60 protein-coding genes (2 of these 60 only partly in view) are annotated in these 54,382 nt (G+C 66.2%); 12 read left to right on the top strand and 48 right to left on the bottom strand.

Features of this window, described 5'->3' with window-relative positions:
- From rplR to GSQ76_RS29100, 29 genes are all read right to left on the bottom strand, one after another.
- On the bottom strand, positions 1-252 hold the 5' portion of the coding sequence (rplR, locus tag GSQ76_RS28960; RefSeq protein WP_158747545.1) for a 50S ribosomal protein L18. 111 nt of this gene lie to the left of the window's left edge; 252 of the gene's 363 nt are visible here — the first part of the coding sequence; the start codon lies at positions 250-252; the stop codon falls past the left edge of the window.
- Positions 249-782, bottom strand: a complete 534-nt coding sequence (gene rplF / locus GSQ76_RS28965; protein WP_158747658.1) for a 50S ribosomal protein L6 — start codon at positions 780-782, stop codon at positions 249-251. The genes rplR and rplF overlap by 4 nt, the downstream gene beginning before the upstream one ends.
- Before the next feature lie 10 nt (positions 783-792).
- Positions 793-1,191 carry a 30S ribosomal protein S8 gene (gene rpsH, locus GSQ76_RS28970; protein WP_158747546.1) on the bottom strand — a complete coding sequence of 133 codons (399 nt, stop codon included), beginning with the start codon at positions 1,189-1,191 and terminating at the stop codon, positions 793-795.
- 12 nt (positions 1,192-1,203) lie between these two features.
- Complete coding sequence (rpsN, locus tag GSQ76_RS28975) at positions 1,204-1,509, bottom strand: 30S ribosomal protein S14 (protein ID WP_158747547.1); 306 nt, start codon at positions 1,507-1,509, stop codon at positions 1,204-1,206.
- Between the two features lie 77 nt (positions 1,510-1,586).
- The gene (gene rplE, locus GSQ76_RS28980) at positions 1,587-2,174 is read right to left on the bottom strand and encodes a 50S ribosomal protein L5 (RefSeq protein WP_158747548.1); all 588 of its coding nucleotides are present in this window, start codon (positions 2,172-2,174) and stop codon (positions 1,587-1,589) included.
- Between the two features lies 1 nt (position 2,175).
- Positions 2,176-2,496 (bottom strand): 50S ribosomal protein L24, encoded by a 321-nt coding sequence (gene rplX / locus GSQ76_RS28985; RefSeq protein WP_158747549.1) that lies wholly within the window; start codon positions 2,494-2,496, stop codon positions 2,176-2,178.
- A 2-nt stretch (positions 2,497-2,498) separates the two neighbouring features.
- Positions 2,499-2,867, bottom strand: coding sequence for a 50S ribosomal protein L14 (rplN, locus tag GSQ76_RS28990; RefSeq protein WP_158747550.1), 369 nt, complete (start codon positions 2,865-2,867; stop codon positions 2,499-2,501).
- A gap of 10 nt (positions 2,868-2,877) precedes the next feature.
- On the bottom strand, positions 2,878-3,186 hold the full coding sequence (gene rpsQ / locus GSQ76_RS28995) for a 30S ribosomal protein S17 (RefSeq protein ID WP_158747551.1): 309 nt from the start codon (positions 3,184-3,186) through the stop codon (positions 2,878-2,880).
- A 12-nt stretch (positions 3,187-3,198) separates the two neighbouring features.
- Entirely contained in the window at positions 3,199-3,405 is a 207-nt protein-coding gene (gene rpmC / locus GSQ76_RS29000; RefSeq protein ID WP_158747552.1) for a 50S ribosomal protein L29, read from the bottom strand.
- A gap of 2 nt (positions 3,406-3,407) precedes the next feature.
- Positions 3,408-3,824 (bottom strand): 50S ribosomal protein L16, encoded by a 417-nt coding sequence (gene rplP, locus GSQ76_RS29005; RefSeq protein WP_158747553.1) that lies wholly within the window; start codon positions 3,822-3,824, stop codon positions 3,408-3,410.
- A gap of 12 nt (positions 3,825-3,836) precedes the next feature.
- Positions 3,837-4,514 carry a 30S ribosomal protein S3 gene (gene rpsC / locus GSQ76_RS29010; RefSeq protein WP_158747554.1) on the bottom strand — a complete coding sequence of 226 codons (678 nt, stop codon included), beginning with the start codon at positions 4,512-4,514 and terminating at the stop codon, positions 3,837-3,839.
- On the bottom strand, positions 4,514-4,912 hold the full coding sequence (rplV, locus tag GSQ76_RS29015; RefSeq protein WP_158747555.1) for a 50S ribosomal protein L22: 399 nt from the start codon (positions 4,910-4,912) through the stop codon (positions 4,514-4,516). Before rplV ends, rpsC begins: the two co-directional genes overlap by 1 nt.
- The gene (rpsS, locus tag GSQ76_RS29020; RefSeq protein ID WP_158747556.1) at positions 4,909-5,187 is read right to left on the bottom strand and encodes a 30S ribosomal protein S19; all 279 of its coding nucleotides are present in this window, start codon (positions 5,185-5,187) and stop codon (positions 4,909-4,911) included. The genes rplV and rpsS overlap by 4 nt, the downstream gene beginning before the upstream one ends.
- A gap of 1 nt (position 5,188) precedes the next feature.
- Entirely contained in the window at positions 5,189-6,022 is an 834-nt protein-coding gene (rplB, locus tag GSQ76_RS29025) for a 50S ribosomal protein L2 (protein ID WP_158747557.1), read from the bottom strand.
- A 10-nt stretch (positions 6,023-6,032) separates the two neighbouring features.
- Positions 6,033-6,329: a 50S ribosomal protein L23 gene (locus GSQ76_RS29030; protein WP_158747659.1), complete on the bottom strand. Its 297-nt coding sequence runs from the start codon at positions 6,327-6,329 to the stop codon at positions 6,033-6,035.
- Between the two features lie 41 nt (positions 6,330-6,370).
- Positions 6,371-7,021: a 50S ribosomal protein L4 gene (gene rplD / locus GSQ76_RS29035; protein WP_158747558.1), complete on the bottom strand. Its 651-nt coding sequence runs from the start codon at positions 7,019-7,021 to the stop codon at positions 6,371-6,373.
- Complete coding sequence (gene rplC, locus GSQ76_RS29040) at positions 7,011-7,721, bottom strand: 50S ribosomal protein L3 (RefSeq protein WP_158747559.1); 711 nt, start codon at positions 7,719-7,721, stop codon at positions 7,011-7,013. Before rplC ends, rplD begins: the two co-directional genes overlap by 11 nt.
- A 12-nt stretch (positions 7,722-7,733) precedes the next feature.
- Complete coding sequence (rpsJ, locus tag GSQ76_RS29045; protein WP_158747560.1) at positions 7,734-8,042, bottom strand: 30S ribosomal protein S10; 309 nt, start codon at positions 8,040-8,042, stop codon at positions 7,734-7,736.
- A 38-nt stretch (positions 8,043-8,080) separates the two neighbouring features.
- Positions 8,081-9,271 (bottom strand): elongation factor Tu, encoded by a 1,191-nt coding sequence (tuf, locus tag GSQ76_RS29050; RefSeq protein ID WP_158747561.1) that lies wholly within the window; start codon positions 9,269-9,271, stop codon positions 8,081-8,083.
- Between the two features lie 72 nt (positions 9,272-9,343).
- Positions 9,344-9,820 carry a 30S ribosomal protein S7 gene (rpsG, locus tag GSQ76_RS29055; RefSeq protein ID WP_158747562.1) on the bottom strand — a complete coding sequence of 159 codons (477 nt, stop codon included), beginning with the start codon at positions 9,818-9,820 and terminating at the stop codon, positions 9,344-9,346.
- A 10-nt stretch (positions 9,821-9,830) separates the two neighbouring features.
- Positions 9,831-10,202 carry a 30S ribosomal protein S12 gene (rpsL, locus tag GSQ76_RS29060; RefSeq protein WP_158747563.1) on the bottom strand — a complete coding sequence of 124 codons (372 nt, stop codon included), beginning with the start codon at positions 10,200-10,202 and terminating at the stop codon, positions 9,831-9,833.
- A gap of 443 nt (positions 10,203-10,645) precedes the next feature.
- Positions 10,646-14,806: a DNA-directed RNA polymerase subunit beta' gene (gene rpoC / locus GSQ76_RS29065; protein WP_158747564.1), complete on the bottom strand. Its 4,161-nt coding sequence runs from the start codon at positions 14,804-14,806 to the stop codon at positions 10,646-10,648.
- A 148-nt stretch (positions 14,807-14,954) separates the two neighbouring features.
- Positions 14,955-19,121, bottom strand: a complete 4,167-nt coding sequence (gene rpoB / locus GSQ76_RS29070; protein ID WP_158747565.1) for a DNA-directed RNA polymerase subunit beta — start codon at positions 19,119-19,121, stop codon at positions 14,955-14,957.
- A 187-nt stretch (positions 19,122-19,308) separates the two neighbouring features.
- Positions 19,309-19,689 (bottom strand): 50S ribosomal protein L7/L12, encoded by a 381-nt coding sequence (gene rplL, locus GSQ76_RS29075; protein WP_158747566.1) that lies wholly within the window; start codon positions 19,687-19,689, stop codon positions 19,309-19,311.
- 95 nt (positions 19,690-19,784) lie between these two features.
- Complete coding sequence (gene rplJ, locus GSQ76_RS29080; RefSeq protein ID WP_158747567.1) at positions 19,785-20,333, bottom strand: 50S ribosomal protein L10; 549 nt, start codon at positions 20,331-20,333, stop codon at positions 19,785-19,787.
- Positions 20,334-20,627: 294 nt separating this feature from the next.
- Positions 20,628-21,320 (bottom strand): 50S ribosomal protein L1, encoded by a 693-nt coding sequence (gene rplA / locus GSQ76_RS29085; RefSeq protein WP_158747568.1) that lies wholly within the window; start codon positions 21,318-21,320, stop codon positions 20,628-20,630.
- Between the two features lie 4 nt (positions 21,321-21,324).
- Positions 21,325-21,759 carry a 50S ribosomal protein L11 gene (gene rplK, locus GSQ76_RS29090; protein WP_158747569.1) on the bottom strand — a complete coding sequence of 145 codons (435 nt, stop codon included), beginning with the start codon at positions 21,757-21,759 and terminating at the stop codon, positions 21,325-21,327.
- 163 nt (positions 21,760-21,922) lie between these two features.
- Positions 21,923-22,231, bottom strand: a complete 309-nt coding sequence (locus GSQ76_RS29095; RefSeq protein WP_158747570.1) for a hypothetical protein — start codon at positions 22,229-22,231, stop codon at positions 21,923-21,925.
- Between the two features lie 102 nt (positions 22,232-22,333).
- A complete protein-coding gene (locus tag GSQ76_RS29100) occupies positions 22,334-23,869 on the bottom strand; it encodes an acetolactate synthase large subunit (RefSeq protein WP_158747571.1) in 1,536 nt (511 codons plus the stop codon).
- A 116-nt stretch (positions 23,870-23,985) separates the two neighbouring features.
- Between GSQ76_RS29100 and GSQ76_RS29105 the strand changes: the two genes are divergently transcribed.
- The 5 genes from GSQ76_RS29105 to GSQ76_RS29125 all read left to right on the top strand — a co-directional run bounded on the left by GSQ76_RS29105 (position 23,986) and on the right by GSQ76_RS29125 (position 29,996).
- The gene (locus GSQ76_RS29105) at positions 23,986-24,984 is read left to right on the top strand and encodes a C-terminal binding protein (protein WP_158747572.1); all 999 of its coding nucleotides are present in this window, start codon (positions 23,986-23,988) and stop codon (positions 24,982-24,984) included.
- A gap of 69 nt (positions 24,985-25,053) precedes the next feature.
- Complete coding sequence (locus GSQ76_RS29110) at positions 25,054-26,856, top strand: IlvD/Edd family dehydratase (RefSeq protein WP_158747573.1); 1,803 nt, start codon at positions 25,054-25,056, stop codon at positions 26,854-26,856.
- Between the two features lie 30 nt (positions 26,857-26,886).
- A complete protein-coding gene (locus GSQ76_RS29115) occupies positions 26,887-27,633 on the top strand; it encodes an SDR family oxidoreductase (protein WP_158747574.1) in 747 nt (248 codons plus the stop codon).
- 30 nt (positions 27,634-27,663) lie between these two features.
- Positions 27,664-28,509 (top strand): fumarylacetoacetate hydrolase family protein, encoded by an 846-nt coding sequence (locus tag GSQ76_RS29120; protein ID WP_158747575.1) that lies wholly within the window; start codon positions 27,664-27,666, stop codon positions 28,507-28,509.
- Between the two features lie 62 nt (positions 28,510-28,571).
- Positions 28,572-29,996, top strand: coding sequence for a phospholipase D-like domain-containing protein (locus GSQ76_RS29125; RefSeq protein ID WP_158747576.1), 1,425 nt, complete (start codon positions 28,572-28,574; stop codon positions 29,994-29,996).
- Here GSQ76_RS29125 and GSQ76_RS29130 read toward each other — a convergent pair.
- The 5 genes from GSQ76_RS29130 to GSQ76_RS29150 are packed head-to-tail and all read right to left on the bottom strand — an operon-like array spanning position 29,955 to position 33,572.
- Entirely contained in the window at positions 29,955-30,593 is a 639-nt protein-coding gene (locus tag GSQ76_RS29130) for an endonuclease/exonuclease/phosphatase family protein (RefSeq protein WP_158747577.1), read from the bottom strand. The two genes, GSQ76_RS29125 and GSQ76_RS29130, sit on opposite strands and share 42 nt — an antisense overlap.
- A gap of 24 nt (positions 30,594-30,617) precedes the next feature.
- Entirely contained in the window at positions 30,618-30,788 is a 171-nt protein-coding gene (locus GSQ76_RS29135; RefSeq protein ID WP_158747578.1) for a hypothetical protein, read from the bottom strand.
- Between the two features lie 30 nt (positions 30,789-30,818).
- Positions 30,819-31,292, bottom strand: coding sequence for a GNAT family N-acetyltransferase (locus GSQ76_RS29140; protein WP_158747579.1), 474 nt, complete (start codon positions 31,290-31,292; stop codon positions 30,819-30,821).
- Between the two features lies 1 nt (position 31,293).
- Complete coding sequence (locus GSQ76_RS29145; protein WP_158747580.1) at positions 31,294-32,811, bottom strand: UxaA family hydrolase; 1,518 nt, start codon at positions 32,809-32,811, stop codon at positions 31,294-31,296.
- Positions 32,808-33,572 (bottom strand): HpcH/HpaI aldolase/citrate lyase family protein, encoded by a 765-nt coding sequence (locus GSQ76_RS29150; protein ID WP_158747581.1) that lies wholly within the window; start codon positions 33,570-33,572, stop codon positions 32,808-32,810. The genes GSQ76_RS29145 and GSQ76_RS29150 overlap by 4 nt, the downstream gene beginning before the upstream one ends.
- A gap of 155 nt (positions 33,573-33,727) precedes the next feature.
- Here GSQ76_RS29150 and GSQ76_RS29155 point away from each other — a divergent pair, with 155 nt between their 5' ends.
- The gene (locus tag GSQ76_RS29155; protein WP_158747582.1) at positions 33,728-35,107 is read left to right on the top strand and encodes an FAD-binding oxidoreductase; all 1,380 of its coding nucleotides are present in this window, start codon (positions 33,728-33,730) and stop codon (positions 35,105-35,107) included.
- Positions 35,107-35,742 carry a chloramphenicol acetyltransferase gene (locus GSQ76_RS29160; RefSeq protein WP_158747583.1) on the top strand — a complete coding sequence of 212 codons (636 nt, stop codon included), beginning with the start codon at positions 35,107-35,109 and terminating at the stop codon, positions 35,740-35,742. Before GSQ76_RS29155 ends, GSQ76_RS29160 begins: the two co-directional genes overlap by 1 nt.
- On the opposite strand, the gene GSQ76_RS29165 is transcribed toward GSQ76_RS29160, so the two are convergent.
- Positions 35,739-36,674 (bottom strand): ring-cleaving dioxygenase, encoded by a 936-nt coding sequence (locus tag GSQ76_RS29165; protein ID WP_158747584.1) that lies wholly within the window; start codon positions 36,672-36,674, stop codon positions 35,739-35,741. The two genes, GSQ76_RS29160 and GSQ76_RS29165, sit on opposite strands and share 4 nt — an antisense overlap.
- A 135-nt stretch (positions 36,675-36,809) precedes the next feature.
- On the opposite strand from GSQ76_RS29165, the gene GSQ76_RS29170 reads away from it, so the two are divergent.
- Positions 36,810-38,414: an EAL domain-containing protein gene (locus GSQ76_RS29170; protein ID WP_158747585.1), complete on the top strand. Its 1,605-nt coding sequence runs from the start codon at positions 36,810-36,812 to the stop codon at positions 38,412-38,414.
- A 40-nt stretch (positions 38,415-38,454) separates the two neighbouring features.
- On the opposite strand, the gene GSQ76_RS29175 is transcribed toward GSQ76_RS29170, so the two are convergent.
- Genes GSQ76_RS29175 through glgC form a run of 4 tightly spaced genes read right to left on the bottom strand, consistent with a single transcriptional unit; the run spans position 38,455 to position 42,724 of the window.
- Complete coding sequence (locus tag GSQ76_RS29175) at positions 38,455-39,117, bottom strand: MarC family protein (protein WP_158747586.1); 663 nt, start codon at positions 39,115-39,117, stop codon at positions 38,455-38,457.
- A gap of 22 nt (positions 39,118-39,139) precedes the next feature.
- Entirely contained in the window at positions 39,140-39,964 is an 825-nt protein-coding gene (locus tag GSQ76_RS29180; protein ID WP_158747587.1) for a ferredoxin--NADP reductase, read from the bottom strand.
- A gap of 58 nt (positions 39,965-40,022) precedes the next feature.
- A complete protein-coding gene (gene glgA, locus GSQ76_RS29185) occupies positions 40,023-41,447 on the bottom strand; it encodes a glycogen synthase GlgA (protein WP_158747588.1) in 1,425 nt (474 codons plus the stop codon).
- 8 nt (positions 41,448-41,455) lie between these two features.
- Positions 41,456-42,724: a glucose-1-phosphate adenylyltransferase gene (glgC, locus tag GSQ76_RS29190; RefSeq protein WP_158747589.1), complete on the bottom strand. Its 1,269-nt coding sequence runs from the start codon at positions 42,722-42,724 to the stop codon at positions 41,456-41,458.
- 124 nt (positions 42,725-42,848) lie between these two features.
- Between glgC and GSQ76_RS32975 the strand changes: the two genes are divergently transcribed.
- Together GSQ76_RS32975 and GSQ76_RS32980 are read left to right on the top strand one after the other, a co-directional pair.
- Complete coding sequence (locus GSQ76_RS32975) at positions 42,849-43,055, top strand: GCG_CRPN prefix-to-repeats domain-containing protein (RefSeq protein ID WP_408837463.1); 207 nt, start codon at positions 42,849-42,851, stop codon at positions 43,053-43,055.
- 168 nt (positions 43,056-43,223) lie between these two features.
- Positions 43,224-43,394, top strand: coding sequence for a GCG_CRPN prefix-to-repeats domain-containing protein (locus GSQ76_RS32980; protein WP_408837481.1), 171 nt, complete (start codon positions 43,224-43,226; stop codon positions 43,392-43,394).
- A gap of 48 nt (positions 43,395-43,442) precedes the next feature.
- On the opposite strand, the gene GSQ76_RS29200 is transcribed toward GSQ76_RS32980, so the two are convergent.
- Complete coding sequence (locus GSQ76_RS29200) at positions 43,443-44,399, bottom strand: GlxA family transcriptional regulator (RefSeq protein ID WP_158747591.1); 957 nt, start codon at positions 44,397-44,399, stop codon at positions 43,443-43,445.
- 150 nt (positions 44,400-44,549) lie between these two features.
- Here GSQ76_RS29200 and GSQ76_RS29205 point away from each other — a divergent pair, with 150 nt between their 5' ends.
- Together GSQ76_RS29205 and GSQ76_RS29210 are read left to right on the top strand one after the other, a co-directional pair.
- Complete coding sequence (locus tag GSQ76_RS29205) at positions 44,550-45,353, top strand: SDR family oxidoreductase (protein ID WP_158747592.1); 804 nt, start codon at positions 44,550-44,552, stop codon at positions 45,351-45,353.
- A gap of 116 nt (positions 45,354-45,469) precedes the next feature.
- Positions 45,470-46,231, top strand: a complete 762-nt coding sequence (locus tag GSQ76_RS29210; RefSeq protein ID WP_158747593.1) for a hypothetical protein — start codon at positions 45,470-45,472, stop codon at positions 46,229-46,231.
- Here the strand turns inward: GSQ76_RS29210 and GSQ76_RS29215 are convergent.
- The 8 genes from GSQ76_RS29215 to GSQ76_RS29250 all read right to left on the bottom strand — a co-directional run.
- Positions 46,140-47,438: a TldD/PmbA family protein gene (locus GSQ76_RS29215; RefSeq protein WP_158747594.1), complete on the bottom strand. Its 1,299-nt coding sequence runs from the start codon at positions 47,436-47,438 to the stop codon at positions 46,140-46,142. The two genes, GSQ76_RS29210 and GSQ76_RS29215, sit on opposite strands and share 92 nt — an antisense overlap.
- A complete protein-coding gene (locus GSQ76_RS29220; RefSeq protein WP_158747595.1) occupies positions 47,435-48,694 on the bottom strand; it encodes a pitrilysin family protein in 1,260 nt (419 codons plus the stop codon). The genes GSQ76_RS29215 and GSQ76_RS29220 overlap by 4 nt, the downstream gene beginning before the upstream one ends.
- On the bottom strand, positions 48,691-50,094 hold the full coding sequence (gene thrC, locus GSQ76_RS29225; protein ID WP_158747596.1) for a threonine synthase: 1,404 nt from the start codon (positions 50,092-50,094) through the stop codon (positions 48,691-48,693). Before thrC ends, GSQ76_RS29220 begins: the two co-directional genes overlap by 4 nt.
- A 117-nt stretch (positions 50,095-50,211) precedes the next feature.
- Entirely contained in the window at positions 50,212-51,516 is a 1,305-nt protein-coding gene (locus GSQ76_RS29230; RefSeq protein ID WP_158747597.1) for a pilus assembly protein TadG-related protein, read from the bottom strand.
- Positions 51,516-52,181 carry a TadE/TadG family type IV pilus assembly protein gene (locus tag GSQ76_RS29235; RefSeq protein WP_158747598.1) on the bottom strand — a complete coding sequence of 222 codons (666 nt, stop codon included), beginning with the start codon at positions 52,179-52,181 and terminating at the stop codon, positions 51,516-51,518. The genes GSQ76_RS29230 and GSQ76_RS29235 overlap by 1 nt, the downstream gene beginning before the upstream one ends.
- Positions 52,175-52,705: a TadE/TadG family type IV pilus assembly protein gene (locus tag GSQ76_RS29240; protein ID WP_158747599.1), complete on the bottom strand. Its 531-nt coding sequence runs from the start codon at positions 52,703-52,705 to the stop codon at positions 52,175-52,177. The genes GSQ76_RS29235 and GSQ76_RS29240 overlap by 7 nt, the downstream gene beginning before the upstream one ends.
- A 113-nt stretch (positions 52,706-52,818) precedes the next feature.
- Positions 52,819-54,318: a carboxypeptidase M32 gene (locus tag GSQ76_RS29245; RefSeq protein WP_158747600.1), complete on the bottom strand. Its 1,500-nt coding sequence runs from the start codon at positions 54,316-54,318 to the stop codon at positions 52,819-52,821.
- Positions 54,315-54,382, bottom strand: the 3' portion of a protein-coding gene (locus GSQ76_RS29250; RefSeq protein ID WP_158747601.1) for an SURF1 family protein. Its footprint extends 628 nt past the window's final position; 68 of the gene's 696 nt are visible here — the last part of the coding sequence; the start codon falls outside the window, past its right edge; it ends in the stop codon at positions 54,315-54,317. The genes GSQ76_RS29245 and GSQ76_RS29250 overlap by 4 nt, the downstream gene beginning before the upstream one ends.

Genomic DNA, 54,382 nt, shown 5'->3' on the forward strand with positions numbered 1-54,382 from the left:
ACGCTCGGCCACCAGCTTGCCAACCGCGGCAGCGGCGGCCTTGTCGGCGCCGGTGCGCAGCGACTCGCGCAGATCCTTGTCCAGGCTGCCGGCCGCGGCCAGGGTCCGGCCCTGCGCGTCGTCGATGACCTGGGCGTAAATGTGCTTGCCGGAACGGAAGACCGACAGGCGCGGGCGCCCAGCCGACTTCTTCTTGAGCTGGTAGCGCAGCCGCTCGCGACGACGCTCCCGAAGATCGCGTGGGGAGCTCATTTCTTCTTGCCTTCCTTACGGCGAATCGTCTCGGTCTCGTAGCGGACGCCCTTGCCCTTATAGGGCTCCGGCGGGCGATACGCGCGAATTTCAGCGGCCACCTGGCCAACCAGGCGCTTGTCGACGCCGGTCACCGTGATAGCGGTCGGGCGCGGCGTCGTGATCGTGATGCCCTCGGGCACCGGGTAGACCACGTCGTGGCTGAAGCCGAGGTTGATTACCAGATTGGGGCCGGTCACCGCAGCGCGGAAGCCCGTGCCCTGGATCTCCATCGTCTTGGCGTAGCCTGCGGACACGCCCTTGACCATGTTGGCGACCAGCGCGCGCGTGGTGCCCCACATCATGCGGGCCTCCCGCGTCGGGCCGTTCGGCGCGACGGAGAACTTGCCGTCCTCCACCTTCGCCAACACGTTGTCGCGCAGCTGGAGCGACAGCTCGCCGAGCTTGCCCTTGGCCGTCAAAACGTTGTCGACGATCGCTATCTGAACACCGGCCGGGATCTCGACCGGATATTTACCTACCCGTGACATACCAGCCTCCTCAGAACACGCGGCACAGGACTTCGCCGCCAACATTGGCAGCGCGGGCCTCGGCATCGCTCAGCACGCCACGCGGCGTGGAGAGGATGGAGACGCCCAGCCCGGCATACACGCGCGGCAGCTCCTTGATCTTGGAGTAGACGCGGCGGCCCGGCTTGGACACGCGCGTGATCTCCTTGATGACGGGCTCGCCCTCGTTGTACTTCAGCTCGATCCGCAGCTGGCCAACGCCGGGACGCAGCTCCTCGGCGGAGAAGCCACGGATGAACCCCTCCCGCTTCAGCGCATCCAGAACATTCGCCCGCAGCTTGGACGCGGGCGCAACACAGCCAGCGTGACGAGCACGCTGCGCGTTGCGAATTCGGGTGAGCATATCACCCAACGGATCCGACATGGACATCGCAGCGCTCCCTTACCAGCTCGCCTTGACCATGCCGGGGATCTGCCCGGCACTGGCGAGGTCACGCAGCGCGATACGGCACAGCTTGAACTTGCGATAATTAGCCCGCGCGCGGCCGGTCAGCTCGCAACGCAAACGGACGCGAACCTTGGCGCCATTACGCGGCAGTTGCGCCAGCTTCATCGAGGCGTCGAACCGCTCCTCCACCGGAGCCTCGCGGTCCATCAGTACCGATTTGAGCACGGCACGCTTCGTCTTGTCGCGCGCTGCCATGCGCTCACGCTTGGCATTGCGGTTGACTTGGGAGACTTTCGCCATCGTCCACTCACTCCTTGGAACCTGCCGGACCGTGTCCAGGCGGTTTTCCTAAAACTCTGTTTAGGCCGAAGGCCCTGTTAGGCTGCCTTGGCCTGCGCACCCGTCTCGCCAGCGAACGGCACGTCGAAGGTCTTCAGCAGGGCCTTCGCCTCCGCATCCGTCTTCGCCGTCGTCACGAAGATGATGTCCATCCCGCGCACCGCGTCGATCTTGTCGTAGGCGATTTCCGGGAAAATGATCTGCTCCTTCAGGCCCATGGCGAAGTTGCCATTGCCGTCGAAGCCCTTATTCCCCGGGATGCCCCGGAAGTCACGCACGCGCGGCAGGGCGATGGTCACCAACCGGTCGAGAAACTCATACATACGCCGCTTGCGCAGCGTCACCTTGCAGCCGATCGCCAGGCCTTCGCGGATCTTGAAGCCCGCGATCGCCTTCTTGGCCAACGTCTTCACCGGCTTCTGGCCGCTGATCAGCATCATCTCGGCCACGGCGGCGTCGAGCTTCTTCTGATCGCCGGCGGCTTCGCCAACGCCCATGTTGATGACGATCTTCTCCAGGCGCGGCACCTGCATCGGATTCTTATACCCGAACTGTTCCTGCAGGGTGGCACGACCGGTCTCGTAATAGCGGGCTTGCAGCCGCGCGATGTCCTTGGTCTCACTCATATCAGCTCTCGATCACTTCGCCGGTCGCCTTGGCGACACGAACCTTGCGGCCACCGTCCAGCACGCGGAAGCCAACCTTGGTCGGCTTGTCGCTCTTGGGATCGACAAGCATCAGGTTGGACAGATGGATCGGCCCTTCCTTCTCGATGATCCCGCTCGGCGCGCCCATGCCAGTCGCCTTGGTGTGGCGCTTGACGATGCGAACGCCACGCACGACGGCGCGCTCGTCCTTCGGCATCACCTGCAGCACTTCACCACGGCGGCCCTTATCGGAGCCGGTGATGACGACGACCTGGTCGCCCTTCTTGATCCTTGCGGCCATGATCAGAGCACCTCCGGCGCCAGGGAGATGATCTTCATGAACTTGCGGCCGCGCAGTTCGCGCACCACTGGCCCAAAGATGCGGGTGCCGATCGGCTCCTGCTGCTTGTTGATGAGCACCGCAGCGTTGCGGTCGAAGCGGATCGCGCTGCCATCGTTGCGGCGCACCGGGAACGCCGTGCGCACGATGACGGCCTGGTGCACGTCGCCCTTCTTCACCTTACCACGCGGAATTGCTTCCTTGATGGACACGACGATAACGTCGCCGACCGAAGCCGTCTTACGCTTGGAACCGCCGAGCACCTTGATGCACTGCACCCGGCGAGCCCCGGAGTTGTCCGCAACGTCGAGATTGGATTCAACCTGAATCATCTACCGGCTCCTAGACCTGGACGGGGGCATCGTGATGCGCCCCTGCCACGGCCGCGATTTCTGCCGGAACGCCGCCGACGAGCTCACCATTACGCTCGAGCAGGATCCACGTCTTGCGCTTGCTGATCGGCGGGCATTCGACGATGCGCACGGTGTCACCCTCGACGCAGAGATTGGTCTCGTCGTGGGCGGCGTACTTCTTCGAGCGCCGAATGAACTTCTTGTACAGCGGATGCATCACGCGACGGCTGACCAGGACCGTGATGGTCTTGTCCATCTTGTCGCTGGTTACCCGCCCGGTTAGGACGCGCCTTGGCATCGTCCGACTCCCTTACTTCGCAGCGGCGGAGCGCTTGTGCTCCGCCATGATGGTCTTCACGCGCGCGATGTCGCGGCGCACTTTCTTAACCTGGCCGATGCCCTCATTCTGCCCGGTCGCCCGCTGGAAGCGCAGGTTGAACTGCTCCTTCCGAAGGTCGAGCAGCATGGTGCCCAGCTCGTCCGCAGACTTCGCGCGGATGTCGGTCGCCTTTGCCATATTCAGCCCTCCCCAAGCCGGGTGATGAACTTGGTCTTGATCGGCAGCTTCGCAGCACCCAGCGCCAGCGACGCCCGTGCCAGCTCGTTGGACACGCCGTCGATCTCGAACATGATGCGGCCGGGCTTGACGCGAGCGACCCAGAATTCCGGGCTACCCTTACCAGATCCCATCCGAACCTCGGCGGGCTTCTGCGACACCGGCACGTCCGGGAAAATCCGGATCCAGACGCGGCCAGCGCGTTTCATCGACCGCGTGATCGCACGGCGAGCCGCCTCGATCTGGCGGGCGGTGACACGCTCCGGCTCAAGGGCCTTCAGGCCGAACGCGCCGAAATTGAGGGCTGTGCCGCCTTTGGCCAGCCCGTGGATCCGGCCCTTATGGGCTTTGCGGAACTTAGTCCGCTTGGGGGAAAGCATGCTCGTCCGTCCTTAACGCTGCGGCGCCTGCTCGGCCGCGCGGCGATCCTGCGCCGAGGGGTCGTTCGCCAAGATCTCGCCCTTGAAGATCCAGACCTTCACGCCGCAAGTGCCGTATGTGGTCTTCGCGGTTGCCGTGCCGAAATCGATATCGGCGCGGAGCGTGTGCAACGGCACCCGACCCTCACGATACCACTCGGTCCGTGCAATTTCGGCTCCGCCCAGGCGGCCGCCGCAGTTGATCCGGATGCCCTGCGCGCCGAGACGCATGGCGGATTGCACCGCACGCTTCATGGCACGACGGAACGCCACGCGACGCTCAAGCTGCTGGGCAATGTTCTCGGCCACCAGCACGGCATCGATCTCGGGCTTGCGGATTTCGACCAGGTTGAGGTTGACCTCGACCTTGGTCATCTTCTGCAACTCCTTGCGGAGAACCTCGATGTCCTGGCCCTTCTTGCCGATGACGACGCCGGGTCGAGCGGCGTAGATCGTGACGCGGGGCTTCTTGGCCGGACGTTCGATCACCACACGCGACACGCCGGCGCCAGCGAGGCGCTTGCGTAGATGGGCGCGGAGCTTCAGGTCGTCATGCAGCAGCCGAGCGTAATCGCTGCCGGCGTACCAACGGCTGTCCCAGGTCCGGTTGATGCCGAGGCGCAGACCGATCGGGTTTACCTTGTGACCCATTATGCGGCTTCCTTCTCGGCTGCGGGCGCCTGGCGCTCGGCGACCACGATCTTCAGATGGCTGAAGAATTTCTCGATGCGGGACGAGCGACCACGGCCGCGGGCCATGAAGCGCTTCATCACGATCGACTTGCCGACCTCGGCCCGGGTGACGACCAACTGGTCGACATCGAGCTGATGGTTGTTCTCGGCATTGGCGATCGCGCTTTCCAAGGTCTTCTTCACCTGCTGGGCGATGCGGCGCTTGCTGAAGGTCAACGTTGCCACAGCCTGCCCGGCGGGCAGATTGCGGATCATGCCGGCGACCAGGTTCAGTTTGCGTGGGCTGACGCGGATGTTGCTCAGAACCGCCTGAGCCTCCGTCTCTGCCAGCGAACGCGGATGCTTGGGCTTGCTCATCCCCGCTTCGCCTTCTTGTCCGACGAGTGGCTGGAGAAGGTCCGGGTCGGCGAGAACTCGCCGAACTTGTGACCCACCATGTTCTCGTTCACCTGCACGGGCAGGAATTTGTGCCCGTTATAGACCCCGAAGACGAGGCCTACGAACTGCGGCAGGATCGTGGAGCGACGCGACCAGATCTTGATGATCTCGTTGCGACCCGACGCGCGTGACGCCTCGGCCTTGCCCAGGAGGTACCCGTCGACGAACGGGCCTTTCCAGACGGAGCGTGCCATATCAGTGCTTCCCCTTCGGACGGCGACGAATAATCAGCTTGTCGGTCCGCTTGTTCTCACGTGTCTTGTAGCCCTTGGTCGGCTTGCCCCACGGCGTGACCGGATGACGGCCACCGGAGGTCCGACCCTCACCACCACCATGCGGATGGTCGACCGGGTTCATCACGACGCCTCGGTTATGCGGGCGGCGGCCGAGCCAACGGGCGCGACCGGCCTTGCCCAGCGACTGGTTCTGGTTGTCCGGGTTGGACACCGCACCCACCGTCGCCATGCACTCGGCCCGCACGATCCGCAGCTCACCGGAGGTGAGCTTGATCTGCGCGTAACCGGAGTCCTTGCCGACAAGCTGGGCAAAGGTTCCGGCGGCGCGCGCCATCTTGCCGCCAGCGCCCTGCTTCATCTCGATGTTGTGGATGATCGTCCCGACCGGGATCGCACCCATCGGCATCGCGTTGCCGGGCTTGATGTCGACCTTCGGCCCGGCGATCACCGCGTCGCCGATCTTCAGGCGCTGCGGGGCCAGGATATAGGCCAGCTCGTTATCCGTGTACCGGATCAGCGCAATGAAGGCCGAACGGTTCGGGTCGTATTCCAGGCGTTCCACCGTGCCGAGCACGCCGAACTTGCGGCGCTTGAAATCGACGTAGCGGTATGACTGCTTGTGTCCGCCACCGCGGAAGAAGCTGGTCGTGCGGCCGTGGTTGTTACGGCCGCCGGTCTTGTTCTTGCCCTCGGTCAGCGTCTTGACCGGCTTGCCCTTCCAGAGCTCGCTGCGGTCGATCAGCACCGTGCCGCGAAGGCTCGCAGTGACCGGATTGTAATTCTTCAATGCCATCGCTAGCGCCTCACGCGAGCCGCGCGGAGAAGTCGATCGACTGCCCCGGCGTCAGTTGCACGATCGCCTTCTTCACGTCCGAGCGGACGCCGGGCCGACCCTTGAAACGCTTCGTCTTGCCCTTCTGGACAAGCGTGTTCACGCCCAGGACGGTCACGCCGAACAGCGCTTCGACCGCCGCCTTGATCTCGGGCTTGGTCGATTCGAGCGAGACACGGAACACGACCTGGTTCTTGTCACCCAGCATCGTCGCCTTCTCGGTGATAACGGGAGCGCGGATGATGTTGAACATCGTCTCCTTCGACATCGTGGCCGCCTTCTTACGGGCGACCAAAACCTGAGCGGCGCTCATGCTGCGATCTCCTCCGGCTCGGCCTTGGTCGGCGACAGACGCTCCATCAGCGCGGCAACGCCGGCCGTGGTGATCGCCAGCACGTCGTGGCCGAGGATGTCATACACATTGGCGCCTGCGGTTGGCAGGATGTCGATGCGGTGCAGGTTGGCGGCGGAGCGCAGGAACATCTGGTCGACGGCGGCATCCACCACCAGAACCGAGGTCCAGCCCAGGCCGGCCAGCTTGGCCTTCAGCGACTTGGTCTTGCCGTCGCTGCCGATGGCGGCGTCCAGCACGACCAGCTTGCCCTCGGCCTGCTTCTGCGACAGCGCGCTGATCAGCCCGAGACGACGAACCTTCTTCGGCAGGTCGTATTCGTGGCTGCGAACGACCGGGCCATGCACGCGACCACCGGTACGATACTGCGGCGCGCGCAAGCTGCCCTGACGGGCGTTGCCGGTGCCCTTTTGCTTGTAGGGCTTCTTCGTCGTGCCGGAGACTTCGCCCATGCCCTTGGTGGAATGGTTACCAGAGCGGCGCTTGGCGAGCTGCCAATGGACGACGCGAGCCATGATGTCGGCCCGCGGCGCCTGCGCGAAGATCGCGTCCGGCAGTTCGTGCTGGCCGGCGCTACCGCCGTCCAGCGTCTTGATCTCAACTTGCATCCGTCGTCTCCGCGGGCGTTGCCGCACTCTGCAACAGGCCGGCCGGGAACGGCGCGTCGGCATGACGTGCCTTCTTGATGGCGTCGCGCACCGTCACGAACTCACCCTTGCTGCCCGGCACCGCGCCACGCACCATCAGCAGGCCCTTGTCCGCATCGATGGCCGCAACCTGAAGGTTCAGGGTGGTGACACGCTCGACGCCGAGATGGCCGGCCATCTTCTTGTTCTTGAAGGTCTTGCCCGGATCCTGACGGTTGCCGGTCGAACCATGCGAACGATGGCTGACGGACACGCCGTGGGAGGCCTCCAAACCACGGAAGTTCCAGCGCTTCATGCCACCGGCGAAGCCCTTGCCCTTTGTGATGCCGCAGACGTCGATCCATTGGCCGACGACGAAATGCGCGGCAGACAGCGTTTGACCGCTCTCCAGCACTGCGTCGGCATCGACGCGGAATTCGCGCACGCGCTGCTTCGGCTCGACCTTCACACGGGCGTAGTGGCCCTTGTTCGGCTCGCTTACGTTCTTCACCTTGGCGCGGCCCCAGCCGAGCTGAAGGGCCGTATAGCCGTCCCGCTCCTGGGTGCGCACGTCGATAACCTGCACCTGGTCCAGGTGCAGCACGGTGACGGGCACGTGAGTGCCGTCTTCCTTGAAGACCCGGGTCATGCCCAGCTTCTTCGCAATCAGACCGGTTCGCATTATCCCGATCCCTTACAGCTTGATCTCGACGTCCACGCCGCTGGCGAGGTCGAGCTTCATCAGCGCGTCCACCGTCTGCGGTGTGGGCTCCACGATGTCCAGAAGACGACGATGGGTCCGAATTTCGAACTGCTCGCGGCTCTTCTTGTCCACGTGGGGAGAGCGGTTCACGGTGAACCGTTCGATATGCGTCGGCAGCGGAATCGGACCGCGAACCCGCGCACCCGTACGCTTCGCCGTATTCACGATCTCCCGCGTGCTGTTATCCAGCACGCGGTGATCGTACGCCTTCAGGCGAATGCGGATGTTCTGGCTATCCATGACTTCTTCTCAGTTCGCGATCCGACCCAAAACGGGTCTTACTTCTGGATGCTGGCAACGACACCGGCGCCAACGGTCCGGCCACCCTCGCGGATAGCGAAACGCAGGCCGTCATCCATGGCGATCGGCGCGATCAGCTCCACATCCATCGACACATTGTCGCCCGGCATCACCATTTCGGTGCCTTCGGGCAGCTTCACCACGCCGGTGACGTCTGTCGTGCGGAAGTAGAACTGCGGACGATAGTTGGTGAAGAACGGCGTGTGACGGCCACCCTCTTCCTTCGTCAGAATATAGGCCTCGGCCTTGAACTGGGTGTGCGGGGTGATCGAACCCGGCTTTGCCAGAACCTGGCCGCGCTCGACGTCCTCACGCTTGGTGCCACGCAGCAGGGCGCCGATGTTGTCACCGGCTTGTCCGCTGTCCAGCAGCTTGCGGAACATCTCAACGCCCGTGACGATGGTCTTCACGGTGTCCTTCAGGCCGACGATCTCGACCTCCTCGCCAACCTTGACGATGCCGCGCTCGACACGGCCGGTCACCACGGTGCCGCGGCCGGAGATGGAGAACACGTCTTCCACCGGCATCAGGAACGGACGATCCATCGCACGCTCGGGCTGCGGGATGTAGGCGTCGACGGCGGCCATCAGCTCGAGCACGGCGTTCTCGCCCTGCTCGGGGTTCTTGTCGTTCAGGGCCATGACGGCCGAACCCTTGATGATGGGGATATCGTCGCCGGGGAACTGGTAGGAGGACAGCAGCTCGCGGACCTCCATCTCGACCAGTTCCAGCAGCTCGGGGTCATCCACGAGGTCGACCTTGTTCATGAACACGACCAGCGCCGGCACACCAACCTGGCGGGCCAGAAGGATGTGCTCGCGGGTCTGCGGCATCGGGCCGTCGGCGGCGGACACCACCAGGATCGCGCCGTCCATCTGCGCCGCACCCGTGATCATGTTCTTCACGTAGTCGGCGTGGCCCGGGCAGTCCACGTGAGCGTAATGGCGGTTCGCGGTCTCATACTCGACGTGGGCGGTCGAGATCGTGATGCCACGAGCCCGCTCCTCAGGTGCCTTGTCGATCTGGTCATAGGCGGTAAATGTCGCGCCGCCACTCTTCGCCAAAATCTTGGTGATAGCTGCCGTCAACGAGGTCTTGCCATGGTCCACATGGCCGATCGTGCCGATGTTGCAGTGCGGCTTGTTCCGCTCAAATTTCGCCTTGGCCATCGTCTTGCTCCGTCGCCCCGCCCTGAGATCAGACTAGATGAGGGGTGGGTTCAGTTGGGGTGGTGGGGTTCGTTACCAGCGGTAGTGGCTGAAGGCCTTGTTCGCCTCGGCCATCCGATGGGTATCTTCGCGCTTCTTTACCGCGGACCCGCGGTTGTTCACGGCATCGTTCAACTCGTTAGACAGCCGCTCTTCCATCGTGTGCTCGCCGCGCTTGCGGGCAGAGTCGATCAGCCAGCGGATGGCCAGCGCCTGACGACGCTCGGTCCGAACTTCGACCGGCACCTGGTAGGTGGCGCCGCCGACCCGGCGGGAGCGCACTTCGACGGCCGGCTTCACGTTGTCCAGCGCCGAATGGAACATCTGCACCGGGTCGGCCGCAGGGCCGCCCCGACGCTTCAGCACATCCAGGGCGCCGTAGACGATGCCTTCGGCGTTGGACTTCTTGCCGTCATACATCAGCGCGTTCATGAAACGCGTGATGACGGTGTCGCCGAACTTGGCGTCCGGCAGGATATCGCGCTTGACCGCGCGGCGGCGTCTGCTCATCGCTCTACCCTCACTTCGGCCGCTTGGCGCCGTACAGCGAACGACGCTGACGACGCTTGGCGATACCCTGCGTGTCGAGCACGCCGCGCAGGATGTGGTAACGCACGCCCGGCAAGTCCTTCACGCGCCCGCCGCGGATCAGCACGACGCTGTGCTCCTGCAGGTTATGACCCTCGCCAGGGATGTAGCTGACGACTTCGAACCCGTTCGTCAGGCGCACCTTGGCGACCTTACGAAGGGCAGAGTTCGGCTTCTTCGGCGTGGTCGTGTAGACGCGAGTGCAGACGCCGCGCTTCTGCGGGCAGGACTGCAGCGCCGGAACCTTGTTACGCTTCGGAGCCGGCTCACGGCCGTTCGCGATGAGCTGGTTGATGGTCGGCATACGGCCTCTCGTTCCTCATCCACCGACGAGCCCACGCTCGTCGTCAAACCAAAACCGCACGGAGTGAGGCGATGCCCACCCGCGCGGTGTCCATACTGCATCCGGCCTTGGCTTCCCTGGTTTGGGAGGCGGCACCGCACACTCTGGTGCAAACTTTCAGCGGACCCAGGGGTCTGCCGAGGGGCGCGTTGTATGAGGCGGGAGAGGCGGAGTCAAGCGCAACAGCCGCGAACTTAACTTTCCATGCGGCGGCGAATGCCTGCCATGTCTTGCCGGGGACTCAGCAGAGCGGGGGCGTACAGGTCCCACGCTGGTACTCGCAAGTACTCGCTAGTACAAGTGGCTGCGTCAAGGTTACAGAGGCGCCCAACGGGGCTGTAAGGGCTTCAAAACGCAACGAGGGGGCCGAAGCCCCCTCGCCGATCTCGTCTGGTGTAGCGGCGTTACTCGGCCGCCTGGCGCCCGGTGATCTGGGGTGTCTCCTGGGTCGGCAGTGCCCGGCCCTGGTCGCGGTTCATCGCCACCTGACGCAGGCGGTTCATCACGCTGCCGGTGCCCGCCGGGATCAGACGCCCAACGATCACGTTCTCCTTCAACCCGTTCAGCGTATCGACCTTGCCCGCTGTCGCGGCCTCGGTCAGCACCCGCGTCGTCTCCTGGAAGGAGGCGGCGCTGATGAAGCTGTGGGTCTGCAGGCTGGCCTTGGTGATGCCCTGCAGCACCGGGGTCGCATGCGCCACCCGGTCGTCCTTCTGCAGTTTGCCGTTCTCCGCATCGAACTCGACGCGGTCCACCTGCTCACCGGTCAGGAAGGTCGTGTCGCCCGGATCCGTGATCTCGACCTTCTGCAGCATCTGGCGAACGATCACCTCGATGTGCTTGTCGTTGATCTTCACCCCCTGGAGTCGATAGACGTCCTGGATTTCGTTGACCAGATAGTCGGACAGCGCCTCGACACCCAGCACCTTGAGGATGTCGTGCGGCACGCGCGGGCCGTCGACGAGCGGGTCGCCGCGGCGGACGAAGTCGCCCTCCTGCACCGAGACGTGCTTGCCCTTGGTGATGAGGTACTCGGTTTCCTCACCGGTCTCGTCGTTCTTGACGATGATGCGGCGCTTCGCCTTGTAGTCCTTGCCGAACTCGACCCGGCCATCGGTCTCGGCGATGACCGCGTTGTCCTTCGGACGCCGGGCTTCGAACAGCTCGGCCACGCGCGGCAGACCGCCGGTGATGTCACGTGTCTTGCTGCCCTCACGCGGAATACGCGCCAGCACGTCGCCGGCATGCACCACGGCACCGTTCTCGACCGACAGAATGGAGTCCGGGTTGAGGAAGTAGCGTGCCTCGGTGCCGTTCGGCAGCTTCAGCACATCGCCCTTCTCGTCCTTCAGTTGCAGGCGGGGACGCAGGTCGACGCCTTTGGTCATCTGCTTGTAGTCGACCACCACGCGCGATGTCAGGCCGGTGACTTCGTCCACCTTCTCGATCAGCGTCACGCCGTCCAGCAGGTCGAGGTATTCGACGGTGCCGGCACGTTCGGTGATGATCGGCAGGGTGTACGGGTCCCACTCGGCCAGCTTCATGCCGCGGGTGACGGCCTGGCCGTCGTCCGATAGCAGGCGCGCACCGTAGGGCACGCGGAAGCGAGCGCGCTCGCGGCCCTTGTCGTCGGCCAGCACGATCTCGCAGTTACGCGACATCACGACCTGGATCTTCGAGCTGTTCTCCACCACCACGCGGTTTTTCACCACGATGGTGCCGTCATGGCTGGCCTCGACGTTGGAGACCTCGGCGCCACGCTGGGCGGCACCGCCAATGTGGAAGGTGCGCATGGTCAACTGGGTGCCGGGTTCGCCGATCGACTGGGCGGCAATGACGCCCACCGCTTCGCCGATGTTGACGGGCGTGCCACGGGCCAGGTCGCGGCCGTAGCAATGGGCGCAGACGCCGGTTGCCGCCTCGCAGGTCAGCACGGAGCGGATCTTTACCTGCTCCACGCCGGCCTTTTCGATCAGCTCGGCCTCCGTCTCCTCGATGAGGGAGTTGTTGGCCAGCAGCATGGTGCCCGCGATCGGGTCCATCACGTCCTCGGCCGTGGTGCGGCCCAGGATACGCTCGGACAGGCTGGCGACGACCTCACCGCCATCCATCACTGGCTTCACGGTCAGACCGCGCTCGGTGCCGCAATCTTCCTCGTGGATGATGCAGTCCTGGGCGACGTCGACGAGACGCCGGGTGAGGTAGCCGGAGTTGGCGGTCTTCAGCGCGGTGTCGGCCAGGCCCTTCCGGGCGCCGTGGGTGGAGTTGAAATACTCCAGCACGGTCAGGCCTTCCTTGAAGTTCGCGATGATCGGTTGCTCGATGATCTCGCCGGACGGCTTGGCCATCAGGCCGCGCATGCCGGCAAGCTGGCGCATCTGGGCCGGCGAGCCACGGGCGCCAGAGTGGGACATCATCCAGACGCTGTTGGTGGGCTTGCCCACCTCCTGCTTGCTGATCTCCTTCATCATGGCGGCGGCCACTTCGTCGGTGCAGCGCGACCAGCTGTCGACGACCTTGTTATAGCGCTCGCCAGCGGTAATCAGGCCGTCCTGATACTGCTGCTCGAACTCCTTTACCTCGTCCTTGGTCTTGCCGATCAGCTCCCACTTGTTGTCGGGGATGATCAGGTCGTCCTTGCCGAAGGACAAGCCGGCCTTGGCGGCCTGGCCGAAGCCCAGCCCCATGAGCCGGTCGGCGAAGATCACGCATTCCTTCTGGCCGCAATGGCGATACACGGCGTCGATCACGTCCGAGACGTTCTTCTTGGTCAACTGGCGGTTGAGCAGGGAGAACGGCACATTCGGATGCTTCGGCAGGATCTGCGCAATCAGCATACGACCCGGCGTGGTGACGACGATGCTGCGCGACAGATTGCCATCTGCATCGACCGTGTCGTAGCGGGCGCGGATCTTGTCGTGCAGATGCACGGCCTTGGCGGCGAGCGCGAACTCGATCTCGCCGATGGTGCCGAACGCCGTCGTCTTCTTGTCGTCGGTCTCGCGGAACGCCGCGGTTTCGAGGCTGAGATAATACAGCCCGAGCACGATGTCCTGGGACGGCACGATGATCGGCTTGCCGTTCGCCGGGCTGAGGATGTTGTTGGTCGACATCATCAACACGCGGGCTTCGAGCTGGGCTTCGAGGCTGAGCGGCACGTGGACGGCCATCTGGTCGCCGTCGAAATCGGCGTTGAAGGCGGTGCAGACGAGCGGGTGAAGCTGGATCGCCTTACCCTCGATCAGCACCGGCTCGAACGCCTGGATGCCGAGGCGATGCAGAGTCGGGGCGCGGTTCAGCATCACGGGATGCTCGCGGATCACCTCCTCGAGGATGTCCCAAACCTCCGGGCGCTCCTTCTCCACCATCCGCTTGGCGGCCTTGATGGTGGTGGCGTGGCCGTATTTCTCCAGCTTGGAGTAGATGAACGGCTTGAACAGTTCGAGCGCCATCTTCTTCGGCAGGCCGCACTGGTGCAGCTTCAGCTCCGGACCCACGACGATGACCGAGCGGCCGGAATAGTCGACGCGCTTGCCGAGCAGGTTCTGGCGGAAGCGGCCCTGCTTGCCCTTCAGCATGTCGGACAGCGACTTCAGCGGACGCTTGTTGGCGCCAGTGATGGCGCGGCCACGGCGGCCGTTGTCGAACAGCGCGTCCACCGATTCCTGCAGCATGCGCTTCTCGTTGCGCACGATGATGTCCGGCGCGCGCAGCTCGATCAGGCGCTTCAGGCGGTTATTGCGGTTGATGACCCGGCGATACAGATCGTTCAGGTCGGAGGTCGCGAACCGGCCGCCGTCCAATGGCACGAGCGGACGTAGCTCCGGCGGGATGACCGGGACGACGTCCAGGATCATCCAGGCCGGCTGGGCGCCGCTCTCACCGAAGGCTTCGATCAGCTTCAGGCGCTTGACCAGCTTCTTGCGCTTGGCCTCGGAGGTGGTCTCCTTCAACTCGGCGCGCAGGCGGACCTTGTCGGCCTGGATGTCGATGCCCAGCAGGATCTGCTTGATGGCTTCGGCGCCGATGCCGAAGCGGAACTCGTCACCATACTCGTCCTGCTTGGCCTCCAGCATGTCCTCGGACAGGAGCTGGTGCATTTTCAGGTCGGTGGTGCCGGGGTCGAGAACGACGTAGCTCTCGAAATACAGGATCTTCTCCAGCTCCTTCAGCGTCAGGTCGACCATGAGGCCGATCCGGCTGGGCAGGGACTTGAGGAACCAGATGTGGGCGACGGGCGAGGCCAGCTCGATATGGCCCATGCGCTCGCGGCGCACCTTCTGCAGTGTGACTTCGACGCCGCACTTCTCGCAGATGATGCCGCGGAACTTCATGCGCTTATACTTGCCGCACAGGCACTCGTAGTCCTTGATCGGCCCGAAGATGCGGGCGCAGAACAGGCCGTCCCGCTCCGGCTTGAAGGTGCGGTAGTTGATGGTCTCCGGCTTCTTGATCTCGCCGTAGGACCAGGAGCGGATCTGCTCCGGGGAGGCCATCTGGATCTTGATCTGGTCGAAGGTGGCGGCAGTGCCGGCCTGGCCCAGGATCTTCATCAGTTCGTTCATATCGACCTCCTAAGAGACGAGAATAGGGGAGGCCAGGGCGCTGCCCTGGACCCGGAAGGGGACCGTCGTCCCCTTCACCCCTTCATACAGGTGTCCAGAGGACGACTGTCCTCTGGCGGGGTCGAGGGGCAGAGCCCCTCGCCTATTCTTATGCAAAGCTATCCAGGTCGACGTTCAGGCCCAGGCTCTTCAATTCCTTGACCAGCACGTTGAAGCTTTCGGGGATGCCGGCCTCGAAATTGTCCTGCTCGCGCACGATCGCCTCGTAGACCTTGGTCCGTCCGGACACGTCGTCGGACTTCACCGTCAGCATTTCTTGCAAGGTGTATGCCGCGCCGTAAGCCTCGAGCGCCCAGACCTCCATCTCGCCGAAGCGCTGGCCGCCGAACTGCGCCTTGCCGCCCAACGGCTGCTGGGTGACCAGCGAGTAGGGACCGATGGACCGGGCGTGGATCTTGTCGTCGACCAAGTGATGCAGCTTCAGCATGTAGATGTAGCCGACGGTGACCTTGCGCTCGAACACTTCGCCGCTGCGGCCGTCGGTCAGATACACCTGGCCGGAGGTATTGAGGCCGGCCAGCGTCAGCATGTTTTCGATGTCGGTCTGGCGGGCGCCGTCGAACACCGGGGTGGCGATGGGGATGCCCTTCTTGAGGTTGTCGCACAGCTCCAGCAACTGATCGTTGCTCATTGGCTCGATCTGCTCCGCAAACTCCTTGGGACCGTAAATGTCCGTCAGGCGATTGAGCAGCGCCTGGCGCTGCCCAGTGCGGCGATATTCCTCCACCAGCTCACCGACCTGGCGGCCGAGATTGGCGCAGGCCCAGCCGAGATGGGTCTCCAGGATCTGCCCCACGTTCATCCGGCTCGGCACGCCGAGCGGGTTGAGCACGAGGTCGACCGGGGTCCCGTCCTCCAGGAACGGCATGTCCTCCAGCGGGGTGACGCGAGAGACCACGCCCTTGTTGCCGTGGCGGCCGGCCATCTTGTCGCCGGGCTGCAGCTTGCGCTTCACCGCGACGAAGACCTTGACCATCTTCATCACGCCGGGCGGCAGCTCGTCGCCACGCTGCAGCTTCTCGACCTTGCTGTCGAAGCGGGCGGTGATCTTGCCCACGGCGACGTCGAACTCGCGCTTCAGCGTCTCGATCTCGGCCATGACGGCGTCGTCCTGGACGCCGATGTGACGCCAGGCGCCACGTGGGTGTTCCGCCAGGAGTTCGGTCGTGACGTCGGTGCCGGCCTTGATGCCCTTGAATCCACCGGCGGCCTTGCGGCCCAGCAGCTTCTCCTGCAGGCGGTTCAGGAACGAGCGTTCCTGGATCGCGCGCTCGTCGTCGCGGTCCTTGGCCAGACGCTCGATTTCCGAGCGCTCGATCGCCATCGCACGCTCGTCCTTGTCGACGCCGCGGCGGCTGAAGACGCGGACGTCGACGATGGTGCCGGTGACGCCGGGCGGCAGCTTCAGCGAGGTGTCGCGAACGTCGGACGCCTTTTCGCCGAAGATGGCGCGGAGCAGCTTCTCCTCGGGCGTCATCGGGCTCTCACCCTTCGGCGTGACCTTGCCGACCAGAATGTCGCCGGGGTTCACCTCGGCGCCGACGTAGACGATGCCCGCTTCGTCCAGGTTCTTCAGCGATTCCTCGCCGACGTTCGGGATGTCACGGGTGATCTCCTCCTGGCCCAGCTTGGTGTCGCGGGCCATGACCTCGAACTCCTCGATATGGATCGAGGTGAAGACGTCGTCGCGCGCAATACGCTCGCTGATGAGGATGGAGTCCTCGAAGTTGTAACCATTCCACGGCATGAACGCGACGAGCACGTTGCGGCCCAAGGCCAACTCGCCCAGTTCCGTGCTCGGGCCGTCGGCGATGATGTCGCCATTGGCCACCCGGTCACCGACGCGAACCAGCGGGCGCTGGTTGATGCAGGTGGACTGGTTGGAGCGCATGTACTTCCGCAGACGATAGATATCGACGCCGGAGGTGGTGCCGTCCTCGCCGGAGGCGCGCACCACGATGCGGGCGCCGTCGATCTGGTCGACGATGCCAGCCCGCTTGGCCACGATGGTAGCGCCGGAGTCGCGGGCGACCGCGGCCTCCATCCCGGTGCCCACCAGCGGGGCATCGGCGCGGATCAACGGCACGGCCTGGCGCTGCATGTTCGAGCCCATGAGCGCCCGGTTCGCGTCGTCGTTCTCGAGGAACGGGATCAGCGCGGCGGCAACCGAGACGAGCTGGCGCGGGGACACGTCCACCGCGGTCACGTCCTCGGGCTTGACCAGGCGGAAATCGCCGCGGTTACGGACCGAGACCAGTTCCTGGCTGAAATGCCCGACCTCGTCGGTCGGGGCATCGGCCTGCGCCACGACGAGTCGCTCCTCCTCCATGGCGGAGAGGTATTTCCAGCCGTCCTGCACCACGCCGTCCTTCACCAGGCGGTATGGCGTCTCGATGAAGCCGTACTTGTTCACCTTGGCGTAGGTGGCCAGCGAGTTGATGAGGCCGATGTTCGGCCCCTCCGGCGTCTCGATCGGGCAGATGCGGCCGTAATGCGTCGGATGCACGTCGCGCACCTCGAAGCCGGCGCGCTCCCGCGTCAAACCGCCAGGGCCAAGCGCGGACAGGCGGCGCTTGTGCGTCACTTCCGAGAGCGGGTTGGTCTGGTCCATGAACTGGCTGAGCTGGGACGAGCCGAAAAACTCGCGCACGGCGGCGGCGGCCGGCTTGGCGTTGATCAGGTCGTGCGGCATGACCGTGTCGATGTCGACGGAGCCCATGCGCTCGCGGATGGCGCGCTCCATGCGGAGCAGGCCGACGCGATACTGGTTCTCCATCAGCTCGCCAACCGAGCGAACCCGGCGGTTGCCGAGGTTGTCGATGTCGTCGATCTGGCCGCGGCCGTCCTTCAGTTCGCACATGATCTTCACGGTGCGCAGGATGTCTTCCTTGCGCAGGGTGCGGACCGTGTCGGCGACGTCTTCGCCGAGGCGCATGTTCATCTTCACGCGGCCGACGGCGGACAGGTCGTAGCGGCTTTCGTCGAAGAACAGGCCACGGAACAGCGCTTCGGCCGTTTCCGGGGTCGGCGGCTCGCCGGGGCGAATGACGCGATAGATATCGGTCAGCGCGTCTTCACGGCTGCTATTCTTGTCGACGGCCAGGGTGTTGCGAACCCATGGGCCATTCGACTGGTCGACCGCGAGGGTCGGCAGGGTGGTGATCCCGGCCTCTTCCATGGCGGCGAGGCGGGATTCGACGAGCTCCTCGCCGGCGTCGGCGTAGATCTCACCGGTCTCTTCGTTCACCAAGTCGATGGCGACGAAGCGGCCCAGCAGGTCGGCGCGGCCGACGAGCACGGTCTTGGTGTTCTCGGCGATCTTGCGGGCGGTTCGCTGCGTCAGCTTGGCGCCGGCGGCGGCGACTTCCTCACCGGTGTCGGCGTCGGTCAGCGCCTCGGCCAGGGTGATGCCACGATAGGCGTCGGGGTCGAACGGGCGGGCCCAGCCCTTGGCGGTGCGAGTGAAGGGGACCTGACCGTAGAAGAAGGTCAGCATCTCCTCCGCATCCATGCCGCGGATCTCGGGGATGTCGATCGTCTCGCCCTTGGCCAGCCGCGCCTCGCGCAGTTGCGCCGTCGCCATGCTGTCCAGCGCGTAGAGCAGCGTGGTGACCGGCAGCTTCCGCTTGCGGTCGATGCGGACGTAGACCAGGTCCTTGCTGTCGAACTCGAAGTCCAGCCAGCTGCCGCGATAGGGGATGACGCGGGCGGTGAACAGGAACTTGCCGCTGCTGTGCGTCTTGCCCTTGTCGTGATCGAAGAACACGCCGGGCGAACGGTGCATCTGGCTGACGATGACGCGCTCGGTGCCATTGATGATGAAGGTGCCGTTATCCGTCATCAGGGGCATGTCGCCCATGTAGACGGGCTGCTCCTTGATATCGCGGATGGACTTGGCGCCGGTGTCCTCGTCGAGGTCCCACACGATCAGGCGCAGGGTGACCTTCAGCGGGGCGGCGAAGGTCATGCCGCGCTGGATGCACTCCTCGACGTCGTATTTCGGCTCTTCCAGCTCGTAATCGACGAACTCAAGCCGGCCGCGGCCAGCGAAATCGTCGATCGGGAACACGGATTTGAACACTTCCTGCAGACCGGTATTGGTCCGGCTGTCGGGAAGGACGTTCATTTGCAGGAACGCCTCGTAGGACGACCGCTGCACGTCGATCAGGTTCGGCATCGGCGCTACTTCGGGAATACGGCCGAAGCTCTTGCGAATCCGCTTCTGGCTGGTGAAGGACTTCGTGATCGCGTTCATGCCAATCCTTGCATCTTGGCCGGACAACGCCCGGCGTGCCATCGTCTCCGGGCTTGCGCGCCGGTCGTCTCATTCGGCCGATCCGTGGCCGAAAACGGAGGATGGGCGGGAACCGCCGTGGATTCCCGCCCGCCCCAGTCCAGACCCTCAATCGCCGGGACGATACCCGGCGGCGAGGCGAAGAGTGCTACTTGATGTCGACTTTTGCACCCTGGTCCTCAAGCTGCTTCTTCAGCTTGGCAGCCTCATCCTTGGTCACGCCTTCCTTAACCGTCTTCGGCGCGCCCTCGACGAGGTCCTTCGCTTCCTTCAGGCCCAGCGCCGTGATCGCGCGGACTTCCTTAATCACGTTGATCTTCTTGTCGCCGGCGGCGGTCAGGATCACCGTGAATTCGGTCTGCTCCTCAACGGGGGCGGCAGCGGCGGCGCCACCACCGGCAGGGGCGGCAGCGGCCACCGGTGCGGCGGCGGAAACGCCCCACTTCTCTTCGAGCAACTTGCTCAGCTCAGCGGCTTCCAGCACGGTCAGTGCGGAGAGCTCGTCGACGATCTTGGTCAGGTCAGCCATTATGTCAAATCCCTAGATGATAGTCTGGTCGGTTCCATGCAAGCCCGGGGCAACATTCAAGTGCCTGGCGGGCCAAATTCTCGCTCGTGACTGGCTTACGCCGCCTCCGCCCCTGCCTCGTCGGGCGGCGTATCGCCGTCCTTCGTGGCATAGGCCCCGAGAACCCGCGCGAGTTGCCCGGCCGGTGCCTGCAGTACGCCTGCGATCCGTGTCGCGGGTGCTGCAAGCAGCCCCACGAGCTTGGCACGCAGCGCATCCAGGCTCGGCAGTTCGGCGAGCGCCTTGATCCCATCCGCATTCAGCGTCTGGGTGCCAAGGGCACCGCCAATCAGTACGAGCTTCTCGTTGGTTCTGGCGAACTCGACTGCAACCTTGGCCACTGCCACCGGGTCGGCCGCCCACGCAAGCGCGGTCGGTCCCTTCAGCATAGGCTTGATGCTTTCGAATCGGGTCCCATCCAGGGCGAGGGTGGCCAGCCGGTTCTTCGCGACCTTGAAGGTCGCCCCTGCCGCGCGCATCCGTGTCCGCAAAACCGTCACTTCGGCGACCGTCAACCCATCATTGCGGGTGACGACGACCATTGACGTCTGCGCGAACACGTCGGCGAGGGTAGAGACGAACTCCCGCTTCTCCGTACGGTCCAATGCCGCTCTCCGTCGGTAGCCCCGCGCGTTTGGACCGCGTGGGGCCAGGTTGCCCTTTGGGAATGCACCGCCGCAGCGAGCATCCCCGGTTCGCCTGTCCACTCAGCCGGAACCGCCAAACATCACCCGATCATTCGATCGGTGTCTGGCATTCCCGTCTCCTGCGCGCGGGCCGAGGCCCCTTAGATCCAGAAGGATACGTGCAATCTCGGACAGGTTCGGCAAGGCCGTTCGGCCCTGCCTGCCCACCGGCTGCCCCCGAGGGAGCGGCCGGCGAATTTCTGTAGCGAGTGCCTAGGTCGCCAGGCTCGACACATCGACCCGGATGCCCGGGCCCATGGTCGAAGACAGGGCGGCCTTTTGCAGATAGGTGCCCTTGGCGCCCGTCGGCTTGGCCTTCTGCACGGCGTCGACCAGGGCGCGGATGTTCTCCACCAGCTTGGCCTCGTCGAAGCTCGCCTTGCCGACGCCGGCGTGGATGATGCCGGCCTTTTCGGCACGGAACTCGACCTGGCCGGACTTGGCGGCGAGAACGGCGTCCTTGACGTTCATCGTGACGGTGCCGAGCTTGGGGTTCGGCATCAGCCCGCGTGGGCCGAGGATCTTACCCAAGCGGCCGACCAGAGCCATCATGTCGGGCGTCGCGATGCAGCGATCGAACTCGATCTCGCCGGCCTGAACCTTCTCGGCCAGGTCCTCGGCGCCAACCACGTCGGCGCCGGCTTCCAGCGCCTCGGCGGCCTTGGCCGGGCGGGCGAACACGCCGACGCGCAGCGTCTTGCCGGTGCCGTTGGGCAGGGAGACCATGCCGCGGACCATCTGGTCGGCGTGGCGCGGGTCGATGCCCAGGTTCATCGAGAACTCGACCGTCTCATCGAACTTCGCCGTGGCGTTGGTCCGGATGATCGAAATCGCCTCGGGCAGGGAATATAGCTTGGCCCGGTCGATGGTGGCGCGGGCGGCGTTCAGGCGCTTGTCGTGTGCCATGGTATCAGCCCTCCACCACGCTGAGGCCCATCGAGCGGGCGGAACCGGTCAACATGCGCACGGCGGCGTCCACGTCGTTGGCGTTCATGTCCTTCATCTTGGTCTCGGCGATTTCGCGAAGCTGCGTCATCGTCACCCGGCCGACCATGGCGCCCTTGCCCGGCGTCGTCGTGCCCTTGGTGATCCCGGCGGCCTTCTTGAGGAAGTAGGTGTTCGGCGGGGTCTTGGTGATGAACGTGAAGGTACGGTCACCGAAGGCGGTGATCACGACGGGGATCGGCATCCCCGGCTCCATCTGCTGGGTGACCGCGTTGAATTCCTTGCAGAACGCCATAATGTTCAGGCCGCGCTGACCGAGCGCCGGGCCGACTGGCGGGGATGGGTTCGCCTTACCGGCGGGGATCTGCAACTTTATGTAGCCAACGATCTTCTTCGCCAACGCCCTGGCTCCTTATAAACGCCCAGGGACCGCGGTTCAAACGGCTCCATCGACGCAACTATGCGCCCAGAGCCTCCCGCGTTCCGGATGAGGCGCGGGGTTTAAGCCCTTGATCCGACTCTGTCCAGGGGATTTTCATCAGTGATTGGCGCATGTCTGCCCATCAGGCGAGGCGGCTGAGCACGTGCTGCGCCTGGGCCGCCCGGCGGCGGTTGTAGCCGCGCCAGAGCGCACCCAAGCTGTGCCGGCGCTCCCGCGAGGGTTTCTCGGGCGCGGGGGGTGGTGGCGGCGACGCGGGATGGCCGGTCATCAGATCGGACCAGGTGAGATTGTGCTTGGCCATGTAGGCACTGGCGAGCAAGCCGGCGGCAGCCCGCTCGCTCTCGAAGGGAGAGGCGAGCCGGGCCAGGATACCTGCGAGGCGGGTGCGCTCACGCGGTGTCAGGCTATAGGCAGGACTTGCAGCGGCCAACGATACCTCCCGCATCATCAAACGGTCGCAAATTCGATCATCGTGTCCATAATTATAGACTAACGACCGGTAAACGCAATGGTGTTCGCGGGGCCGCCGCGGCTATGTCATGAGTTCGATGAGGAAGGGGCCGCTGCGGCGGTTGGCTGTCTCCAGCAATTCGGCGAAGCGCTCCATGGTGTCGGCCCGGGCACTTTCGACGCCCATGCCATCGGCGATGCTGCACCAGTTCAGGTTTGGGTTGCCGAGATCGAGCATGTCGAGCGCGGTGCGGCCGGGGTTGGCGCCGACGCCGGCCAATTCGCCGAGCAGGATGGCGTATTTGCGATTGGCGAGGATGATGGTGGTGACGTCGAGCTTCTCACGTGCCTGGGTCCACAGCGCCTGCACCGTATACATGGCCGAGCCATCGGCCTGCAGCGTGATGACGCGGCGGCCGGGCGCGCCCACGGCGGCCCCCGTTGACATGGGCAGGCCGTCGCCGATGGCGCCGCCGGTGAGGGCCAGCCAGTCGTGCGGGGCCGCGCCGCGGGTGAGCGGGAATAGGCCGCGGCCGAAGGTGACGCTCTCATCCACGATGACTGCGCCCTCGGGCATCAGGGCCGACAGGGTGTTGGCCACCGCCTCGGAGGTGATGGCGCCGGTGGCGCGTTCGCCGCGGGGGGCGGACGGGGCCACGGCGCGTTCGGCGCCGAGCGTGTCGGCCAATACAGCAAGGGCCGCCGGGCCATTCTGGTCGGGCCGGGCAAGGACGTGGACGATGCAGTCATCGGGATACATGCGGCCGGGCTTGCCGGGGTAGGCGAAGAAGCCGACGGGGGCGACGGCGCCGACGAGTATGATGTGCTTCAGACCGGAGAGGGCCTTGATGGCCTGATCCACCGGGTAGGGCACGCGCTCGATCGGCATGCGCCCGGCGCCGCGCTCGATCCGGCCGTTGGAGGTTTGCGCCATCATGCGCGCGCCGGATTTGGCGCAGATGCCGCCGGCGACGGCCAGCGAGTCTGCCCGCAGGGCGCGGCCGGACATGATGAACATCGCCGGGTCGCCGGAGCGGAGGATGCGGGCAATCGCCTCGATCGTGCCGGTGTCGGCCAGGGCGGCGGGGGGAGGCGGCAAGGGGGCGGCGACGATGCCGCCTTCGTCCCAACTGGAGTCGGATGGCAGGATGAGCGTGGCGATCTGGCCTGGGGCAGTCATTGCCGCCTGCACGGCCTGCGCGGCGTCGGCGCCGACGGTGGCGGAATTGGCGGCGGTGCGGGTCCAGCCGGAGACGGGGCGAGCCCAGCCCTCGGTATCCGCGGTAAGCGGCGCGTCGAGCGGGCGGTGGTAGGTGGCCTGGTCGCCGACGATGTTGACCATGGGGGTGCGGGCGCGGCGGGCGTTGTGCAAATTGGCCAGGCCGTTCGCGAGCCCGGGGCCGCAATGCAGCAGGGTGGCGGCCGGGCGCTCGGCCATGCGGGCGTAGCCGTCGGCGGCGCCAGTGACGACGCCCTCGAACAAGCCGAGCACGCAGCGCATCCCTGGAATGCGGTCGAGCGCCGCGACGAAGTGCATCTCGGACGTGCCAGGGTTGGCGAACACTGTGTCTACCCCGGATGCCAGCAATGTGTGCACCAGGCTCTCCGCACCGTTCATGGCGTGGTCTCTCCCCCTCGTTGCTTTGCCCGCACCCTGCCCCGCCGCACCGGGTTGCGCCAGCCCCGGCGCGCCCGCAGGATCATGCTTGTGGCTGGGAGGCGACGAAGAAGACCATGACAACGGTATTGTATCCCGAACGGATGTATCCGGACGATGTGGAGGAGCAACGCATCTTTGGCCCGGCCACGAAGGTGGTGATGCTGGACGCCGGGTCGCTGGCGGATCTGACGGACGAGCAATGCGCGTCGGCAGATGGGCTGATGCTGTTCCGGTTCTGGATCTCGGCGGAGGAGTTCAAGCGGTTTCCGAAGTTGCGGGCCGCGGTGCGGATGGGCGTGGGGTATGACCGGATCGACCGGGTTGCCGCGGCCAAGCACGGCGTGACGGTGTGCAACGTGCCGGATTACGGCACCACGGAGGTGGCGGACCATGCCATTTCGTTGGCGCTGGCGTTGTCCCGTGGGCTGATCCATCACCATGAGAAGCAGCGGGGGGCGGCGCCGGATTGGTTGCTGGTGCGGGACCCGGCGATCCGGCGGTTCGGCAGCCAGACGTTCGGCGTGTTGGGGCTGGGTCGGATCGGCACGGCGGCGGCGCTGCGGGCCAAGGCGCTGGGGTTCCGGGTGGTGTTCTACGATCCGCGGCTGCCAAATGGCAGCGAGTTGGCGGTGGGTATGACGCGGGCCCGGAGCCTCGAGGAGTTGCTGGCGCAGTCCAACATCCTGTCGGTCCATGTGCCGTTGACGCGGCATACCAAGGGGATGCTGGGGGCGGCGCAGTTTGCGGCGATGCCGAAGGGCGCGATCGTGGTGAACACGGCGCGCGGGCCGACGATGGATTTCGACGCGTTGGAGGCGGCGTTGCGCTCCGGCCATATCGCGGCTGCCGGGTTGGACGTGATGCCGGTGGAGCCGCCGGTGGACCCGATCCCCTCATTGCTGCGGGCGTATCGAGATCGGGACCCGGCGTTGGAGGGCAAGCTGATCGTGACGCCGCATTCGGCGTATTGGACGCCGGAGGCGGAGTGGGACATCCGGATCAAGTCGGCGGAGACGATGGCGGCGGCGCTGGGCAATAGCCCGCAGAACGTCATTCTCCCGGAAGACGATTAGCCGAAGCGTTGACACTCCCGAGCCTGGCGCACAGGCTCGGGATCAAAGGCTAATTCCCAGGGGGATCGGATGGACCAGTCGAACGGACACGCCAACGAAGGCGCGCGCCGCCTACGCAGCCGCCGGTGGTTCGACGATGCGCACAACCCCGGGATGACGGCGCTGTACCTCGAGCGGTACATGAATTTCGGGATCACGCGGGAGGAGTTGACCGGCGGCAAGCCGATCATCGGGATCGCGCAGACCGGCAGCGATCTGTCCCCCTGCAACCGGCACCATGTGGAATTGGCGAAGCGCACGCGGGACGGGATTCGCGACGCGGGGGGCATTCCGATGGAATTCCCGATGCATCCGATCCAGGAAACCGGGAAGCGGCCGACCGCGGCGCTGGACCGGAACCTGGCGTATCTCGGTTTGGTGGAGGTGTTGCACGGCTATCCGCTGGATGGCGTGGTGCTGACGACCGGGTGCGACAAGACGACGCCGGCCTGCCTGATGGGAGCGGCGACGGTGAACATCCCGGCCATCGTGCTGTCTGGCGGGCCGATGCTGGATGGATGGTGGAAGGGGCGGCTGTCCGGGTCCGGCACGATCGTGTGGGAGGCGCGCAAGCTGCTGGCGGAGGGGGAGATCGACTACCAGCAGTTCATGGACATGGTGGCGAGTTCGGCGCCCTCGCCGGGTCATTGCAATACGATGGGCACGGCGACCAGCATGAACAGCCTGGCGGAGGCGCTGGGGATGTCGCTGCCGGGCTGCGCCGCGATCCCGGCGCCGTATCGGGAGCGGTCATGGATGGCGTATGAGACCGGGCGGCGGATTGTGGCGATGGTGCATGAAAATCTGCGGCCGTCGGACATCATGACGCAGCACGCGTTCGAGAATGCGGTGGTTGCGGCAGCGGCGCTGGGCGCCAGCAGCAACTGCCCGATCCATATGGTGGCAATCGCGCGGCACATGGGCGTCGAGCACAATCTGGACGATTGGCAGCGGCTGGGGGCGGAGATTCCGCTGCTGGTGGATTGCCAGCCGGCGGGGCGGTTCCTGGGCGAGGGATTTCATCGCGCCGGCGGCGTGCCCGGCGTGATGCGGGAGTTGCTGGCGGCGGGCAAGCTGCATGGCGAGGTGCGCACCGTGACCGGGCGAACGCTGGCGGAGGATCTGGCGGGGGTCGAGGCGGCCGATCGCGAGGTGATCCGCAGCTACGATGCGCCAATGATGTCGCATGCCGGGTATGTGGTGATGAGCGGGAATTTGTTCGAGTCCGCCGTGATGAAGACCAGCGTGATCGACCCGGCGTTCCGTGCGCGCTTCCTGTCCGATCCGGCGCATCCGAACGTGTTCGAGGGCAAGTGCGTGGTGTTCGAGGGGCCGGAGGATTACCACGAGCGCATCGAGGACCCGGATTTGGGGGTGGACGAGCACTCGCTGCTGATCATCCGCAATTGCGGGCCGATCGGGTATCCCGGCGGGGCGGAGGTGGTGAACATGCAGCCACCGGCGGCCCTGCTGAAGCGCGGGATCGACACGTTGCCGACGATGGGGGATGGGCGGCAATCCGGCACCAGCGGCAGTCCGTCCATCCTGAACGTGTCGCCCGAGGCGGCGGTGGGCGGCGGGTTGGCGCTGCTGCGCACCGGCGACCCGATCCGGATCGATCTGAACACGCGCAAGGTGGACGTGCTGATCCCGGAGGCGGAATTGACGGCGCGGCGTGCCGCCTGGACGCCGCCGAAGCTGGATAACAAGACGCCGTGGGAGGAGATCTATCGTTCCATGGTGGGGCAGCAGGGCACAGGGGCGTGTCTGGAAACGGCGACGCTATACCTGGACATCATCGAGACACGCGGCGAGTCGCGACACAACCACTGAGCCGCTGCAACCACGATCAGGAGAGACCGAATGAGCCGCCTTGCGGGGAAAACCGCCTTCGTTACCGCTGCCGCGCAGGGGATCGGCCGGGCCACGGCGCTGGCCTTCGCCGCCGAGGGGGCGAAGGTGATCGCGACGGATCTGAACGAGGCAAAGCTGGCCGATCTTGCCACCGACCAGATCAAGGTGTTCCGGATGGACGCGACCAACGCCGCCGATATCGCCAAGGTGGCGAGCGAGGTCGGGCGGGTGGACGTGCTGTTCAACTGCGCCGGGTTCGTCCACCAGGGCAGCATCCTGGATGCGACGGAGGAGGAGTGGGATTTCGCCTTTGCGCTGAACGTGCGGTCGATGTTCCACACGATCCGGGCGTTCCTTCCGGCGATGCTAACGGAGGGTGGTGGGTCGATCATCAACATCTCGTCCGGCGCGTCATCCATCAAGGGGGCGCCGCTGCGGTTCATCTACGGGACGACGAAGGCCGCAGTGATCGGGCTGACCAAGTCGGTCGCGGCGGATACGGTGGCGCGCGGCGTGCGGTGCAACGCGATCTGCCCGGGGACGGTGCAGACGCCGAGCCTGGACGACCGGATTGCCGCCAATGCCGCTGCGGCGGGCGGGATGGAGCAGGCGCGCACCGCCTTCGTCGCGCGCCAGGCGATGGGCCGGCTGGGGACGCCGGAGGAGATCGCGGCGTTGGCGGTGTATCTCGCCAGCGACGAATCCCGCTTCGTCACCGGGCAGGCCATGGTCATCGATGGCGGCTGGACTTTGTAATCACTAGGTTTGTTGGGGAAAGACACGAACATGAAGTTGCTCCGAGTTGGCGCGCCCGGCGCCGAGAAGCCGGCCATTTTGGCCGCAGACGGCACCACACGGGATCTGTCGGCGCATATCGGCGACATCGACGGGGCGGCGCTATCGCCGGCTGGGTTGGCGAAGATTGCGGCGCTCGACATCAACAGCCTGCCAGTGGTGGCGGGGACGCCGCGCATCGGCTCGTGCGTGGTGCGGCCGATGAACTTCATCTGCATCGGGCTGAACTACGCCGATCACGCCGCGGAAACGGGTGCGGCGATCCCGAAGGAACCGATCGTGTTCCTGAAGTCGCTGGGCGCGTTTAGCGGCCCGAATGACGACGTGATGATCCCGCGCGGGTCCAAGAAGACCGATTGGGAGGTCGAATTGGGCATCGTGATCGGCAGCAAGGCGTCCTACGTGACGGAAGACAAGGCCCTGGATTACGTCGCCGGGTATTGCGTGGTGAATGACGTCAGCGAGCGGGAATTCCAGGCCGAGCGCGGCGGCACCTGGGACAAGGGCAAGGGCTGCGACACGTTCGGCCCCACCGGCCCGTGGATGGTGACGAAGGACGAGGTCCCGGATCCTCAGAATCTGTCGCTGTGGTGCGAGGTGGACGGCAAGAAAATGCAGAACGGCAGCACGAAGACGATGATCTTCGGCGTGAAGCATGTGGTTAGCTACGTCAGCCATTTCATGACGTTGCACCCCGGCGACATCATCGCCACCGGCACGCCGCCGGGTGTGGGGCTGGGCATCAAGCCGGAGCCGATCTTTTTGAAGGTCGGCCAGGTGATGCGGTTGGGCGTGCAGGGGCTGGGTGAGCAGCAGCAGAAGCTGGTGGCGGCGTAAGCGGCAAGAAAATCCGCCCCTCCCCCTGGGAGAGGGGCGGCTGACCGGCTAAGGCAGCCGGCATGAATGACTTCTGGTTGACGTTCCACCTCGTCCGTGCGGACGTCGTCTTCTCCGTCGGGCTGGTCGTGGCGGCCTGCGTCACCTGGCACGTGCTGTTGCGCAAGCGGGAGGTCGCGTCCGCCGTTGGGTGGATCGGGCTGGCGTGGTTCGCCCCGATCACCGGCGCGCTGGTGTATTTCGTATTCGGCGTGAATCGCGTGCAGCGCCGGGCAAGGCGGCTGCGATCTACCATTCGCCGTGGTGGCGGGCGCAGCGCCTGGCCCTCCCCCGGGGATGACGACCATCTGGATCCGCTGGAGCGAGGGATCGGCCGGATTACCGCACGGCCGACACTGCCGGGCAACGCGTTGCAGATCCTGCACGATGGCGATCAAGGCTATCCGCTGATGCTGGAGGCGATTGGGCAGGCGACGCGGACGGTGGGCTTGTCGTCCTACATTTTCCATCTGGACCAATGGGGGACGAAGTTCGTCGATGCGCTAGCCGCGGCGAAGGATCGCGGGGTCGAGGTGCGGGTGCTGATCGACGGGATCGGCGGCGGCTGGCTGCGCTCGCCGGTTTATCGCGCGCTGGCAGCGAAGGGGGTCACGGCGGCGCGCTTCCTGCACTCGCCCCTGCCCTGGCGCATGCCGTTCCTGAACCTGCGGTCGCACAAGAAGATTCTGGTGGTGGATGGGCGCATCGGGTTCACTGGCGGGCTGAACATCGCCGATGAGAACGTGATGGCGACCAATCCGAAGACCCCGGTGCAGGACACGCATTTCCGCATCGACGGACCGGTGGTGTGCCAGTTGACGGAGGCGTTTCTGCAAGATTGGTCGTTCGCCACGGACGAGGATCTGGATGGCGATGCCTGGTTTCCGGATATCGATGGGCCGGGCGATGCGCCGGCCCGCATCATCGATTCGGGGCCGGACGAGGACATCGAGAAGATCGAGTTCGCGGTGTTGCAGGCCGTCGCCTGCGCACGCACCAGCATCGCGATCATGACGCCGTATTTCCTGCCGGATGAGCGGCTGATGACCGCGCTGTCCCTCGCCTCGATCCGCGGCGTGTCGGTGGATATCGTGATCCCCGAGATCAGCGACCATCGGTTCATCGATTGGGCGACCTGGGCGAATGTCGGACCGTTGCTGAGCGACGGCGCCCGCATCTGGCGTTGTCCGCCGCCGTTCCGGCATTCCAAGGTGATGGTGGTGGATGGCGAGTGGTCGATGGTCGGGAGCTGCAATTGGGACATGCGCTCCTTTCGGTTGAACTTCGAATTATGTCTGGAGGTCTATAGCAACGCGTTTGCGGAGACGCTGAGCGCGTTGATGCAAAGCAACCGCGGCAAGTCGCTCACCCAGGCGGATCTGGACGGACGCACGCTGCCGGCGCGGCTACGCGATGCGGGCGTGCGGCTGATGCTTCCGTACCTCTGAGGCCTCGGCGACAGAAAGGCGCATCGTGATCGGCCGATGGTCCGATGCACCGCGGGGCAGCACGGCGGCGCCCTCGCAATGCATGCCGCGCACGACGCAGCGATCCAGCCGCAGGGGCAGCACGTCGCTCATGCGATGGGTGGCGCGGCGGGGGCCGACGTCGCGGAAGCCGGGGAGCAGCACTGGGCCGACCAGGTTGTAGTCGCCGATGACGGCGGCGTTGTGCGGCAGGCGGGCGGCGATGCGGCGCAGCTGCCGGCGATTGAGGATCTGGCCGTGTGATAAATGCACGTTGGCGATGGTGAAGCCGCCGAGATCGATGATCTGGGCGACGCGATGCACCATCGTGCCGGAGGGCAGCGGCATGCTGACGGGTTCGTTGGGCAGCGCGTGGGGCATCCAGACCGCCAGGCCGTGCACCCGGCCGGGAAGCGGGATGCGGTGATAGCCACCACCGACCCGCTGCGGCAGCGGGTCGATGTCATGCGTGGCCTCTTGCATGAGCAGGATATCCGGCTGCTCCCGTTCGATCAGGTCGACCACTTCCGAAAGGCTTGCACCCACGAGGCGGAGAAGGTTCCAGCTAATGAGCTTCACGGGAGCGGCCGACCTGTCCGTAGACTAGCGGCGATGCGGGGGAACGTACCGGCGGTGATACGGGCGATGATAGACGCGGTGCGGCGGCGGGCGGTGATAGCCCTCACGCGGCTGAGCGGAAGCGGTGGTCACGCCGGTCAGCGACACCAATCCGACCGTGAGCGCCACGGCGGCAAGCTTAAGCAGATGATTCATGGGGAGACCTTGTTCGGTGGCGACCGCAGACTAGACGTCTGACGGTTCAAGTAGTTCGTGCCGTATCCGCTTCATCATGTCTACAAAGGTTGGCTCGGAATAGCCGGGATGAGCGTGCTGAGTCGTTTCTTCGAACCCGAACCCGCAAAAAAGCCTCCGGTTCCCTGTCATCGCCAGCCGGGTCGATAGCCAGAGATGAGGCAGGCCGCGCCGAGTCGCTTCGGATTGCGCCGCAGCCAGCATGCGGTTGGCGAGGCCTTGGCGTCGATGCGCCGGGTCGACGGCGACGCGGCTGATGTAGAGGCCGCCATCTTTTTCCGACCACAACAGGCCGGCGATGTCGGGGGCTGTGGTGACGCCGCCGCCGCCGGCTGCGAGGTGGGCGCGGATGTCGTCGCCGGTGACGCGCAGGGCGGAGGGCGCCGGGTCGACCTGCCAGGCGGCGAAGGCGCGGCGGACGAGGGCGGCGTAGGCGTCGGCGTCGGTGGGGAGGAGTGGGCGCACGCTACATGGTGGCGCCGATGACCCAGGGGGCGAATTCGGGGCCGCCGGCGTCGAAGGCCTCGCTCTTGGATTTCTCGCCACTGGCCACGCGCAGCATGCTGTCGAAGATGCGGGCGCCGCAATCCTGCAGGGTTTCCTCGCCGTCCAAGATGGTGCCGCAGTTGATGTCCATGTCGTCCACCATGCGGGTGTACATGGGGGTGTTGGTGGCGAGCTTGATGGACGGCGAGGGTTTGCAGCCGAAGACGCTGCCGCGGCCGGTGGTGAAGCAGACGAGGTTGGCGCCGCCCGCGACCTGCCCCGTGGCGGCGACGGGGTCGTAGCCCGGCGTGTCCATGAAGACGAAGCCCTTGGCGGTGACCGGTTCGGCGTAGCGGTAAACCTCCACCAGGTCGGTGCTGCCGGCCTTGGCCATGGCGCCGAGGGATTTTTCCAGGATTGTGGTGAGGCCGCCGGCCTTGTTGCCGGGGGACGGGTTGGCGTTCATCTCGGCGCCTTCGCGGGCGGTGTACTCCTCCCACCAGCGCATGAGGCCGACGAGTTTCTCGCCGACTTCGCGGGAGCGGGCGCGCCGGGTGAGGAGGTGTTCGGCGCCATAGGTCTCAGGCGTTTCGGAAAGGATGACGGTGCCGCCCTGGGCCACGAGGAGGTCGCTCGCGATGCCGAGGGCGGGGTTGGCGGAGACGCCGGAATAGCCGTCGCTGCCGCCGCATTGCAGGGCGACGGTCAGTTCGCTGGCGGGACAGGGTTCGCGGTGGATGGCGTTGGCCTCGGCGAGGACCTCGCGGACGAAGGCGACGGCGGCTTCGACGGTTTTGCGAGTGCCGCCCATGGTTTGGATGTCCATGTTGCGGACACGCTCGGCCAGGCCGATCTCGGTCATCATGGAGCCGAGTTGGTTGACCTCGCAACCGAGGCCGAGGACGACGACGTGGCTGAAGTTTACGTGGCGGGCGTAGCCGCCGAGGGTGCGGCGGAGCAGGCGCAGGGGCTCGCCGTCGGTCATGCCGCAGCCGGTCTTGTGCGTGAGGGCGATGACGCCGTCGACGTTGGGATAATCGGAGAGCGGGTCGGCGCCGGTGAACGGGTTGCGGCGGAACTGGTCGGCCACCAGCCCGGCGACGTGGGCGGAGCAGTTCACGCTGGTGAGGATGCCGATGTAGTTGCGGGTGGCGATGCGGCCATCCGGGCGGCGGATGCCCATGAAGGAGCGGGCCTGGTTGGCGTGGGGGGTGGGCTTGCTGTCGACGCCCCAGGCGTAGTCGTGGTCGTAATCGCCCATGCCGATATTGTGGGTGTGGACGTGGGTGCCGGCGGCGATCGGTTGGGTGGCGATGCCGATCACCTGGCCGTAGCGACGGACCGCCTCCCCCATCGCGTGGGCGCGAACCGCGGCTTTGTGGCCGGCGGGAATGCGCTCGGTGGTCAGCACCCCCGGGGCGATCTCCACCCCGGTTTGCAGGGTGGAGCGGGCGATGACGACGCCGTCGCTGTCGTTGAGGCGGATGAAGGCGCTCAACTGGCACGGACCTCCGACAGGGCGGCGCGGGCGGCGCCGAGCATGAGGCCGCTGTCGTTGTTGATGGTGACCAGCTTGAAGCCCATGCCGATGGCCTTCTTGGCGTAGGCGGCGCTGCCGCAATGGACGCCGGCGGACAGGCCGCGCTTGGCGGTCTCCTTCAGCACCTTGTCGTAGATCTTGAGAATCTCCGGCTCCTCGCGGTCGAGGATGGGGATGAGGCCCATGGAGAAGCCGAGATCGGACGGGCCGATATAGACGGCGTCGATGCCGGGGACGTCCAGGATCGCCTCGAGATTGGCGACCGCTTCGGCGGTTTCGATCATGGGGAGGCAGAGGACTTCGTCGTTCGCGGTCTTCTGGTAGCCGGTGCTGACGCCGTAGATGCCGGCACGGATCGGACCGTTGGAGCGGGCGCCCATCGGGGGATATTTGCAGTAGGACACGAAGGCTTTCGCCTCGGCCACCGTGTTGACCATGGGGCAGATGACGCCGTAGGCGCCGCCATCCAGGACCTTGCCGATGATGCCGGGCTCGTTCCAGGGGACGCGCACCATGGGGAGGACAGGGTGTGCCTGCATGGCTTGGAAGCAGGTGACCATGGAGAGGTAATCCTGCACGCCGTGCTGCAGGTCCACCGTTACGCTGTCCCAGCCTGCCTGGGCCATGACTTCGGCGGAGAACCCGTTCGGGATGGCCAGCCAGCCGTTCACCGCCGGCTTACCGGCAGCCCAAAGTTGCTTGATCTTGTTGTTGGCCATGTCTGCGAACGCTCCCGCTGATTTTGGCAAACGCTAGGCCTGGCGGGGCGGGGGGTCAAACCGCCGCGGCGGGTTTCGGCCGAATTCGTGGCGAGCCAGGCCGCCTAGCCCGGACCGTCGCCAGGGGCTAAACTGGCCTTGTCAGGAGAACGAAGATGTCACGACCTGTGGACGCCGTCATGGCCCAGGCCAAGGAATTTCTCGGCGAGCGGATGAGCACCAACGCCGCGCTGCGCGAACAGCACAGCCATGGCGAGGACACCAACCCGCCGGTGATGCCGGATGGCGTGGCCTTCATCGAGACGACGGAGGAGGCGTCCAAGCTGCTGGCGCTGTGCCACGCGCATCGGATCCCGGTGGTCCCGTTTGGCGCCGGGACGTCGCTGGAGGGGCATGTGACGCCGGTGCGGGGCGGCATCAGCCTGGATCTGGCGCGGATGAATGCGGTGCTGGCGGTGAACGGGCCGGACATGGATTGCCGGGTGCAGGCGGGGGTGACCCGGCAGCAGTTGAACGCGCATCTTCGGGACCAGGGGCTGTTCTTCCCGGTGGACCCGGGTAGCGAGTGCACCATCGGCGGCATGTGCGCGACCCGGGCCAGCGGCACCAACGCGGTGCGTTACGGCACAATCCGCGACAACGTATTGGGGCTGACCGTGGTGATGGCGGATGGCCGGGTCGTGAACACCGGAGGGCGGGTGCGCAAATCCGCCAACGGGTATGACCTGACGCGGCTGTTCATCGGGTCCGAAGGCACGCTGGGTGTGATGACCGAGATCCAGTTGCGGCTGCAAGGCATTCCGGAGGCGCAATCCGCCGCCGTGTGCCAGTTCGAGACGCTGGCGGGCGCTGTGGAATCCGTCATTACGATCCTGGCGGCTGGTATTCCAGTGGCGCGGATCGAGTTGCTGGACGAGGTGCAGATGGCCGCCAGCATCGCCTTCTCGAAGCTGGAGGGGCTGCAGGCGGTGCCGACCCTGTTCTTCGAGTTCGACGGCACGACCGCCGGGGTGAAGGAACAGGCGGAGCTGGCGCAGGAGATCGCGGCGGATAACGGGGCGAGCGGGTTCCGCTGGGCCACCGATTCCGGGGCGCGCAACAAGCTGTGGCAGGCGCGGCACGATGCCTATTGGGCCGCACTGGCGTCGCGACCCGGGTGCAAGGGTGTGGCGACGGACGCCATCGTGCCGATCAGCCGGCTGGCGGAGCTGATCCTAGGGGCCAAGGCCGATATCGAGGCGTCCGGCCTGTCGGCGCCGATCGTTGGGCATGTGGGGGATGGGAATTTCCACACCGTGATCCTGGTGCCGCAGGAGGAAGGCGGGCTGGAGCGGGTTTGGGCGCTGGACCGCAAGATCGTGGCCCGTGCGCTGGCCCTGGAAGGCAGTTGCAGCGGGGAGCACGGGATCGGCATCGGCAAGCGTGAGTTCCTGGAGCAGGAAGTCGGCGATGGGCCGCTGGCGGTGATGCGCTCCGTCAAGGCGGCGCTGGACCCGCATGGCATCTTAAATCCGGGCAAGCTGTTCCTGAACTGATGCGCGACCCGGCCAGCGTCACCAAGAACCTCGGCACCGAGCCGGATATCCATCGTACGGCGAGCGTGCGGGATACCCAGTTCGGCATCTACTGCGAGGTGGGTGCGCGGACGAAGGTGGCGGAGTGTTCGTTCGGGGATTTCTCGTATGTCGTGAACGACAGCGACATCATCTACACCGATGTCGGCAAGTTCTGTTCGATCGCCGCGCACACCCGCATCAACCCGGGCAACCACCCGGTCGAGCGGGTGGCGATGAACCATTTCACCTATCGCAGCAGCGCCTACGACCTCGGTGAGGATGACCCGGCGTTCTTCGACTGGCGCCGGTCGTTCCGCTGCCGGCTGGGGCATGACGTGTGGATCGGGCATGGGGCGGTGGTGCTGCCGGGCGTGAGCATGGGCAACGGCGCGGTGGCAGGGTCCGGGGCGATCGTGACCAAGGACGTCCCGGCCTGGAGCATCGTCGTCGGCAACCCGGCGCGGGTGCTGCGGTCGCGATTTTCGGACCGGATTGTCGAGGCGCTGGAGCAGATCGCGTGGTGGGATTGGGACCGCGACCGGTTACGCGCGGCGATGGGCGATTTCCGAGGATTATCGGCCGAGGCGTTCGTGGAGAAATACGGCGCCCCTTAAAGCGGCTTGAGTCCAGCCTCGATCGCGGCGCGACGGGGTTCCAGGAAGGGCGGCAAAGCGAGCTTGCTGCCCAGTTGATCGGCTGGCTCGTCGGCGGTGAAGCCGGGGCCGTCGGTCGCGATCTCGCACAGGATGCCGCCGGGTTCGCGGGCATATAGGCTGCGGAAATAGAACCGGTCCACTGGCCCGCTGAACCGCACGCCCAGGCGGCGCAACCGGTCCACCCATTCATCGTAGGCTGCATCGGGAATGCGGAATGCGACGTGGTGCACGCCGCCGGCGCCTTGTCTGGCGGCAGGCAGCTTGGGTTCGACCCGCACGTGCAACTCCGCGGTAGGACCGCCCTGCCCCATCGCGAAGACCGTGGTGGTGCCACCATCCGCCGCCAGGAAATCGCGGTCGCGGCGCATGCCGAGGATGTCCACGAGGAAGGTTTCGGTCGGCGCCATCTCCCGGATGCAAATGGTGATCGGGCCGAGCCCGCGGATTTGGTAGGCAGCGGGCACCGGGCTGCCCGACCAGGGGCGCGCGTCGCCGATGCCGCCATCGTCCAATAGGAGTAGGCGCTGGCCCTCGGCATCCTGCAGTGCCAGGCCGTCGCGGCCATCCTCGCGCACCTGGCGGGTGGGGATGCCGGCGGTGGCGAAGCGGCCGAGCCACCAACTCAGCGCCTCCCCGCTGGCGACGCGCAGGGCGGTGCGCACGACGCTGCCGGTGCCGCGGCGTTCGGGGGCGGTAGGCCAGTCGAAGAACGTCAGATCGGTGCCCGGGCGGCCCTCGGCATCGGCGTAGAACAGGTGGTAGGCAGTGGTGTCGTCCTGGTTCACCGTCTTCTTCACCAGGCGCATGCCCAGCATACCGGTGTAGAAGGCGTGATTGCCCGAGGCGTCGGACGAAATCGCGGTCAGATGGTGGATGCCGCTCAACTGCATGACGCTTGTTCCTTTGGCCGCTAGCCGGGAGCCGCTCGATGGCGTGCGCTAGGGTTTTGCCCAGGAATTGCCCCAGCCGTTTACGACGGTTTAACCGCTCGGCGTCAAGTTGGCCTCATCAACGAGGCGAGTTGCATGTCCGCCCACCTTGCCGAAAAGCCCTCCAAGCCGGTGCAGAGCCAAAAAGACCGCTTCCTCGCTTTCGCATTCGCGGCGGCGGATTTGCTGGTCGAGGCGACTGCTGACGGCACGATCTGCTTCGCAGCAGGTGCGTTCAAGGCGCGATTCGGTGCGGCGCCGGAGCAATTTACCGGGCGGCACCTGCATCGCCTATTCGCCCCGGCCGACAAGGCAACACTGGATCTGGCGCTGTACACGACTGCCTTGCGCGGCCGTTTGCCCCCGCTGGTGCTGCGCCTGTCCGATGCCGCGGCCACGCCGATGGTGATATCCGGGCTGGCGATGCCGTCATCCTCCGGCCGGTTGTGTTTCACGATTGGCCGCCTGCCCAGCCTGCCGGGACCGGTCGCGGCGATGACGATGGGCGCGAATGTTCCGAATTCGTTTACCCGATTGGCCGAAGAACGGTTGCGCAGCGAGGACGGCGGCGCCGTCAGCCTGCTCGAAGTCGAAGGGTGGTCTACCGCGCGGGAATCCCTCCCGGTCGACGCACAACGCACATTGCAAACGGAGATCGTCGAGGTGCTAGGTCGATTGGGCGGTCCCGGCAGCATTGCGGGAGAGATCTCGTCTGGGCGCTATGGGATCCTGGCCGATTCGGCGCCGGACCTGTCCGCCGTTGCAGCCGAGTTGGAGATTCTGTTGCGGGCGCACCCGGCGACGGCGCGCACGCAGGTGCAGGGCACCGGTTTGGGGCTGGAACGAAATGGGTTGACCGGGCCGCAGGCTGCCCGGGCCCTGCGGTTCGCGCTGGCCCGCTTCGCCGATGGCGGGACGAAAGCGACGTCGGAGGCCGGGTTCGCCAACGGGCTGGCCGAGTTCATCGCCAGCGCGCAATTGCGGGCGCGCACGGTGCGCACCGCCCTGGCGGAAAACCGGTTCCGCCTGGCATTCCAGCCGGTGGTCAATCTGAACAGCCGGAGCGTGCATCATTACGAGGCGCTGCTGCGGCCGATCTTCACGCCGGGCAACAGCATCCAGACCACGCAGGATTTCGTCACATTCGCCGAGTCGGTAGGCCTGTCGGAGGAGTTGGACTGGGCGGTCATGCAACAGGGCGTCGCCGCACAGGTCGGTTCCTCCGGCAGTTCCATCGCCGTCAACGTGTCTGGCCTGTCGATGCAGAGCCCGGGGTTTCGCGAGAAGGTGACCGAGTTGTTACGGACGAGCGTGGCGCCCGGGAAGATCCTGATCGAGCTGACGGAAACCGCGGATATCGAGGACATTGCCAGCGCGTCCTCGTTCATCGACGAATTGCGCTCGATCGGGACGCCGGTGTGCATCGACGATTTCGGCGCCGGGTCGGCGGCGTTCAAGTATTTGAAGGAATTCCGGGTCGATTATGTGAAGCTGGACGGCGCGTATGTTCGTGGCGCGCTGCAGAATGCGCGAGAGCATGGCTTCCTGCTGTCGATGATCGAACTGGCGAATTTCGTCGGCGCCAAAGTGATCGCCGAGACGATCGAGCAGGATGACGAGGCCAAGATGATGACCGATCTGGGCGTCGAGTACGGCCAGGGTTGGTTGTTCGGGAAGCCGGGGCAACTGCCAGGCACCTGAGAGACCATTCGCGAACGGTCTCTTCGAGGCCCACGCAACATCAGGGTGCATGCGCCAAGAGGGGGCGGAGGATCTCGGTTACGCCGTTGATCAGGATTTGCACGCCGATGCAGAGCTGGAAGAAGGCGGAGAGACGGGTGATCGCTCGGCTGGCGACCTGGCCGAACAGGCGGGATAGTTGGTCGGATGCGCTGTAGAGCGCCCATACCAGCGCCGCGACCGCGAGGGCGGCCACCGACATGCCGATGAAGAATGGGATGAGCGCGATGCCGGTTGCCGGGTGGGCGGAGCCGAGCGCCACGGCGACCGAGATCGTGCCGGGTCCGGTGGTGAATGGCAGGGTCAGCGGATAGAACGCGACGTCGTCCTGGCCGGCGGCGGCATCCACTTGCTCGGCCTTGCGGGCCTCGCGGCGTTCGGGGGCGTTCAGCGAACTCCAGGCGTAGAGGGCGAGGATGATGCCGCCGGCGCAGCGCAGGGCTGGCAGGGTGATGCCGAAGAAGGCCAGGACGTAGGAGCCGGCCCAGAGCGCGACCAACATGACGCCGGCGGAGTATGCCCCGACCCGGCGGGCCAGGCGCACCCGTTCCTCGTGCGAGCGGTCGACCGTGCGAGTGCGGAAGATGAAGGCGCCGCTGACCGGGTTGACGATGGAAAACAGCGCGGGAAAGCCCAGCAGGAAGGCCGCGAAAGCTGCGTTCATGCTGGGAGAACCAGGTTCTAGGTCAGCGTTCGGCGAAGGCCTTTTCGATGACGAAGTCGCCGGGGTGACTGCTGTTGCCCTCGGTAAAGCCGCGTTCCAGCAGCATGGCCTTCAGATCGTCCAGCATGTGCTGGCTGCCGCAAATCATCACGCGGTCCTCCGCCGGGTCGAGCGGGGGGAGCCCGGTGTCGGCGAACAGCTTGCCGCTGGTGATGAGGTCGGTGATGCGGCCCTCGTGCTTGAAGGGTTCGCGGGTGACGCTCGGGTAATAGATCAGCTTGGAACTGACGTCCTCGCCGAGGAATTCGTGGTTGGGCAGGTGGTCGGTCAGGTGCTCGGCATAGGCGAGTTCGGCGGCGCGGCGGCAGGTGTGGGTGATTACGACGTGGTCGAACCGGGCGTAGACCTCGGGGTCGGCGGCCAGGCTGAGAAAGGGGGCGAGCCCGGTGCCGGTCGCGATCATGTAGAGGGCGCGGCCGGGGCGCAGATTGTCGAGCAGCAGGGTGCCGACGGGCTTGCGGCCGACGAGCACCTTGTCGCCCACCTGGACGTGCTGCAGGCGGGAGGTGAGCGGGCCGTCCGGCACCTTGATGCTGAGGAATTCCAGGGTTTCGGAATGGTTCGGGCTGGCGACGCTGTAGGCGCGGAGCAGCGGTTTGCCGTCCACGATGAGGCCGATCATGACGAACTGGCCGTTCTCGAAGCGGAAGCTGGGGTCGCGGGTCATCACCAGGCTGAACAACCGGTCGGTCCAGTGATGGACGGACAGCACAGTCTGTTCGGACAGATTGCCGGGGATCTTCACCGCCGGGGCCTCGGGTGCGATCACCCCCAGGTCTTCCTGCATCGTATTCTCCTTAGCTCGGCGCGGTTCCTATCGCGCGCGCCGGCTGGGGGCAAATGATTCAGTGCGCTAGCACCTCTGCGTAGCGTTTGGCGGATGCCTCCCAGCCAAGTTCGGCGGCCATGCCGACGCGTTGGGCCTGGGTCCAGGCGGGTTGGTCCTGCCAGAGGCCGAGGGCGCGTTGGAGGGCGCGAGTGAGGCCGGCCTGGGTGGGGTCGGCGACGATGCCGTTGGCGACGCCGGCGCGCAGGGCGGCCTCGTTGGCGTCGACGATGGAGTCTGCCAGGCCGCCGACTCGGCTGACGACGGGGAGCGCGCCGTAGCGCATGGCCATCATCTGGGTGAGGCCACATGGCTCGAACCGGCTGGGCACCAGGAGGGCGTTCACGCCGGCGACGAGTTGATGGGAGAGCGCCTCGTCATAGCCGATGGTGGTTGCGACCTGGCCGGGATGGGCGGCGGCTGCGGTGCGGAAGGCGTCTTCGAACCCACGATCGCCGCTGCCGAGCACGGCGAGCTGGGCGCCGCCCTCCAGCAGGGTGGGCAGGGTGTCGAGGACGAGGTCCATGCCCTTCTGGCCGGTGAGGCGGCTGACGATGCCGAACAGGGGGGCGGCGGCGTCGGTGGCCAGGCCGAGGCGGGTTTGCAGGGCGGCTTTGCACTTTGTCTTGCCGCGGAGGTGGCCCTTGCGGAAGCGGGCGGGGAGCGCCGGGTCGGACCAGGGGTCCCAGACGGTTTCGTCCAGGCCGTTGAGGATGCCGTGCAGCACGGCGTGGCGGGTGCGGAGCAGGCCGTCGAAGCCGCAGCCGAATTCGGGGGTCTGGATTTCGGCGGCGTAGGTGGGGCTGACGGTGGTGATGGCGTCGGCGTAGTAGAGCCCGGCCTTCATGTAGCCGATGGCGTTATAGAACTCGACACCGTCGGTGCCGAGGGAGTCGGGTGGGAGGCCAAGGTCGCGCCAGAGGGCCATGGGGACCTGGCCGGTGAAGGCGAGGTTGTGGATGGTCATGACCGTGCGGGGGCGGGCGCCGCCGGCCAGCGCCAGGTAGGCGGGGGCGAGCCCGGTTTGCCAATCGTGGCAGTTGACGGCGCCGGGTATCCAGCCGGGCACGGCGCCCAGGCCGATGTCGGCGGCCACGCGGGATAGGGCGGCGAAGCGTTGCGGGTTGTCGGGCCAGTCGCGGCCATCCGGGCCCATGTAGGGGTTGCCGGGGCGGTCGAAGAGATGCGGAGCATCCAGCACGAAGAGGTCGAGCCCGGCGGCCTTGCCGGCCAGCACGCGGGCGGAGCCACCATGCAGGGTGGGAAGCGCGTAAACCGGCTCCGCATCGGTGAGGGCGGCGAGGATGGCGGGGTAGCCGGGGACGAGGGTGCGAACTTCGAGGCCTTGCTTGGCCAGCACCCGCGGCAGCGCGCCCATGACGTCGGCGAGACCGCCGGTTTTCACCAGCGGGAATATCTCGCTGGCCGTGGCAAGAACCTTCATACAGTCATTTAACCTGCTAGTTTGTCGATCATCGGCTGGGTGATGAGGCAGACGCCTTTCGGCGAGACACGGAAGCGTGTGGCGTCCAGCGCCGGATCTTCCCCGACCACCAGGCCCTCGGGGATACGGACACCGCGATCCACCACCACGTTGGTGAGGCGGGCGCCGCGGCCGACGTCGACATAGGGCATCAGCACTGCGCCCTGCAACTCACCAAAGCTGTGGACGTGGACGCCGGTGAACAGCAGCGAGCGGCCGACTTTGCTGCCGGACACGATGCATCCGCCGGAGACCATCGAGTCGACCGCCGAGCCGCGCCGGCCATCGTCGTTGTGGACGAATTTGGCGGGGGGCGTGATCTCCCCATAGGTCCAGATTGGCCAATCGTTGTCGTAGAGGTCCAGCGCGGGGACCACGTCCGTCAGGTCCACATTGGCGGCCCAGTAGGCGTCCACGGTGCCCACGTCGCGCCAATACGTCTCCGATTCGTGGGTGGAGCGCACGCAGGAGCGGGAGAAGCGGTGGGCCACGGCGGTGCCGTGCTTGACGATGTAGGGGATGATGTCGTGGCCGAAATCATGGGCGGAGTTCGGGTCGGCGGCATCGCGGCGCAGTTGGTCGAACAGGAAATGCGTCTCGAACACGTAGATGCCCATGGAGGCCAGCGCCATGTCCGGCCGGTCCGGCATGCCTGGGGGGTCGGCTGGCTTTTCCAGAAAGGCGATCAACCGGTCCTCCGCGTCGACGTGCATGACGCCGAAGCCGGACGCGTCCATCCGTGGGACCTCGATACAGCCGATGGTGACGTCTGCGCCGGACTGGACGTGCTGTTGCAGCATCGGCTCGTAGTCCATTTTGTAGACGTGGTCGCCGGCGAGCAGAACGATATGCTGGGGTGCATAGCTTTCGATGATGTCGATGTTCTGGTAGACGGCGTCTGCCGTGCCTGCATACCACGCCGTTTCGCTGATACGTTGGCTGGCGGGAAGTATGTCGAAGCTTTCGTTGCGCTCCGGGCGGAAGAAATTCCAGCCGCGCTGTAAATGACGTATTAATGAGTGTGCTTTGTACTGCGTTGCAACGCCAATACGACGTATCCCGGAGTTCAGGGCATTGGACAACGCAAAATCGATGATGCGGGACTTGCCGCCGAAATACACTGCCGGCTTGGCCCGGGTGTCGGTGAGTTCGTGGAGCCGCGACCCCCGTCCGCCTGCGAGGACGTACGCCATGGCATGCCGCGACAGGGGCGCGTTAGACGTAGCGATGGCTGGCATGTTCGCTCTGTTCCGGGCGTTGGCCCGGTGGCGTGCCGGGCTGATTCGTGAACAGAGTATGGCCGCTTGCGTAACCGGGCAATGGTCTAAGCGATTGGCGGTCCTCGCAGTCGGGATGCCGCTGATGCACTTAGCGCCTTTGGCCCAACAGGTTAGCTGGGATTGTGGGCCGGGCTATCACAAGCCCTTGTTTGGGCGCTGTGTGCCGGATTCGGGCGTGGCGTTGGTGCAGCGGAGCCGGTACGCCGCCGACCACTTCACGCGGCCGCAGAGGCGGTTGCCGGCGCCGATCCGCTCGATGGGTCCGTGGGGGCCGCGCGTGCGCTACTGATACATTCCGTCGCATCCACGCCTTCAAGCTGCCCTCGTGCCGTGGTGATGTGCAGTCGTTGCATCAACCAAGAGGAGTATCGGTATGAGGAACCTCGCTTTGGCGGCCGTGATCGCCGTGTCTGCTATGGCTGCTGGCGGCGCGGCACGAGCGATGCCGGGCCTGCAGATGAGCACGCCGGATAGTGGCATCGTCCAAGTTGCAGAGGGGTGTGGGCCGCGCTTCCACCGAACGCCGTTCGGACGTTGCGTTCCGAATTATTACCGGGGGCCGGTGCGCCGGTTTTGCCCGCCGGGCACTCATCTGGGCCGTTTTGGAGCCTGCCGCCGCAATTTCTGATCGAGCCATAGGCTGCCGGGCCGAACCTGCGGGTTTGCCCGGCGGCCGTCAGGCTTCCACCGCGGTCGATAGCGCATCGCGGGCGTTGCGCCGGATGACCTGCGGGGGCTGTCCGAACGCTCGGAGAAAGGCACGGCGCATCCGGTTGCGGTCTGCAAACCCGGTTTGATCGGCAACCACGTCGATCGGATGCCGGCTGCGCTCCATCATCAGACGCGCAGCCTCCACCCGAAGGTTTTCGATGGCTTTGGCCGGGGACTGCCCTGTTTCGGCGTGGAACACACGGCTGAATTGCCGGGGGCTCAGGCACGCGGCCTCTGCCAGGTCGTCGACGGTCAGCGGACGATGAAGGTTCTGCTTGGCATAGGTCAGGGCAGATTGGACGCGATCCGACTTCGCTTCGAGATCCAGCAAGGTGGAAAACTGCGACTGGCCGCCTGCCCGGCGATGGTAGAGGACGAGCTTCCTGGCTATCGCCTGAACGACCTCTTGACCGAGGTCGGCCTCGATGAGGGCGAGCGCCAGGTCGATGCCGGCGCTCATGCCGGCGGAGGTCCAGATCGGGCCGTCATTGACGAAGATACGATCCATCTCGGCGGTGCATTTCGGAAACTGCGTCTGCAATTCGCGCGCGTGCATCCAGTGCGTCGTGACGCGGCGCCCGTCGAGCAGACCAGCCTCGCCGAGGACGAACGCCCCCGTGCAAATCGCGGCTACCCGGCGTGCGTGCCTCGATGCCTGCTGCAGGAGGGCGACGAGGCCGGACGTCGACGGGTGGACGAATGTTCCGCCGCCGATGATCAGGGTGTCGAATACCGTCCCATCGAACGCCTCCGTCGCCACGGTCATGCCAGCCGAGGTGCGGATCGGGCCGCCATGTTCGGAGAGGAAATGAAGGTCGTAGCAGGCGTGGTCGCCCATGAGATTGGCAAGCTCGAAGGCGGGGATTGCGGCCAATCCCATGATCGAGACGCCCGGATAGCTGACAAAGCCGACCCGCTGCATGCCCAGATGCCCCATGCGTCCTAAAGAGACGCATCTATGACATTCACGCCATAGCCGGTCAACGCTAGGTTCCGCTCATCGAAACAGGCCGCAGACACGCAGACGGTGGAACAGATCACCGGCGTGAGCGGCACATGGAGCAATCGGACGATGAGCATTCAATCCTCCCAAGGCGTTGCCGTTGTTACGGGAGCGTCGAGCGGTATCGGCGCGGTCTATGCCGACCGCCTGGCGAAGCGCGGCTACGACCTCGTGCTGGTCGCCCGCAACGAGGAGCGGCTGCGGGCACTGGCCGCCCGCCTGGCGCATGAGACGGGGCGATCGGTCGAACCGTTCAAGGCCGACCTTGGCCGCAAGGATGACCTTGCCCGGCTGGAGGCGCGGCTACGGGACGATGCGGGCATCACCATGCTCGTCAACAACGCGGGCATCGGATCCGTCGCGTCGATCGAGACGGCGAACGTGGACGAGATGGAGGCCATGATCTTCCTCAACATCACGGCGCTGACGCGGCTGACCTACGCGGTCGCGCCGGCCTTCGTGGCGCGCGGGTCGGGGACGATCATCAACATCTCCTCGGTCGTTGGGATCGCGGCCGAGATGTTGAACGGTGTCTATAGTGCCTCGAAATCCTACGTCCTCAGCTTCGGCCACTCGCTGCAGAAGGATCTGGCCGAGAAGGGCGTGCGCATCCAAACCGTGTTGCCCGGCGCGACGGCAACCGAGTTCTGGGACGTCGCGGGCTATGCGGCGCAGAAAACCGCGTCGATCACCATGTCGGCCACCGACCTGGTCGATGCCGCATTGGCGGGTCTCGATCAAGGCGAACTCGTCACCATCCCCGGCCTGCAGGAAAGCGAGGATTGGACCCGCTGGGAGGCGGACCGGCGTGCGCTCGGCCCGAGATTCGGCAACGCCAAGCCCTCGCCACGCTACGGGCTGGCGACGGCCTGAACCGAGCAGCCATCATCCAAGGAGCACCGGGGCCGAAGACTGAGGAGGAGCCTTTACGAACGAGGCTCACCTATTGCTTGAAACGCCGGCTGCCCGTGTGGTCTTGGTGGAGATCCATGCACCCCGCCCCTCCCCGTTCCGACGAGACTGCACGCGGCCCAGCGCCGTTTCGGGATGCCTTGGCCGAATTGGTGCAGGTCGGGATGCAGATTGCCCGGCTGGTGGGGCATGCGGCCGAGGCCGAGATGGCCGAGGCCGAAGCGGCGGCGAGCGCTGTCGTGGCAAGCGGGGTTCCGCCGGTGGCGACCTCGCTGGCCGAGGCGATCGAGGCGGACCGGGCTGCTGCCGCTGCCGCGGAAGCCCGGCGGAGCGTGGTGGCGCGGACCGAGATCATCGCTGCCGCGTTTACGCAGGTTTCCCGGGCGGTCCGCCGAACGGTGTGGTTGGCCGAAAAGCTGGATCGGGGCTGGGCACGGCCGGGTGGGGCGGATGACCGTCGGGCGATGGCGCGGCGGCAGATCGCTCGCACGGTGAGCGACGTCATTGCGCGTGACGCCGATCGCGCGGACGCGGAACGGCTGACCGAGGCGTTACAGGACCGGCTGGACTCGCTGGACACCGTGGACGACATCGGCGGACGGGCGACCGAGGCGATCATTCGCGATATTTGCCGCGATCTCGGCCTCGACCCGGCGCCGATCTTGTCCAAGGTCCGCGGGTTATCCAAAGATTCGGACCAGCCGGCGGAGGAAACCGCGGGTGGCGTGATCGAAGGTGTTGGGCGGGCTAGCCGCCCGCCATCGTCATTCCGTCGATCCGCACCGTTGGCGCGTCCACCGCCCGGCGAAAGCGCAGGTCGTTCGCCGGGGTCAGATTGAGGAACATCTCCTTCAGATTGCTGGCGATGGTGATTTCGGCCACCGGCTCGGCCAGCGCACCGTTGCGGATCATGAATCCGGCGGCGCCGCGGCTGTAATCGCCGGTCAGCCCATTTATGCCCTGGCCCATCAATTCGGTGATGTACAGCCCCTCGGTGATGTCGGCCATCAGGTCGGCCGGGGTCAGCTTGCCGGCGGAGAGGAAGGCGTTGGTGAGACCGGGCGAACCCTTCGCCTGCAGCCCGAGTTGGCGTGCGGCGCGGCTGTCCATCAGCCAGGTTGTGAGCACGCCGTCGTCGATCAGCACCGTGTTGGCACTTGGGATGCCCTCGCCATCGAACGGGCGGGAGCGCGGGCCACGCAGGCGGCGGGGTTCGTCGGTGATCCGGATGCCGCGGGCGAAGATCTGCTTGCCCAGGCTGTCCTTCAGGAAGGTGGTGCCGCGCGCGACCGAACTGCCGCTGACGGCGCCTGCCAGATGGCCGATGAGCCCGCCGGCAACGCGTGGGTCGAACAGCACGGGCAGCTTGGCCGTGGCAGGCCGTGTCGGGTTCAGCCGGGCGATGGCGCGGTGGGCGGCGCTGGTGCCGATGGCCACCGGGTCGTCGAGGTCGGACAGGAAGGTGGCGGAGTGGTAGTCGTAATCCCGCTGCATCCCGACGCCTTCGCCGGCCAGCGCGGTGGCGCTGACCGAGTGGCTGGTGCGGGCGTAGCCGCCGAGGAAGCCCGCGGACGTCGCGAGCAGGAATTCGTAGCGGCCGTAGCCCGCCTCCCCGCCTTCGGAATTGGTGATGCCGGGCACGGCGCGGGCGGCGTCCTCGGCCAAGGCGGCGCGGACGGTGAGCGCTTCGACCGTCGGCTCGGTGAGGTCGGCGAGTTCCAGCGGGCCGGCGTCCACCGTCTGGGCGTTGTCGGCCAGGCCGCCATAGGGGTCTTCCGGGACGACCTTGGCCATTGCCACCGCGCGTTCCGCCAGGGCAGCGAAGCCCGAGGCGGCGATTTCGGTGGTGGAAACGGAGGCGCTGCGCTTGCCGACGAACACCGTCAGCTCCAGCCCACGCCGCTCCGAGCGCTCCAGATGCTCGGTCTGGCCGAGGCGGCGGGAGATGGAGAGCGAGGTGGAGCCGGAGACGGCGGCCTCGGCGGTGTCGGCACCGGCTTGGCGGGCGCGGTCCAACAGGGCGGTGAGGAGGTCGAGCTGGCTCATGCGGCCAACCGGTCCGCGATGTCGACGAGATGCGGCACGTGATCGGTCGGGCCGAGGGCCGCCAGGGTCGGCCGGCCACGGAAGATGCGGGAGGCGGCGCGGCGGATGTCGGCCAGGGTGACGGCCTCGATCTTGGCGACGGTTTCGGCGACGGGGACGATGCGGCCGAAGACCTGGATCTGCCGGGCCAGTTGCTCGCACCGGCTGCCGGTGGATTCGAGCGACATCAGCAGCCCGGCCTTGGTCTGAGCGCGGGCGCGGCGCAGTTCGTCCTCGTTGGCATCCACCTGAACCCGGCGCAGTTCTTCGAGCGTGACGGGGACCAGTTCCTTCGCCTCCTCCTCGCCGGTGCCGGCGTAGATGCCGAACAGGCCGCCATCGAGGGCGGGGGCGGTGAAGGAGTAGATGGAGTAGACCAGGCCGCGGCGCTCGCGGATCTCCTGGAACAACCGGGACGACATGCCGCCGCCCAGCAGGGTCGACATCAGCATCGAGGGATAGAAGTCGGGGTCGTTATAGGCCATGGCCGGGAAGCCCAGCACGATGTGGACCTGGTCGAGGTCGCGGCCCTCGCGGAACTCGCCGCCGCCGTAGAGGCCGGGAACCGCCTTTGGCGGGGTGGATTGGGGCAGGTCGGCAAAATGCTCGGTGATCAGGGCCAGGGTGCGGTCATGGTCGAGGTTGCCGGCGGCGGCGACCACGGTGTTGCCCGTGGTGTAGTGGCGGCGCATGTAGCCGGTCAGCACGTCCCGCTTCATGTCCTTGATGCCGGCCTCGCGTCCCAGCGTGGGGCGACCCATCGGCTGGTCCGGGTAGGCGGTTTCCTGGAAATGGTCGAACACGATGTCGTCGGGCGTGTCGTTGGCCTGGCCGATCTCCTGCAGGATGACGCCGCGCTCACGCTCCAACTCCTCGGGCGCGAAGGTGCTGTGGGTCAAGATGTCGCCGATGATGTCGGCGCCGAGGGCCAGGTCCTCCTTCAGCAGCTTGACGTAATAGGCGGTCTGCTCGCGCGCGGTGTAGGCGTTGATGTGGCCGCCCACATCCTCCACCGCTTCGGCGATGGCGGTGGCGGTGCGCCGCTCGGTGCCCTTGAACGCCATGTGCTCGAGGAAATGGCTGGCACCGTTCTCCGCCTCCGTCTCGTTGCGCGTGCCGGCGCCTACGTAGGCACCCAGCGAGACGGTTTCGACCCGGTCCATCTGCTCGGTCACCACCGTCAGTCCGGACGGCAGGGTGGAGACTCGGATGCTCATGCGGCGTTCCTGTATGCGAAAGCCCGAACCTGCGCCTCGATGGCATCGAGGTCGTTGGGGGCGGTGGTGAAGTGTTCCGGCCTCTCATATAGGTCGGCCAAGTGCTTTGGCAGCGGCGGGCGACGGCCGGTCGCCTGTTCCATGGCGTCGGGGAACTTGGCCGGGTGGGCGGTGGCCGCGGCGATGGTGGGCGTGTGATGGGTGCAGGGCAACGCCCGGGCGGCGGCGATGCCGATGGCGGAGTGCGGATCGGCCAGGTAGCCGCATTCCCTATCCAGCCGGCGGATTTCGGCCAGGGTGCCCTCGTCGTCCAGGCGGAAGCCGTGCATCAGCGTGGTGGCGCGCTGCCACGCGGTGTGCGGCACCTCCATCCGCCCGGTGCTGCGGAAGCCGGTCATGGCGGCGGCGGTGGCGGCCGGGTCGCGGTCCAGCAGTTCGAACAACAGACGCTCGAAATTGGAGCTGACCTGGATGTCCATCGAGGGGGACAGGCTCGGCTCCACCGGCGCCATGCTCATGTCGTTGCCGGCCAGAAAGCGGGAGAGGATGTCGTTGCGGTTGCTGGCGACGACCAGGCGGGCGACAGGCAGGCCCATGCGGCGGGCGGCCCAGGCGGCGAGGACGTTGCCGAAATTGCCGGTGGGGACGCTGAACGCCACCTCCCGCTCCGGCGCGCCCAGGGCCAGGGCGGCGTGGATATAGTAGGGAATCTGGGCGGCGATGCGGGCCCAGTTGATGGAGTTGACGGCGGACAGGTGCATGTCGGTGCGGAAGGCAGTGTCGGCGAACATGGCCTTCACCAGGTCCTGGCAATCGTCGAAGGTGCCATCCACGGCGATGTTGGCGACGTTGGCGGCGTTCACGGTGGTCATCTGCCGCCGTTGCACCTCGCTGGTGCGGCCGGCGGGGTGGAGGATGGCGATGTCGACGCGGCTGCGGTCGCGGCAGGCCTCGATCGCGGCGGACCCGGTGTCGCCGCTGGTGGCGCCGACGATGGTGACCCGCTCGTTGCGCGCGGTCAGCACATGGTCGAACAGGCGGCCGAGCACCTGCATCGCCATGTCCTTGAACGCCAGGGTGGGGCCGTGAAACAGCTCCATCGACCAGAGCGTGGTGTCGAGCTGGACCAGGGGGACGACCGCCGGGTGGGCGAAGTTGGCATAGGCGTCGCGGCAGATGGTTTGCAGCTTGGCGAAGGGGACGGCGTCACCGATGAAGGGCTGCATCACCCGCGCCGCGAGCTCGGGATACGGCAGGCCACGCAGGGCGCGCAGATCGGCATGGGAGAGGGTGGGCCAGGTCTCGGGCATGAACAGCCCACCGTCCTCGGCCAATCCGGCGAGCAGCACGCCGGCAAAATCACGTGCGGGCGCCTGCCCGCGGGTGGAGATGTAACGCATCCGGCCACGATAGGCGCAGACCGCCGCCAGGGCGAGAGCCGGGTTGGCGAGAGCCGGGTTGGCAAGAGGCGGGTTGGCGAGAGGCGAGTTGGCGGGGGAGGTGGGGGCAGGCTGGGCCTATTGGGTGAAATGCCCGGAGGTCTGCAGCACCGTGGCCAGCATCGCGTTCAGCTGGGTATCGATGTCGGCGGAGTTGGAGGCAACGAAGGCGTAGTTGGTGGCGCTGGCGCAGGCGGTCATCGCCTGCTGGATCTGGTCCGGCGTGCCCATGCTTTGATATTGCCAGACATTGCTCATGTAGAAGGGGTTGGTCGGCAGCGGCAGATAGGGCGTGTACAGCGTCAGGATGATGACGCCGTTATTCTTCAGCGCCTGGCAGTCGGTGGGGCTGATGGGTCCGATGACGCGGGCGCTGCCGCTCATCTGGTCGACCAGGCCGTCCGAAACGATGAACAGGTATTTCTGCGATTTCGCCTGGGTGCTGCCGTCCCCGGAGGCGGTCGTCGTCGCGGCCAGGCTGCTCATCGCGGCGGAGAAATAGGTTTCGGGGCAGTTGGACGTGCACATGTTGACGTCGGGCGAGATCGACGCGAGTGCGGTGCTGGCGCCCGAGATGCTGGAACTCATGGAGTAGATCGTGCTGAACGCCTGCGCGAAGGTCGACAGCCCCAGCCGGAAGGTGCCGTATTTATTCGCCGCGGCAATATTGGTGATCAGGTTGCCAACGGCGGATCGCAGCACGTCCAATCGCAAGGTCACCCCGCCGAGTTGGGCCAGCGCCAGGTAGTCGGTGCCTGCGGTGTTCCAGTGGCAGGCGAAGGCGCATTGCTGCCCGGCATTGTCGGGCACGACCTCGTTCTTGGCCGCCTTGAACGCGGTGGTAAGCGCCTGCAGGTTGGAAATGTCGCTGGCGGTGGCCGCAATGAGCATCGAGGCGGAGGTGTCCATGAGCACCTGAATGTCGACATACGGATTGACCGACATGCTGGCGGACGAAACACCGGACAGCGGGATCGTCTTCATTCCAACGACTGCACCAAGTGCGGTGGTGTAGACGGCGCTGTAGGTGACGTTCGACGTGAATTGGGTGCCAGTTTGGGTGACGGTGATGACCGGGGTGCCGAACACGACGCTGGAGATGGTGCCCGCCTGCGCGACAAACCGGCTTTTCGCCGCCGCCGTGGCCGTGGCAACTGCCGTGCTGGAGCCGGCCTGATATTGGTTCGAGGCCACCGTCGTCGCCAGCAACGCCGCCGAGTCGGCCGCGGCATCCAGCGTGGCATGGGCCGAGGTGGCAGCGCCGACATCCACCGCCAGCGCGGCAAACCCGATCAATGGCACGGCAATCAGCGCAGTGACGATCGCTACGTTGCCACGACGATCCCGCCGGGGGACGCAGGCGCCCCAACGCGGCCAGCGCATCAGGAGCCCACCAGCGGGCAGATCACGTTCGGACCAACATACCCTGGCACCAGCGTGATCGCGTTGTTGACCCGGGGGGACACGTAGGCCGAGCGTTGCATGGTGAAACTACCTACAAAGACGCTGGTGAAAAGTGGGACGTAGACCTGCGAGATGTCCGCCACGAGCACCGCAGTCGCACCGAACGCGCTGGCCGGCAGCGCGGTGAGGCTGGGGTTGGAGCCATCGGGCTGGGAGGCGACGGCACCGCATGCCCGCAGCGTCGGCTGGCCGGACGGGTTGGCGACGCTCCATGCCACAGCCGCGGTATAGGTGCAGCCGGTGGTGCAGCCCTTGGGCGTCGGGGTGAAATTCACCTCGGACAGGGTGATGGCAAAGCTGCCGTTGACGCTGAGTTGGTTGGCGAGCCAGAGCGGGAAGACCGCGAATGGCGCGGTGGTGGCTGCGAAGGCCTGCTGGCCCGTCAGAGTGCTCAGGCTTGCGGTGGCCACGGCCTCGGTGGAGGCGATGGTGGCGACGGAGGCAGCGGCGACGGTGAGCCGGCGACCCATGATGAAGGCGCGGGACAGATCCACCATCGCCAGCAGCACCAGCACCAGCACCGGCGCCACGAGGGCGAATTCCAACCCGGCCAGTGCTCGGCGGCTGCGCCATAGCTTCAGCATCCGGCGACCCCTGTGATGGCAATGCCGGCCGGGTTCTCGTTCGCGAAGGCGGCGGCGGATACGATGTTCTGGCCGGAGGAGGCCGGGCTGGGCGGCAGGGCGATCAGCATGAAGCTCGCCCAGACGGGGGCTTGGTAGGTGGCCCGCGCATACATGAGCGTGCCCGCCTGCCCTGTGCAGAAGGAGGTGGAGGTCGAGTTGCTGTTGACCGTGACGAAATTGGTCCAGTAGTCGGTGACTGGCTGAACGGAGATGGTCAGCCCGGCGCAGGACGCGAAACCGGAGAAGATCGGGCACATCGTGTTGGCCACGTAGGTCGCGGGCGCGGTGCCGGTGGGGACCTTGCCAAGTTGGACCTGCCGCACTGCCTGTTGCAGGGAATAGTCCAGCACGAATTGCAGATAGTAGACGTAGGCGAACGAAATGCTGCCGATGATCAGCATCACCAGCGGCAGCGAGACCAAGGCGAACTCCAGCGCCGTGGCGCCTTGTCGGGCTGCCAGCAGGAGCCGCAGAGGCGGCAATGGGCGTGGCCGTTGGGCAGGGGGGTTACGTGTCATTGCGGCAACGAGTGTGCCGCAGCCGGGTTAACGCCAGGTTGCTAGGTTAAGACCGGGGCCGCGCGCCGGACGGAAGATTAAGACAGGTAGCGCGAGGTGAGGTGAGCCTCGAAATCTGCCGGGTCCAGCGGCTTGCCGGTGGCTGCGCGCAGCAAGTCGTTGAAACCCAACCGGCTACCTTGGCTGTGCACATTGGCGCGCAGCCACATTAGCAGCGGCGCGTGCTCCCCCCGGGCGAGTGCAGCATCCAATTCCGGTGTGGCCCGGCGTGCGGCGGTCATCAGCTGCGCCGCCGCCATGGCGCCCAGCGTGTAGGAAGGGAAGTAGCCGAAGCCCCCGTCGTACCAGTGGATGTCCTGCAAGCAGCCCTTCGCATCGTCCGGCGGGGTGATGCCAAGCAGCGACTGCATGCCCTCGTTCCAGGCGGCGGGAATGCCGGGGACCTCCAGCTCGCCAGTGATCAATGCCTGCTCCAGCCGGAAGCGCAGGATGACGTGCGCCGGGTAGGTCATTTCGTCGGCCTCGACGCGGATGAAGCCGGGTTGCACGCGGCGCCATAGCCGGGCGAGGTTTTCAGGGGCGTAGGGCGCGGCGTCACCACCGAATTCGGCATGGAGTTCGGGGCCTAGCCAGGAGAGATAGGCGTCCGACCGGCAGGCCTGCATTTCCATGATCAGCGATTGGCTCTCATGCGCGCCCATCCCGGCCGCCTCGCCCACGGGCTGGCGGGCGTAGGCGGTGGGCAGACCGCGCTCATACAGTGCGTGCCCGGTTTCGTGCAGGACGCCCATGATGGCCTGTGCCGGGTCCGCCTCATCGTAGCGCGTGGTGATGCGGATGTCGGTGGGGGTGCCGCCGCAGAATGGGTGGGTGGAGCGGTCCAGCCTGGCATGGGTGAACTCCAGCCCGGCGCGTTGCGACAGGCGGCGGCACAGTGCCTCCTGCACGTCGGCGGGAAATTTGCCGGTCAGCTTCAGGGGCGCGGGGGAGCGGGCCTGGACCTCCTGCGCCTCCGGCAGGGCGTGGTGGAGAAAGACTTCGTATTGGCTGAAGACTGGCGACACGTCGGCGGCGGTGATGCCGGGCTGGTAGCCGTCCATCAGCGCATCGTAGGGCGACAGGCCGAGGGCCGGCGCCATGGCGGCGGCGGCGTGGCGTGTGAGGCGGACGACCTCCGTCAGATGCGGGGCGACCAGGGCGAAATTGGCGGATCGCCGTGCCTCCCGCCACACCGTCTCGCAGGCGGCGTTGGCGCGGGCGGTCGCCTCCACCAGGTCGGATGGGATGGCGGTGGCTCGGGTATAGGCGTGGCGCATCAGGCGCAGATTGGCCTTCCGCCACGAATCGTCCGCCGGCGCCTCCGCCTCGGCCAGGTCGTCCCCCACGGAGGCGGCGGTGAGTTGGCCGTGCGCCAGCCCCGCGAGCACGGCCAGTTGGTCGCCTCGGGCGGCGGCCCCGCCCTCCGGCATGACGGCGGCGGCGTCCCAGCCGAGCATGGAGGCCGCCTCGTTGAGCGTCGCGATGCGGGTGAAGCGGTCGCGCAGGCGGTCATAGGCGAGGCTGGAGGAGGCGTTCATGGACGAAAGACCTTGCGGGCGTAGACACCGAACACGACCAACAGCGATGCCGCCAGGCCGAACC

The sequence above is a fragment of the Acidisphaera sp. L21 genome, assembly GCF_009765685.1.
GTDB lineage: Bacteria > Pseudomonadota > Alphaproteobacteria > Acetobacterales > Acetobacteraceae > LMUY01.

What these genes read in the sequence shown, in the direction of transcription:
- rpsJ (WP_158747560.1), bottom strand. Translation starts at nt 8,042, where the DNA reads ATGGATAGCCAGAACATCCGCATTCGCCTGAAGGCGTACGATCACCGC.
- GSQ76_RS29115 (WP_158747574.1), top strand. Translation starts at nt 26,887, where the DNA reads ATGAGCCGCCTTGCGGGGAAAACCGCCTTCGTTACCGCTGCCGCGCAG.
- rplB (WP_158747557.1), bottom strand. Translation starts at nt 6,022, where the DNA reads ATGGCATTGAAGAATTACAATCCGGTCACTGCGAGCCTTCGCGGCACG.
- GSQ76_RS29105 (WP_158747572.1), top strand. Translation starts at nt 23,986, where the DNA reads ATGACAACGGTATTGTATCCCGAACGGATGTATCCGGACGATGTGGAG.
- GSQ76_RS29245 (WP_158747600.1), bottom strand. Translation starts at nt 54,318, where the DNA reads ATGAACGCCTCCTCCAGCCTCGCCTATGACCGCCTGCGCGACCGCTTC.
- GSQ76_RS29110 (WP_158747573.1), top strand. Translation starts at nt 25,054, where the DNA reads ATGGACCAGTCGAACGGACACGCCAACGAAGGCGCGCGCCGCCTACGC.
- rpsS (WP_158747556.1), bottom strand. Translation starts at nt 5,187, where the DNA reads ATGGCACGCTCCGTCTGGAAAGGCCCGTTCGTCGACGGGTACCTCCTG.
- glgA (WP_158747588.1), bottom strand. Translation starts at nt 41,447, where the DNA reads ATGAAGGTTCTTGCCACGGCCAGCGAGATATTCCCGCTGGTGAAAACC.
- GSQ76_RS29175 (WP_158747586.1), bottom strand. Translation starts at nt 39,117, where the DNA reads ATGAACGCAGCTTTCGCGGCCTTCCTGCTGGGCTTTCCCGCGCTGTTT.
- rplC (WP_158747559.1), bottom strand. Translation starts at nt 7,721, where the DNA reads ATGCGAACCGGTCTGATTGCGAAGAAGCTGGGCATGACCCGGGTCTTC.
- rplD (WP_158747558.1), bottom strand. Translation starts at nt 7,021, where the DNA reads ATGCAAGTTGAGATCAAGACGCTGGACGGCGGTAGCGCCGGCCAGCAC.
- thrC (WP_158747596.1), bottom strand. Translation starts at nt 50,094, where the DNA reads ATGCGTTACATCTCCACCCGCGGGCAGGCGCCCGCACGTGATTTTGCC.
- GSQ76_RS29215 (WP_158747594.1), bottom strand. Translation starts at nt 47,438, where the DNA reads ATGAGCCAGCTCGACCTCCTCACCGCCCTGTTGGACCGCGCCCGCCAA.
- rpmC (WP_158747552.1), bottom strand. Translation starts at nt 3,405, where the DNA reads ATGGCAAAGGCGACCGACATCCGCGCGAAGTCTGCGGACGAGCTGGGC.
- GSQ76_RS29030 (WP_158747659.1), bottom strand. Translation starts at nt 6,329, where the DNA reads ATGTCGAAGGAGACGATGTTCAACATCATCCGCGCTCCCGTTATCACC.
- rplX (WP_158747549.1), bottom strand. Translation starts at nt 2,496, where the DNA reads ATGGCCGCAAGGATCAAGAAGGGCGACCAGGTCGTCGTCATCACCGGC.
- GSQ76_RS32975 (WP_408837463.1), top strand. Translation starts at nt 42,849, where the DNA reads ATGCACTTAGCGCCTTTGGCCCAACAGGTTAGCTGGGATTGTGGGCCG.
- rplA (WP_158747568.1), bottom strand. Translation starts at nt 21,320, where the DNA reads ATGGCACACGACAAGCGCCTGAACGCCGCCCGCGCCACCATCGACCGG.
- GSQ76_RS29125 (WP_158747576.1), top strand. Translation starts at nt 28,572, where the DNA reads ATGAATGACTTCTGGTTGACGTTCCACCTCGTCCGTGCGGACGTCGTC.
- rpsQ (WP_158747551.1), bottom strand. Translation starts at nt 3,186, where the DNA reads ATGCCAAGGCGCGTCCTAACCGGGCGGGTAACCAGCGACAAGATGGAC.
- GSQ76_RS29200 (WP_158747591.1), bottom strand. Translation starts at nt 44,399, where the DNA reads ATGCAGCGGGTCGGCTTTGTCAGCTATCCGGGCGTCTCGATCATGGGA.
- rplP (WP_158747553.1), bottom strand. Translation starts at nt 3,824, where the DNA reads ATGCTTTCCCCCAAGCGGACTAAGTTCCGCAAAGCCCATAAGGGCCGG.
- GSQ76_RS29170 (WP_158747585.1), top strand. Translation starts at nt 36,810, where the DNA reads ATGTCCGCCCACCTTGCCGAAAAGCCCTCCAAGCCGGTGCAGAGCCAA.
- GSQ76_RS29165 (WP_158747584.1), bottom strand. Translation starts at nt 36,674, where the DNA reads ATGCAGTTGAGCGGCATCCACCATCTGACCGCGATTTCGTCCGACGCC.
- rpsN (WP_158747547.1), bottom strand. Translation starts at nt 1,509, where the DNA reads ATGGCGAAAGTCTCCCAAGTCAACCGCAATGCCAAGCGTGAGCGCATG.
- GSQ76_RS29155 (WP_158747582.1), top strand. Translation starts at nt 33,728, where the DNA reads ATGTCACGACCTGTGGACGCCGTCATGGCCCAGGCCAAGGAATTTCTC.
- GSQ76_RS29235 (WP_158747598.1), bottom strand. Translation starts at nt 52,181, where the DNA reads ATGCTGAAGCTATGGCGCAGCCGCCGAGCACTGGCCGGGTTGGAATTC.
- rpsL (WP_158747563.1), bottom strand. Translation starts at nt 10,202, where the DNA reads ATGCCGACCATCAACCAGCTCATCGCGAACGGCCGTGAGCCGGCTCCG.
- rpoB (WP_158747565.1), bottom strand. Translation starts at nt 19,121, where the DNA reads ATGAACGCGATCACGAAGTCCTTCACCAGCCAGAAGCGGATTCGCAAG.
- GSQ76_RS29180 (WP_158747587.1), bottom strand. Translation starts at nt 39,964, where the DNA reads ATGCAGGAAGACCTGGGGGTGATCGCACCCGAGGCCCCGGCGGTGAAG.
- rplN (WP_158747550.1), bottom strand. Translation starts at nt 2,867, where the DNA reads ATGATTCAGGTTGAATCCAATCTCGACGTTGCGGACAACTCCGGGGCT.
- rplL (WP_158747566.1), bottom strand. Translation starts at nt 19,689, where the DNA reads ATGGCTGACCTGACCAAGATCGTCGACGAGCTCTCCGCACTGACCGTG.
- rpoC (WP_158747564.1), bottom strand. Translation starts at nt 14,806, where the DNA reads ATGAACGAACTGATGAAGATCCTGGGCCAGGCCGGCACTGCCGCCACC.
- GSQ76_RS29205 (WP_158747592.1), top strand. Translation starts at nt 44,550, where the DNA reads ATGAGCATTCAATCCTCCCAAGGCGTTGCCGTTGTTACGGGAGCGTCG.
- rplE (WP_158747548.1), bottom strand. Translation starts at nt 2,174, where the DNA reads ATGAGTGAGACCAAGGACATCGCGCGGCTGCAAGCCCGCTATTACGAG.
- rplF (WP_158747658.1), bottom strand. Translation starts at nt 782, where the DNA reads ATGTCACGGGTAGGTAAATATCCGGTCGAGATCCCGGCCGGTGTTCAG.
- GSQ76_RS29150 (WP_158747581.1), bottom strand. Translation starts at nt 33,572, where the DNA reads ATGGCCAACAACAAGATCAAGCAACTTTGGGCTGCCGGTAAGCCGGCG.
- rpsG (WP_158747562.1), bottom strand. Translation starts at nt 9,820, where the DNA reads ATGAGCAGACGCCGCCGCGCGGTCAAGCGCGATATCCTGCCGGACGCC.
- GSQ76_RS29100 (WP_158747571.1), bottom strand. Translation starts at nt 23,869, where the DNA reads ATGAACGGTGCGGAGAGCCTGGTGCACACATTGCTGGCATCCGGGGTA.
- rpsH (WP_158747546.1), bottom strand. Translation starts at nt 1,191, where the DNA reads ATGTCCATGTCGGATCCGTTGGGTGATATGCTCACCCGAATTCGCAAC.
- GSQ76_RS29120 (WP_158747575.1), top strand. Translation starts at nt 27,664, where the DNA reads ATGAAGTTGCTCCGAGTTGGCGCGCCCGGCGCCGAGAAGCCGGCCATT.
- GSQ76_RS29210 (WP_158747593.1), top strand. Translation starts at nt 45,470, where the DNA reads ATGCACCCCGCCCCTCCCCGTTCCGACGAGACTGCACGCGGCCCAGCG.
- GSQ76_RS29220 (WP_158747595.1), bottom strand. Translation starts at nt 48,694, where the DNA reads ATGAGCATCCGAGTCTCCACCCTGCCGTCCGGACTGACGGTGGTGACC.
- glgC (WP_158747589.1), bottom strand. Translation starts at nt 42,724, where the DNA reads ATGCCAGCCATCGCTACGTCTAACGCGCCCCTGTCGCGGCATGCCATG.
- GSQ76_RS29135 (WP_158747578.1), bottom strand. Translation starts at nt 30,788, where the DNA reads ATGAATCATCTGCTTAAGCTTGCCGCCGTGGCGCTCACGGTCGGATTG.
- rpsC (WP_158747554.1), bottom strand. Translation starts at nt 4,514, where the DNA reads ATGGGTCACAAGGTAAACCCGATCGGTCTGCGCCTCGGCATCAACCGG.
- GSQ76_RS29230 (WP_158747597.1), bottom strand. Translation starts at nt 51,516, where the DNA reads ATGCGCTGGCCGCGTTGGGGCGCCTGCGTCCCCCGGCGGGATCGTCGT.
- GSQ76_RS32980 (WP_408837481.1), top strand. Translation starts at nt 43,224, where the DNA reads ATGAGCACGCCGGATAGTGGCATCGTCCAAGTTGCAGAGGGGTGTGGG.
- rplV (WP_158747555.1), bottom strand. Translation starts at nt 4,912, where the DNA reads ATGAGCAAGCCCAAGCATCCGCGTTCGCTGGCAGAGACGGAGGCTCAG.
- tuf (WP_158747561.1), bottom strand. Translation starts at nt 9,271, where the DNA reads ATGGCCAAGGCGAAATTTGAGCGGAACAAGCCGCACTGCAACATCGGC.
- GSQ76_RS29160 (WP_158747583.1), top strand. Translation starts at nt 35,107, where the DNA reads ATGCGCGACCCGGCCAGCGTCACCAAGAACCTCGGCACCGAGCCGGAT.